This window comes from Acinetobacter sp. ANC 3781, assembly GCF_004331285.1.
In the GTDB taxonomy this organism is placed as follows: Bacteria; Pseudomonadota; Gammaproteobacteria; order Pseudomonadales; family Moraxellaceae; genus Acinetobacter.
Genome location: NZ_SJOH01000013.1, coordinates 57,672 through 112,119 on the forward strand (window position 1 = coordinate 57,672; position 54,448 = coordinate 112,119).

The following is a 54,448-nucleotide window of genomic DNA, read 5'->3' on the forward strand; positions in this document are numbered from 1 at the left end:
TAATGCTGTCTTGTGGCGGAGTAATAAACTCCATCAAAGCTTCTGAATAATCTGTGGTGATATGCGGATGTGTTAAAGCCGACCCGAGTGCTTTTGGATGCGATGCTTGCGACAAAAAACCATTGCTTTGCATACGCAGGCTTTCGCGCTCAATACCGCGCAACATGCCTTTAAACAGCGAAGAATCCACCCAAGCTGGTAATACAACTTGAGAGGTCGATTCGGGTTGACTCATTACAATCTCGCTTATCGGAAGATAACTACTAAATAGAACTACTAAAATAAAATCATCAGTTTATAGCAGTATAACGTGATTTTGGACTGTCACATTAAACCGAGTATAGTTTTCAAGCAAATGTCGATTTTATTTCTGGCAAATTTTTATCACAAAGTTACTCTATAAGACACCTACAATTTGTGATTGTATTGAATAATAAGTGCTAAGGAATTGTAAATATTATGAATTATCAGGATATTCTGGACTTTTGGTTTAACCCCGAAACACAGCCTTTATGGTTTGTAAAAAGTGATGATTTTGATGGATTAATTAATCAAAAGTTTCGTGATATTCACCAGCAAGCAGCACAAGCCGAGCTTTGGTCGTGGCGAAAAACTGCCGAAGGCCGCCTGGCTGAAATTATTGTACTGGACCAATTTTCACGAAATTTGTTCCGGGATCAAGCGCAAGCCTTTGCCCAAGATGCTTTGGCACTGACCCTTGCCCAAGAAGCAATTAGCCTGGATTTGGATAAACAATTAAGTCCAGAACAACGTGCGTTTTTATATATGCCGTTTATGCACAGTGAATCGAAATTCATCCATGAATTCGCGTTAAAATTATTTCAACGACTGGGTAATCCCATGAATCTGGATTACGAGAAAATGCATAAAGCAATTATTGACCGTTTCAGGCGCTATCCGCACCGTAATCAAATTTTAGCGCGTACCTCGACTGCAGAAGAGCTCGAATTTTTAACCCAACCCAACAGCAGTTTCTAAACATTTATTGTGTCTCCTCCCTCGCACAGTAAATTGGTATGGAGGTTTAACATGAAAAATAGCATTATGGGCCTCAGCATAGTGGCGGCAATTGCCCTCTCTGGCTGTGCAACCACACCTTCCAAACCGCTGACTTTTGACCAATTAGGTCAATTCAGTAATATCCCTTTAAATTCACAGTCCTATCGCATCAGTTTCCAGGCACGTCCCAACATGAGTTTTGGGACAGCCGAGGAAATCACCTTGGTCAAAGCAGCTCAAACCACCCTACAAAACGGATTTCGCTATTTTAAAGTCCTGAATGATCCAAGTAATCGTAGCCAAGCCCCACGACAAGCTGTGGTCTACTCCACCCCAATGTACTATCCATACGGCTATTACAGCCGTTATCCTGGTTTCTGGCCTGATCCATTTTATGATATGCCGCGCGTAGTGAATATTGACCCAGTAGAGGTTTCCTATACTATTGAATGTTATAAAGATCAGAAAAAAGCACCAAATGATGCCTTCGATGCCTATTTAATTTTACAATCGTTAGGGCAAAAATACGGACTTAGCCCGACTGGACAAGTTTTACAGCCTCCAGTCGTGACACCAAAAAAATAACCGATCTCCCCTATTAACAGGAATATTGCATGACTCCAGCGGAAGTAACTCCTCCACCTAGTTTGCAACGCAGTAAACGCTTTGCCACCATTGCTCTAATCTTGGCGATTCTGACTTGGTTAGTGTTGATGGTGGTGGCCAAACTACTTCCTGAATATGTCTGGCTGATTCATATTTTCATGCTGGCTGCCGAAGCAGGTGTGGTGGGCGGTTTAGCCGACTGGTACGCCATTACCGTGCTGTTCCGTAACCCGTTTGGGAAAATGCCGATTCCCAAATTCATGCGTGATCACACCGAAATCATTCCGCGCAATAAAGCCCGTATTGCAGAATCAATGGGACGTTTTGTACAGGAAAATTTTTTATCGCCGCAGGTGGTGAAGCGAAGCCTGCACAATACCGATCTTAGTCTGGCCATTGGACAATGGTTAGCCAAACCTGAAAATAACGCTCAAGTCACCCAAGTCATTCAGCAAACTGTACCGAAAATTTTTGAATTCGTGGGACAGGAACAAATTGGACGTTTTATTCAAAATAATAGCGTGCAATGGGTGCGCAATACCCAAATCAATACCTTGGCCAGTGAAATGCTGCGCGCGGTTTTGGAAAATGATTTTCATCAAGATGTCTTACAACGCGGACTCGATCTTGCGCATGAATGGGTAATGTCACATCCGGAAGAAACCCGTCAACTGACACGTACCTTATTCAAAGAGTTAGGGGTATGGAAACTGGCGAAAGGTGCAAGCTGGATTGGAATTGATGTACAGCAACGTACCATCGACTCACTGGTTGAACGAGTAGAATCGATGCTTGCCGACCCGGAACATCCGTGGCGTCAAAAAATTGAAGAAATGGGTCATCAATTGATGCTGGAACTGGCAGATGATGAAAGTAGTGCCAGTCATCGTTTAAACAGCACCAAAGATGCCTTGCTGGACAGCCCGCAAGTGCTGAATTTTATTAGTGGGGCTGTGGTCATTCTTTGTGATGCCATTAAAGCTGACTTATTAAAAGACGATTCAGGTATTGCTCAAAACCTGCGTGTCGCTATTCAGCAAGTGGGGGAAAATATCATTTCCAACCCGGCAGTACGTGAATTACTCAATGACCGGATGAGTGGAATTGCAGTTAATTTGAGTGACCAGTACAGTGAAAAAGTGATTCGGTTTATAAGCGAACGCATTCATGAATGGGATTCGCGGGAAATGATCGACAAAATTGAAAATGAAGTCGGTGGCGACTTGCACATGATCCGCGTCAATGGTGTGGTGGTGGGGGCATTTATTGGTTTGGTGCTTGGGATTATTCGCGCTTTGGTTGATGTGATGCTTTAGTTTGATTCAGGTATTTAAATTACAGCAGACTTTGCTCAATAAGCAAAATATGCTTGTTAAAATCATTCAAGTTTTTAAGGTCTCTAAACTATAAATCTTTCAAACGAAAAAAGTAGAAAGATGGGAACAGACTATAGCCTAAAAGGACAAAATTACTTCGGCCCATTCGAATCTGATAGATCAACCAGTCTGGCAGTTAATTTACGGACTAAAGGTAAAAGCATTAATACAATTGGAAAAGCAAAAGCCCAAGAAATCATCCAGTTGTGAAACCATAAATTCATAAAACCATCACTCCAACCCAGATTACGCAGCATATTAATCAAGGAAATAATGCCACTCATCAGTCCAGATAAAATAAACGGCATCACCACCGTGGCCCATTTTGCTGGAAGTTTGGGAATATTTCCGATAATCGTTGGGCGTTCAGGTCGCATATTGTCTGTTCTGTTCATTCTTTTAAGCCCTCCAATATGCCATAAATCATGCTTTTTGGGATTTTTTCCTTGTTTTATCTTCTGCCCCTTTAGGTAGACTGTCGGACAAGATTTATTCAATACAAATGGGTTCACCTAAAGACGATGAAATTTGCTATATTTGCTGTTTTTCCGCGACGTTTATTTTTCGACTGATTATGAATACGGCAATCCAAGCAGCTCTCGAACATGCAGTGCAATCTCTTCAAGCTGAAGGTGTACTCCCATCCGACTTTAATAACAGTGGCAACTTAACGCGAACCAAAGACCGAAGCCACGGTGACTTCGCCTCGAACATCGCGATGATCGGTTCTAAAGCTGCTGGCATGAAGCCTCGTGATCTCGCGGAAAAAATCCTCGCCAGTCTTCCTGAAGTTTCTGATATCAGTAAAGCAGAAATTGCTGGCCCTGGCTTTATTAATTTCTTTTTAAATGCCGACCAACGCTTTACTGTGCTTGATCAGATCCAAGCGCAAAAGGATCAATTCGGTCGTACCCAGGCCAACGCTGAAAAACGTATTCAAGTCGAATTCGTTTCTGCAAATCCAACCTCTAGCCTACACGTAGGTCATGGTCGTGGTGCAGCATATGGTATGACGGTGGCCAACTTGCTTGAAGCAACGGGTGCAAAAGTTGACCGCGAATATTATGTCAATGATGCCGGCCGTCAAATGGATATCCTGGCAACATCCACATACTTGCGTTATTTAGAATTAACCGGTCAAGAACTGGTATTCCCTAAAAATGCTTACCAAGGTGACTACGTTAAAGAAATCGCACAAAGCATTATCGACAAAGATGGGGATGCTTATGTACGCCCTGTTGCGGATGTCTATAAAGACGTGCCTGAAGATGTGCAATTTGCAGCTGAACTTGATGCAGATGGTAACAAGGTTGTGCTTTCAGGCGATAAAGAAAAACATATCGATGGTTTGATCTTCAATTCACAACAATTAATTGGTCAAGGCTACCGCGTATTTTTACAAGCGGCTTTAAAAGCCATTCTTGATGACATTAAAGATGACCTTGGCGAATTCGGTGTAACCTTCCATCAATGGTTCAGTGAAGAGTCATTGACGGATAAAATTGAAGAAGCGCTTCAAACTCTTGATCAACGCGGTTTCTTGTATGAACAAGACGGCAATATCTGGTTTAAATCGACTGAATTCGGCGATGAAAAAGACCGTGTAGTCAAACGCCGTAATGGTCAAACCACGTATTTCGCATCTGACATTGCATACCACTTAAATAAATTACAACGTGGCTATACCGATATCGTGGATATCTGGGGTTCAGACCACCACGGTTATATCGCACGTGTCAAAGCTGCGATTGATGCGATGGGTTATGACTCTAAAAAACTCACTGTGCTTTTGGTTCAGTTCGTCAGCCTATGGCGTGGCGGCGAGATGGTACAAATGTCATCTCGTTCAGGTCAGTTCGTCACTTTACGTGACTTGCGTAAAGAAGTCGGCAATGATGCAGCGCGTTTCTATTATGTAATGCGTAAATCTGAACAGCACATTGACTTTGACCTTGACCTTGCAGTGTCACAAAGCAAAGACAATGCGGTGTATTACATTCAATACGCCCACGCACGTATTTGCCGTATGTTAGAGAAAGCAGCCTCTACTCATGTGAATTTTGATGCCGTAAATGCACGTCAATTTGCAGCGAAACTGGATCTTGATGCTGAAACTGAAATTTTAGCCAAGCTTGCCGCATATCCTGAAATTGTAATTCGGGCAGCTAACAGTTACGAACCGCATCAAGTCGGTAACTATCTGAAAGAATTGGCAGCATTATTTCACGGTTGGTATAATGAGCATAAAGTACTCAACAATGATGCCGACCTTACGCAAGCCCGTTTATTACTTTCAGTAAATGTACAACAAGTCTTACGTAATGGTTTAGAATTATTAGGTGTATCTGCCCCTACCTCAATGTAATTAGAACAAAAGGAAGTCCCACGTGTTTGGAAAAACGCAACGCGGTGTATCTGAGCGACCGAACAAGCCTAAGAAGCCATTGATTCCGGCATGGCTTGGAACACTTGTCGTCATTTTAATCGTGCTGAGTTTTGCTGTAGCTCTAATGCTATGGAAACCGTGGGCACCGGTTCAGCCGAAGAATCAGATTAATTCTGAACATTACCAAGAAGATACCAACAAAGACTATCGTTTCTATGATTTATTGCCTCAGCAACAAGTCACGCCTATTCCTGATCAAGCAGTGCCTGAAACTAAAAAATCAGAAACTGTCGTGATTGTTGAAGCGCCTGAAGAAAAACCGACAGTTAACACGGAAGCTACTGAGCCAGGCCTTGAAAGCGTTGAAGCTCCGGTTGCCCATCAGCCAAGTTATATTCTTCAAGTTCGTAGCTATGCTGATCCAGATAGTGCGGATGCTCGTCGCGCTGAAATTATTTTGAATGGTTTATCTGCCGATGTGGTTAAATCGGTTGAAAATGGGCAAACTTGGTATCGGGTAATTTCCGGTCCTTACGATTCGCCTGAAGCTGCAATCCTAGCCCAGCAAACTTTACAACGCAGTGGTATTGATTCGATTGTGGTTAAACGTTAAGTTGAATTCATAAAAAAAGCGTCTCAAATGAGGCGCTTTTTTTATAGTTTAAATTCCATCTCCTGCCAGGAGATGAGGATCCTCAGAATATATTCTGAGTTCGCAACGAGAAAGGCTGTACGTAAAAGCCCCTCTACCTAAGCTCCTGCTATGAGAGGAAGAATATTATTAAACCGTATGCCCCAAAGCTTCACCCATCACTACGACTGAGTTCGCTTTAAACATCGCATCCCAAGCCATTTTATCTTGTTCAAACAAAATCACCGCGGTAGAACCCAAATAGAAACGACCCAGCTCTGCACCTTTTTCAAGGAATAGATTATGTTGATTGAGTTCCAGACGACCTGTGGGTTTCACCTTACCTGTCGCCACTGTTTCAATACCGGCAACAATCATGGCACCGACTAAAACCACAGCCATACGTCCCAGTTCAGTATCAAACAGACACACCATACGTTCATTACGTGCAAACAAACCCGGAATATTTTCCGCAGTCGTCTGATTCACCGAGAACAATTCACCTGGCACATATAAAGTTTCAGTTAAAGTTCCCGCAAAAGGCATATGCACACGGTGATAATCTTTAGGCGATAAATACACGGTTGCGAACTGGCCATTTTTAAACGGTTCAGCCAGTTGTGGATCGGCAATTAATTTTTCAACTGAAAAGCTTTGACCCTTGGCCTGAAAAATATCGCCATCTTTGATTTTGCCCAATTGTGAAATTGCACCATCCGCAGGTGAAACGATACTGTTGGGATGATCGTCAATCGCGCGGACTCCGTCTTTCAATGAACGAGTGAAAAATTCATTGAAAGACTTATATTTCAATGCATCACTTTGTTCAGCAATTGACATATCAATACCATATTGGGCTTTAAAAGCCTGAATCACGGTATTTTTGACAATCGGGTTTTCACTGGCCGCGAGTTTCCCCACCACACGTGATAACTGGTGTTGTGGCACAATACGTTGTGCCTGAATAAAAATTTGTTTTTTTAATCGTGACGCGAAACTCAAGACGGTAACTCCCCGGTAATAATCGGACTGTCGAGGCGGTTGCCCCATTCACTCCACGCACCATCATAAGCCTGAATATTCCAATTGAGTAATCGACCCAAAATATAAGCTAAACCCGAACGGTGATGTGACTGACAATATACCACTACAGGTTCATTTAAATTGAATCCCAATTGTTCTAAGCGTTGTTGGGTACGTTCTAAAGGATGTAATTTTAAATGATTTTCACGGTTAAGGGCAGTACTCCATTCAAAATGTCGGGCATTTGGAATGTGACCGCCGCGTCGCGCTGCAAGCCGAAGTCCGGTGTATTCATCTTCAGTACGGCAATCCCACACTTGGATGTTATTGTTTTTTACTTTTTCTAGAAGTTTTGGGTATTCAATCCGGTACTGATCAATATGTGCCTGGTTAATTTCAACCAAATGTGCAACAGGTGCTAATTTTTCGACCTCTGAAGAAGTTGGAAAGCCTGCAGCCAACCAGGCATGAATACCGCCATTTAGCAAACTGGTGTTTTCAAAACCGAGGCAATGCAAATTCCAGATCAAGCGTCCCGCCCATGCCCCGCCTTCATCATCATAGGCGACAAGGTGATGCTCTGGAGAAATATTCAAATATTCAAGCAGTGCTTGTAAGCCTTCAATATCGGGAAGTAAACCCGAGGCTTGCTCTTCTTGGCGAAGCAGCTGTTTAGGCTTGACATGAATCGCATGTGGGATATGCAGTTGATCATAAACAGAACTACGGCTTAAATCGACAATACGTAATTTCTCATTGCCCAAATGTGGTAAGAGGTCTTCTGCTTCAATGAGCAGACTAAAATTAAATGCAGAAACAGTCATACTTTTTCGAGTTTTATTTAGATCAACATTCACGATCTTAGCACAACTCATTTTCACTATTATGCTGATTTTTTGCATTCTTTTAGCAAAAAATCAGCTATAGAAAAGTCACTGTTATTTAGTTTCAGTGATTTGGAATACCTGACGTAAATAAGCCAGGAAAGTATCGTTATCGGTCATGGTTTTTCCAGGACTATCGGAAATTTTAGCCACCGATTGACCATTACATTCCACCAGCTTCAACACAATATTCAGTGGCGTTTGCCCCAAATCATTGGTCAAATTGGTGCCAATACCAAAACTCACCTGAAAACGATCTTTAAAATACTGATGCAAATCCCAAGCTTTTTCCAGATTCAGCCCGTCACTAAAAGTCAGCATCTTGCTTTTGCTGTCAACTTTAAGTTTTTTGTAATGGGCATACGCCTTGTCACCCCATTCGTAGGGATCGCCACTGTCATGACGCAAACCATCAAACAGTTTGGCAAAATACAAATCGAAGTCACGTAGAAAGGCATCCATCCCGACCACATCGGTCAAGGCAATTCCCAAGTCACCGCGATATTCCTGTACCCAGGTTTCTAGGGCCAGTTTTTGAAAATTGCGTAACCGTACATCCAAGGCTTGGAAGGCTTGCAGGAACTCATGGGCCATGGTGCCAATAGGAGTAATTCCCAATTCTTTGGCAATTAGCACATTGCTGGTACCACGGAAAATATACGGCGAGGCCTGATGAAACTGGGTAATCACATGTTTCTGCCAGGCATAGCTATAACGACGACGAGTACCAAAGTCGGATACTAAAAATGGTGGATCATTCGGATTCTGCTCTTGTTCGTACTTTTTAAGCAAAGCCACTTTGGCCTGTAAACGACGTTCACCTTCAGCCAAAACCTCATCGGTACGGATACGGCGGAAATATAATTCGTTAACCAGCGCCAACACAAAGATTTCAAACATCATCGCCTGAACCATCGGGCCTTCAACCCAAATATCCAGACGGCCTTGATCATCAATACTGGCTTTAATAAAGCGTCGTTTCAGTTGGAATAATTCTAAGTAATCGACAAAGTCACTTTTAATAAAACGCAAGCTACGTAAATATTGCAACTCATCTTCTTTAAAGTTGAGCTGACATAAATAGTCAAGCTGCTCATTTAAATCATCCAGAATATCCGTGAGGGGATAAACGGTATCTTCTAAGTTGCGACAGCGAAAATGGTAAACACTATGGGTCTGAGGAAATTTATGTAGAACCACCTGTAACATGGTGAATTTATACAGGTCGGTATCTAATAATGAATGGATGATTGCGGACATATCACTTTCAGTTTTTATCAACTATCCGCATTAAAGCATATTTTTTTCACTATAAAACTAATGTTTTGGTAAATACTGAAAACTATTGAATAAATTAAGGTTCATACATCATGGGCTAAAACAAAATTTACCCCCTGTCCAATTTTTCTAATTATACTTAACAGTTTCTTTACACTCGTTTTTGACGAGTGTTACTAAAAGCACAGATATTAAAAGGTACATTCATCTTGATCTATTTATGGAGATTTTTTAAATCCACATCTGCACACTACGACTTTTTAAAGCTATTAAGCGTGTATTTGCTACAATTCACAGCAAATTTGAAATAACTGATCTGGTTAAATTATGCGAGCCTTATTACAACGTGTCCTAGAAGCCAAAGTCGTGGTCAATGGTGAAACCACCGGTGAAATCCAACACGGTATTTTGGTATTTCTGGGTCTAGGCAAAGAAGATAATCTTGAAAAAGGCAAAAAGCTGATCGACAAGATCCTGAAATATCGTTTTTTTGATGATGAACAAGGCAAGATGGGCTGGAATGTCAGCCAAGCGAGTGGCGGATTATTATTGGTCTCTCAATTCACCTTGATGGCGCAAACACAAAAAGGCTTGCGTCCTGACTTTGGACCCGCGATGCCGCCAAGTGAAGCCAAAGTGCTTTATGAACAATTGGTCACTTATGCTCAAACTCAATTTGAAAATGTGCAAACTGGCATTTTTGCAGCCGATATGAAAGTGCATCTGGTGAATGATGGACCCGTTACCTTTAATCTGGAAGTTGAATAAACTGCGCAAAACCTCAGTCATTAAAAAGCCCTCGAATGAGGGCTTTTTGTATTTTTAAATGCAAATCTGAAATTATTTACCGCTTTTTTCACGAATAAATGAACGCACCCATTTCACTTTTTCCTGTACTGGTTTAGGTAATTTTGGTGGAATCAATTTGGCTACTTTGTTAAACCACACCAAAAGCCCAAAATCCCCTTCCATTTTAATCGTGCCATTTTGCATGCCGGTCATGAAGGCGGTTGGATCACCTTTCAGTAAAGTTTTTACGCCTTGCTCACTGTCTGCAAACTGTAAAATGAAGTCAGCTTTTTCGGCATCGCCAGACACAGTATCAATTTGTCCATTGTTTACCAGAATTTGACGCGCAACACCTAAATCTGTACCAATTTGAATACGAAACTGACGTTCATGAACTAACTCAATAAATTTTGGACTGGTACGAGCCAACTGTTTCATACGCAAAGCCAAACCCGCAACCAATAAATCAAGCGGATCCGTGCTTACATCGACCAGTGGTAATTTTACGACAGGAATCGAAGATAGTTTCATGACATTTAAGCCTATTGTAATTGTTGGAAAATTGACGACTTATCCTAACATAACTTATGTTTCTTGAAGTAAGGCTTTGTATAACAATATTGAAGGAACAAAAAAATGTGCTCTAGGCACATTTTTTAGAATTCTTGGATACTTGAATTTAACGGCTTGAGCAGTGCTGCTGATCTTCTTCATATACAGGTGTATGTTCAATACAACGACGTTCAGTCAAAGCACGTTCTGCACGACGATCTTCACGTATCAAAAGCATAGCGACGACCACCATTGCTGACATTGATGCCGTAAGATAGCTATAGGTTATAGGTAATTCAAATATTGCTTGCGTGCCGAAGCGGACAACTTCAATCAATCCCCAAAACAGCATGCCTGCAAACATAAAGCTTAACAAACGACGATAAGGCGAGAAGAAAACAGCTATCAAAGCAGCCGCAATCAAGCTTAAGCCTACGATGGTTGCTAAATTCGCTGTAACCATAAAAACCTCCGTCTAAGATAAGGTTTCGACATTGAAAGTTTGTCTCAACCTGATTCCCGATACCGTTAAATAAATGATGAATATGTCTATATCAATCTCTATGCAAGCATTATGCGTAGTTTTTTAAAGAAAAAAAGTCTTGTATTTTCATAAAGCGACACACCTTGTCGCAATATTATTTTGTCATTACATTTTTTTATTTTTAACTTTTTCTGGAAGTGAGATGGGTACGGACTTGCCGTGTCATTACAAAAAAAACACGCGTTAAAAGTATTAAAAAAATATTTTTTACGAATGGATTGATTGTCGTTTTTATCAGCAATTTAACTCAGCCGCTCATCGTATTTTTAACTATTTCTAGAATAAAAAACGCAACATCAATGTCGCGTTTTATCAATAAACTTCAACAGTTAGGAGAAAAATTAAGCACGACTCAAGTCTTTATCGTGTACACCGAGTAGATACAATACACCATCTAAACCTACGCTAGAAATGGCCTGATTTGCATTTTGGCGAACCAAAGGTTTTGCACGGAATGCCACACCTAAACCGGCTATGGACAACATCGGTAAATCATTTGCACCATCCCCCACCGCAATGGTCTGTTCAAGTGAAATACCCATACGTTCAGCAAGTTCACGTAGCAGGAACGCTTTACGCGCACCATCAACAATATGGCCTTTGACTTCGCCTGTAACCATGCCATCAGCAACATCCAGACAATTGGCATGAACTTCATCAATTCCTAATTTTTCTTGCAGGTATTCAGCAAAATACTGGAAGCCACCAGAAAGAATAGCAGTTCTATAACCCAGTGCTTTCAAGGTTGAAATCAGGCGTTCTGCGCCCTCAGTCACGGTTAAACGTTCTGCAATTTGAGGTAAAACAGAAGCATCCATTCCTTTTAACAAGGCGACACGGGCACGGAAGCTTTGTTGAAAATCAAGTTCACCTTGCATGGCACGTTCAGTAATTTCAGCAACTTGCTCCCCTACGCCTGCCTCAATCGCCAGCTCATCAATCACTTCCTGTTCAATCAGGGTAGAGTCCATGTCGAAGCAGACTAAACGGCGGTTACGACGGTAAGCATTGTCTTCTTGAACCGCGACATCGACATTAAGTTCAGTCGATAAACGCAGGCAAGCTGCACGCATTGCCGTGGCATCCAGCATTTGTCCTTTCAAACCAAATTGTACGCAAGAGCGTTTCGGCCCGTCAGCTTGACCCGCTAACTTTGGACGTTCCGACAAACGAGTTACAGTTTCAATATTAAAGCCTTGGTTAGACACAATATTGGTGACTGCTTGTAATTGAGATGCGGTTAATTCTGGTGCAAGTGCAGTCACGATATAACGGGTCTGCCCACCCTCGCTGACCCATTGATCATATTCTGCTGTAGAGATTGGTTTAAAGCGCACAGTTAAACCAATATCATGTGCTAGAATCAAGATCTCCTTCATGGCTAATGCTGTAGCAGTTTGGTCATCTGACGAAACAACAATACCTAAAGTCAGTTGGTTGTGGATGACGGCTTGTCCAACATCCAAAATTTGTAAAGAATGTACGGACAGTACCTGCATTAATCGTGTAAATTGATTAGGCTGGTCAGGTCCCAAAAATGATATAAGAATGATTTCTCGCATGAATTGACTCGGATCTGAGCTACAACTATTGTAAGAATCATAATCGAATTTGAATATAAATGCCTTGGAAGTTTACGTTGAATGCGCCTAGACAAGGGCTATTTGCTAGCCTACTGATAGTAAGTTTTGCTTTACACACCTTTTTACTGGTTCTTGCGACGACGCATCAACTGAATGCAAATCGCGCCAGTCAGGGACAGCTGATGACCACGCAACTGGTCACAGACAGCCTATCCGAGCTTGAACCGGCCAATACAGTGTCATTGGCATTATTAGCCGACCGTTATGCAACTAACCCGAGTGTAGCCTCTATTCGAATTTTAGATGCGAATAATCAGGTACTTGCAACAGGTGGTTTAACCAAGACACGTCAAGGTGAAGTCTTTGTTCGTGAAGCACTGCAAAATGAAAAGAAAGTCGGCACCATTGAAATCACGTTAATCCAGTCCAGTATTGGTGAAATTTTACGGACTCAATGGCTGGCGATTTTATTATCGCTGATGATTCATGGTCTATTGTGGCTGGCTTATCGTGCGATTGCCCGTCCAAGTCGGACTGAATATCTAGCACGTATCAATAATGAATCACGTCTAAAACATGAAATTCAAACCTTGGCTCAGGCCTTAGAACAAGAACAACACAATGCTGCTGTCGCAGTTGCACAAGCACAGCAAAATGCTCAGGCAAAAGTTAAAGTCAAAGAATCAAAACCTGTGATGCTGGATGACAAATGTATTGCCTTAAATATTCAATTTTATGATCCAAAACAACTTATGGATTCAGTTAATAAAACTGTATCCGTGCCGTATTTCAATTTGTGTCAGATTTTCCTGAATAAAACCGCTGAATTGTGTGTTCAACACTACAAATTAAATAGTTCCGATATTTCCACCGTACATAAATTTGATGAACATGGTGCCACCATTAGCATGTCGGTTGAAACACCAAATGCAGTGCAATGTCTGGTGATGATCAGTACCGTGTTCCAGCTGTTGTCGGATGTGTTATATAAACGCTATCGCGAAGAAAAGCGCTTTGTTTTACAAACCCGCAGTGCGATTTCAAGTCATGTCGATGCCATGCAGCTAACACCAGTCCAAGCGGCAGAACGTCTGGTTCAACAGTTAGCAGCAAAAGAAAGTGCCATTCATTTACCGAATGAATTACTCAAAAATATTTCCGATCGTTTTCAATTGGTTAGCATGCCTAATCCAACCAATGTGTTGACCCGTCATGCGTTTATGATGAACGGAATGGACACTGAAGTGGCTGAATTGGCACAGACTTTCAGAACTGAAATTTTAAAAGCCAAACAATCTAAAGCTTCTTAAAATGGATTCATAAAAAAGCCGAGCACATTTGCTCGGCTTTTTTATCTATTTAAAATAGAAATTTCATGCAACCCCTATTTCGTTTTATTGGCTTTACTGGCCCAATACGTCGCCAATGCAGGACCTGAAATGTTATGCCATAAACTAAAAATAGCACTTGGCACTGCAGTAAGTGGTGAAGCAGCAAAATGTACTGCCGCTAAAGCCACACCCAAACCAGAATTTTGCATGCCGACTTCAATGGCAATCGCCTTACTGTCAGCATAAGGCAATTTAAACACTCGACTTGCCCAAAAACCCAGTAAATACCCCAAACCATTGTGTAACGAGACTACAGCTAAAATCAGTAAACCTGATTCTAAAATTTGTGCCTTACTCCCCCCAATAATTGCCGCCACAATGGCAACAATCGCAATCACAGAAATCAGTGGCATCACCTGAATATAACTATCCACTTTTTGCTTCCATACAGCGCGGACAATTAAACCTAAAATGATTGGGAACAGCACGACCTGAAGTATTGAACCCAACATCGACAGGGCATTAATTTCAATCCATTGGCTAGCCAAAAGATAAAAAATCGCAGGTGTCAACACAGGTGCTAAAAGAGTCGAAACCGAGGTACAGGCCACTGATAAAGCAGTATTGCCTTTGGCCATATAGGTAATCACGTTTGAAGCTGTGCCTCCAGGACAACAGCCCACTAAAATCACTCCAATCGCAATTTCAGACGGCAGTTGAAACAAATGACACAACAGATAAGCCAGTCCTGGCATTACCATAAACTGTGCGACCACTCCAACTATGACTGCTTTAGGACTTTGTAAGACTCCTTTAAAATCATCCACGGTCATGGTCATGCCCATTCCGAACATGATAATGCCGAGCATCCAGATGATATAAACTTTCAGCCAGACAAATGCTTCGGGCACAATTAAAGCAATACCTGCAAATAGCACTACCCAAAGCGCAAAGGTTTTTTGAATAAACTGCGTAAAGCGCAAAAAAGCTGACATGGTTCAATCCAATATTTATTCTGGCATCCTGTACTCAATATTATCTGATACAAGAAGCATGAGGAAATTATTGATTATTCCTGCCTCTTAATTGCGCCCTTTATGATGCCAGCTGCTGAATAATATCTTTGACTAAAATGCGTTTCACCCCTGCTGCAAGCATATCTTGCCAGGCATGCTGCAATGACCCATCCAGATCAATGCCCTTGGTGGCATCCGAAATCACATAAGCCTTAAAGCCCAGTTTGCAAGCATCTATCGCCGTCCATGCTACACAAAAATCTGTGGCAATTCCGACAATAAAAACGGTATCAATTCCACGCTCCCTTAAGTAACCCGCTAAACCGGTTGTGGTCTTTCGATCCGCTTCCATGAAAGCAGAATAGCTGTCTATATGTGCATGGAAACCTTTGCGGATAATTAACTGTGCGATGGGTAGGTCAAGATCTGGATGTAGTTCGGCATCTGGCGTGCCTTGAATACAATGCGCAGGCCACAACACTTGAGTTCCATAATCTAATTGAATCGTTTCAAAAGGCTGTTTAGCTATGTGATTTTCAGCAAATGATACGTGGTTATGTGGATGCCAATCTTGAGTAATCACAATATTGTCAAAATACCGCGCCAATTGGTTAATGTTCGGAATGATCTGATCCGCTTGGGCCACAGCTAAGTTACCCCCTGGAGTAAAACCATTTTGTACATCCACCACAATCAAGGCTGTATTGTTTTGCATAATTCGCAGTCCATTCTTTGCATGTTGTCATTTTGGTTAAGCATATAACAAAATAAATTGCAGTATTCAGGCTAGATGGTAAAAATAAAATGACTGTCCATTTAAATCATAGAGAGGCTTTGGCAAATTCGCCTCTATACAGATTCGATAATAAGTATGTCCGATACTCAACTTGATTCAAAGCATTGGCAAAGTTGTTAATTTTGTGGGGCTAAAAAAGTAGAAATAAAATTGAAGTTAAAAAAATAGCCCGCAATCTGCGAGCTATTCTAGACATCAAAAAATTAAGCTGGAGTTTGTAAGCGACGAACCAGAATCAACATGAAAACTGCTGAAATCACGATACATGGAATAGCTGCTGAAATAACACCTGCTGCCCCGAAACCTGCGGCAAGGAGTTGACCTGCAATTGCGGGTCCAAGCATTGCACCTACGCGTCCTACGGCTGATGCCATACCCACACCTGTTGCGCGCACTTCCGTCGGGTAAACAATACTACCGAAAGCATACAGTACACCTTGGCAACCAATCACGAATGCACCGACCAAGGCTGAAGCCATATACATTTGCGTCAAGGAGCTTGCTGCATTTAAGCAGAATAAACCTGCCAAAATACCACCGTACATCAAAATGATGACATAGGCTTTTTTCCAGCGGTCCGTCAGCATCCCTAAAATAATCGTGCCAATTGTTGCACTCATCATGAAGAAGAATTGTGCGGTACTGCCTTCTTTACGAGTAAAGCCCAGTTCCATAAACAATGAAGGCAACCAGCTCAACATGATGTAAACCACCATCAAGGTGAAGAAATAGCTTACTGAAATTAAGCAGGTACGCATTACGTTACTGCTATTAAATAAGTCTTTAAAAGAGCCTTGAGTGGTTACCGTGGTTGTTTCCGCATTGGTTTTCGCCTTCAAGAATTCACGTGATTCTGGTAAAAACTTAATCATGATAGGAAGCACGATAATCGGCAACAAACCACCTAGATAGAAAATATTTTTCCAGTCTGAGCCAAAATCTAAACTCGCAACATACGACAAAATAGCCGCACCCACTGGCATACCACAATACATCAAACCCACAGCACGACCACGGTTTTCAGGTCTAACCGCTTCGGAAGCCAGTGTAATCAAGTTTGGCATGGCAGCGCCTAAACCTGCACCTGCTAAAAAACGAACCAGTAAAAGCGTGTTAAAACTGTTTACCCATACGGTACATAAGGTAAATACAGCAAATACTGCAACCGACCAAATCAGTACCTTTTTCCGTCCGATCCGGTCCGAATATCTTCCACCAATCAGCGCTCCGGGTAACAAACCCAGAATCCCTGCGCTAAAAAACACCCCCAATTGCGAACTATCCAAGCCAAAAGCTTCACGAATGCCGGCTGCGGCAATACCTGCTGCTTGAATATCCAGTCCTTCAATAACTGCAATTAAAAAACAGATAGCGACTGTAATGACGGAGTGTTTGTTATCTGATCTTTCCATTGCAAACTCCTTGTTCAATCAGTGTCCAAAATAGATCACCATCATCCATGAGTCTGAAAATACAAATAACTATCAATAAGTGGAACAAGCGCCCATTGATTGGCAAAAATAGTAGATATATAGCGTTTTTTTAGCGCAATAACTGATAGTCATAAAAACACTTAATCGCGACTAATCAGCACAAAAAATTTAATACGACAATCAGAATTTCAATTATGAAAATCATCCTGTGCGAAAACGTCAACAATAGATTAATAGTTTTAACTGATTATTCCTTAGGTTTTTAAGGATAATTTTTATCTTTTAAACTCTTGGTTTATATAGCTTTCAAGTCTATGGTCATCTTTATTAAATCTTAAATTCCGAGGTTTTTACCCGGAATTGGCGATGGTAGTGGCTTTAAAGCACTTTTATAACAACTTCACTAGTATTTTTAAGTTATAACAAGCGACCAGTTATATAATGATGGCGATCAAAAGGTTAGTAGAATTCGATTGTAAAAGGGGCTTTTGTTCTATTTGGTAGACTTTTCACTTGCTTTTCATAAAGATTTTAAATGGTTTGACTAAAGCATATTGTTCTTCATCGTTTGTTCGTTCATAATTTGCATAAGCATGAATTCAATTACGTCTAATCATATTGAAAATGCTATAAATCAGAATAGGTAACCATCCAAATTTATGTTTTTCTACCTCAGCCGGATGGACAAATAGGATATTTTTTTAAAATGACTCAGCAAGCACAGATCATCCAAGGTTCAATTGTCGCAATCGTCACCCCGATGTTTGAAGATGGCAGCGTAGATTGGAAGGGTCTAGAAAAGCTCGTTGAGTGGCATATAGCACAAGGTACAAACAGTATTGTTGCTGTAGGCACAACTGGTGAAGCCTCGACCTTAAGCATGGCAGAACACACCAAAGTCATCGCGGAAATCATTCGTGTAGCCAACAAACGTATTCCTGTCATTGCAGGTACGGGAGCAAACTCTACCCATGAAGCGATCGAACTGACCAAAGAAGCCAAAGATCTCGGTGCCGATGCAGCACTCCTCGTCACACCTTATTACAACAAGCCTACACAAGAAGGCTTATATCAGCATTATAAAGCGATTGCTGAAGCTGTTGATTTACCACAAATTCTATACAATGTGCCGGGGCGTACTGGCGTCGACATGCTCAATGAAACAGTGATTCGCCTGGCCGATATCCCGCAAATTATCGGGATTAAAGACGCAACTGGTGATGTACCGCGTGGTCAAGAACTTATTCAAGGATTACACGGTAAAGATATGACCGTTTACTCTGGGGATGATGCGACTGCATACCAATTGATGGGCTTCGGTGCGAAAGGCAATATTTCTGTGACTGCCAATATTGCACCTAAAGAAATGAGCCAAATATGTGCTGCTGCGGTTGCAGGTGACACAGAACTCGCTGAAGCTTTAAACAATGAAGTTGCAAATTTACACAATATTCTATTTTGTGAATCCAACCCAATTCCTGTGAAATGGGCGCTTCATGAAATGGGATTAATTGGTACAGGTATTCGTTTACCATTAACTCCTCTTGCAGAACAATATCGTACACCGTTGCGTGAAGCACTGAACGCTTCTGGTGTCATTAAATAAAGAGCACAACACTATGCAATTACGTTTTGGTTTAGCCCTTGCACTTTCAGCATTCAGTTTAGTTGGTTGTAGTTCAATGGGAATCAACAATGGTTCTCTGGATTATAAAAATACTGCAACCTTTGAACCTCTGAAGTATCCTGAAGGTTCAATGGTTCGACCTGCAACGCCATTGTATCCGTCTCCGACGGTTGACCCACTTGCGATTGAACATGCACCCAAGCTTGAAAATAAGCGTGGCAACCGTTTTGCTTTACCTCGCCCTGACAACGTTCAGGCAAATGCGCCAACAGATCGCCAGGATGACAACACAAATGTCGGTCGCCCTCAGTTAGTTCGTGATGGAAATCAAAATCCGTTGCTCAAAATTGATGGAAATTCTGCTACAATTTGGCAGTACACACTTGCTACTCTCAGCAGCCTGAACCATACCATTGTTGGTCAAAGTAAAAATCGTTATGAAGTAACGATTAAGGTCGATCAACAGGTCTATGTCTTAAGACTTACCTCTGTAGGAACGAGTAACAATATCGCTGTGTTCAATGCCGATAATAGCTTTGCAGACCAAGAAAAAGCTGCAGAACTGTTAACCCAGATTTACCAAAATTGGCCAGCCTAGTCGTACTAGGCATTTTTTTTTGAAAAAGGTTCCCCCATGTTGAAACAAACCTTGCTCTATACTGGTAAAGCGAAATCTGTTTATGAAACAGACAGTGCAGATCACCTAATCCTAGTCTTCCGTGATGATGCCTCTGCATTTAACGGCGAAAAAATCGAACAGCTAGATCGTAAAGGCAAGGTGAACAACCGTTTTAACGCCTTCATCATGGAAAAATTGGCTGCTGCTGGCATTGAAACTCACTTTGAAAAACTTCTTTCTCCGACTGAAGTTTTAGTGAAAAAATTAAAGATGGTTCCTGTTGAATGCGTGATTCGTAACTACGCAGCGGGTAGCTTGTGCCGTCGTTTAGGGGTTGAAGAAGGCAAAGAGTTAACACCTTCTACTTTTGAATTGTTCTTCAAAGACGACGCTCTTGGCGATCCAATGGTGAACGAATCTCAAGCAATTGCTTTAGGTTGGGCGACTGCTGAACAACTTGAACAAATGAAAGTGCTGACTTATAAAGTCAACGAAGTCCTTAAAGATTTGTTCGACAAAGGCAATATGCTTCTTGTTGACTTCAAACTTGAATTTGGTGTATTCCACGACCGTATTGTTCTGGGTGACGAATTCTCTCCAGACGGTTGCCGTCTATGGGATAAAGACACCAAGAAAAAACTCGATAAAGACCGTTTCCGTCAAGGTTTAGGCGGTGTGGTTGAAGCTTATGAAGAAGTGGCGACACGTTTAGGTCTCGATCTTTCAGATATTTAATCCGTCTACAGATTCAAAAAACCGGGCTTTAAGCTCGGTTTTTTATGATCGTGAATAAAGGATTCAATCGAATAAATAAATTTATTTAATAAAAAATCATCGTTTTTACACTCTCTACTCAAGCCGCTAATATAATTTCATAGCTGGCAACATTGCAATTGAATCTTGATTGATACCTTGCTCACCAGATCATTGTTTATCCTATAGGATGTATCTCCCCCAAGACATCCTATTTTCAGCCCGATTCTCCATGAATTGGGCTTTTTTTATTGCTGCTGCTGTTCCTGCTGCCAACGACGTTGCTGTAAACGCTCACCTTCCACTTCACGTTTGTTCCGCGCGGACTCATATAACTTAGTACCTTTTAATTCAGGCGGCAAATAGTCTTGCAAGACAAAATGCTCTGGGTAATTGTGTGGATAAAGATAATCCACGCCATAGCCCTGCTCTTTCATCAATTTAGTCGGTGCATTTCTTAAATGTAAGGGTACCGGTAAATTTGCGGTTTTTTCAGCCAGATCTAAAGCTTTATTGATGGCCAAATAAGTACTGTTACTTTTGGCACTGGTCGCCAAATATACTGCACACTGTCCCAAAATAATACGGCATTCCGGCATACCTACAGCTTGAACCGAACGGAAACATTCTCCCGCAAGAAGCAAAGCATTCGGATTCGAGTTACCAATATCTTCAGACGCCGCAATCAGCATACGACGGGCAATAAAGACCGGATCTTCACCGCCTTTGAGCATGCGTGCCATCCAATACAAAGTCGCATCCGGATCACTACCGCGAATTGACTTAATAAAAGCCGAGACCAGGTCATAATGCTGCTCGCCCGATTTGTCATAGCGGGCAATATTCTGCTGCGCAACTTTCACCACAATGGCATTGGTAATGATATTTTCAAGTTCAGGTTCAAAGGTGCTGGCAATCAGGTCTAGCAGGTTAAGGGCCTTACGTGCATCTCCGGCAGCAAATTGAATCAGTGCTTCATATTCTTCAATTTGAATATATCGTTCTTTTAAAAAGGCATCGTTTTGTAGAGCCTGATTCAATAAGGTTTGAATTGCATCGGCATCTAAAGCATTCAGGCTATACACCTGACAACGCGATAACAATGCACTATTCACCTCAAAGGAAGGATTTTCCGTTGTTGCGCCAATCAACGTGATTTTACCCTTTTCAACCGCATTCAATAAGGCATCTTGTTGTGACTTATTAAAACGGTGAATTTCATCAATAAAGACTACAGGTTTAAGTAAATCACCACTTTGAGCAATGATTTCACGCAGTTCTTTCACTCCAGTATTCAGGGCAGATAGACTGACAAAAGGTCGATCAACCGCCTGTGCCAGAAGTAAAGCAATGGTGGTTTTCCCTACCCCCGGTGGTCCCCAAAAAATAATCGAGGGTAAATGCCCTTGATCAATCATTTGGCGTAAAGGGGCTTGATTACCTAATAAGTGATCCTGACCGATAATTTCTGCTAAATCACGTGGGCGGAGCCGTTCAGGCAGTGGAATATGACTATCTGACATCTTGTTATTTCTTTACTATGCTTAAAACCAGTCTACTATGTAATTTTAATATCGCGTATTTCAATTGAAATGTTTTACAAAAAAATCATCTGGTTTTGAAGCTTGCTGATTCCAGCAGTTTTGCAACAGGCAGCACAAACTTGGCAGGATTAAACTGAGATCAACTAAATATTTTTTAGAAGATCTTTTCCAAGAAGTGTACGGTCAAAATTAGCGTACCCAACGAACAATATAGTCTTCAATATCTGCTTCATTGACTTCAACTTCCGAAATACAGCGCCCTGCGGCCGACTTTTTCGCCTTAATCACACTCTGCCGTGTACCGGTATTTAAATAATGCCAAGACGGCAACTTTTTGCCTTCTTTTAAGCGACGGTAAGCACAACTGGGTGGCAACCAGTGAATGGTGGCCAATTTATCAGGAGTCAGTTGAATGCAATCAGGAACATACTTAAAACGCTCGGCATAATTACTGCAATGCGCTGTTTTGCAATCGAGAAGTTTGCATGAGACCTTGGTATAAGCTACTTCACCAATTTCTTCATCTTCCAGTTTAATCAGACAACATAAACCACACCCATCACAAAGTGCCTCCCACTCAGTAGGATTCAGTTCAGCTAAAGGATATTTTTTCCAAAATTCCGGACGTAATTTGGCAGTCATAAAACGAAAAAAAAGAAGAGAGCTTAGCCATTATTATAGCGTGTTCAAGTTCACAATGTAGGAATGTTATTTTTACTTTGAATCATATATTTACTGTCAAAGTGAACATTTTTTCAACATAAGAATAACACTTTTAGGAATTTCAACGTCCTATACTAAATCTACTTTGAAAATAACAACACTTGGAGAAAGCTTATGTTCCGTTGGGCGATTATTTTTGCAGTGATTGCACTTATAGCCAGTCTGTTAGGTTTCGGTGGTGTCGCCGGTCTATCTAAAGACTTCGCGGTTATTCTACTGGTCATTGCAGTTATTCTAGCAATTGTCGGCTTCCTCTCTCGAGGGAAGGTATAAAATTATCTTATACTTTTAGCTTCATAAAAAAGAGCCTCTTTAGGCTCTTTTTTATATTGGAAATCCATCTACCCCATTAAAAAATCTAAAATCAAATTAAGCGAAAATTAAATTATATTTCACACATTTAACTCCAGTCACTATCTCAAACTAAAGAATAAATCCGAGATCTTTTATTAGGGTCTTAAGTGACGTGGTCTGAACCCTGTGATCAATAAACCAATCGCATAAGCTAAAACCCCCACTAGACAAAGGCCAATGACTTCGAATACGCGAATCCATTGTGAAACATCGCCGTTATACCAACTCAAGGCATACCAAAGTGCCGTAATCATGAGGGCATTGGCAATGGCAAACTGAAGAAAAAGTTTCTTCCAGTGCGCCCCAAAGCGGAAAATATCGCGTTGATGCAGATAAAAATACAACATTCCGGCATTCACCAGTGCAGAACCTGAAGAGGCCAACGCCAATGCCATATGTTCTGCTTCCCAATGGATCAGTTTAAAGAAGCCAATAAAGACTACGTTTAAAATCGCATTAGCTGCAACGGCCATTAAGCCGACACGTACAGGGGTTCTGGTATCTTGCTGTGCGTAAAAGCCCGGCGCAAACACTTTAATCAGCATGAAGGAAATGACCCCGGCACTCATGCATTGCAAAGCCAATGCGGTCATCTGTGTATCTTCAAGGGTAAATTGCCCACGTTGGAACAGTGCCTGAATAATGGGAGTGGATAGCATAAACAAGGCAATGCTGGCGGGAATACCGACCAACATAATCACTCTTGCCGCCCAGTCGATCATGCCACGGAACTTTAATTGATCTTGTTCGGCATGGCGCATAGAAAGTGATGGCAGGATAACCGTACCAATTGCCACCCCAATTAAGCCCAAAGGTAATTCAGTCATGCGTTCGGCACTATATAGCCAGGACACCGAACCGTCTTGCATGAAGGATGCCCAGATGGTATTCAGCAGCAAATTGATTTGCGTCACCGAAACACCAAATAAGGCAGGCAGCATCAATTTCATGATGCGATCTACACCTTCATGTTTAAAATCAACTTTAGGTGGAATCAGCAGATTTTTACGCCATAACTCCGGGATTTGAATCACCAGTTGCAATACACCTGCAACGACTACAGCCCAACCTAAGGCCATAATCGGTTCAGCCATATACGGCGTTAACCACCATGCGCCTGCAATCATGGTGATATTCAGTAAGACTGGCGCAAAAGCTGGGGTCGAAAATGAACCATAACTGTTTAAAATACTGCTGGCAAAAGCAGTCAGCGACATAAACAGTAAATATGGAATCGTCAGACGGAACATGTCCGTGGCTAAGGCAAATTTTTCTGGATCACTATGGAAACCCGGTGCATAAATATACAAAATCGCCGGTGCAGCAATCATGGCAATAAAGGTCAGTGCGGTCATAAAGGTCGCCAGACAACCAAATACCCGACTAATCAGAATTTGCACTTCAGCATGGGTTTTTGTGGTTTTGTATTCGGTTAAAACCGGAATAAAGGCTTGCGAAAAGGCCCCTTCGGCAAACAGCCGCCGAAAGAAGTTCGGGATACGGAAGGCAACCACAAAGGTATCAAAATCTTTACCTGCACCAAACACATTCAGCAAAACCACATCCCGGACTAGACCCAAAACCCGAGACAACATGGTCATTGCACTGACAATAAAGGTCGACCGCCACAGTGCCATCATTTCCACCCAGTATTAAAATAAGTCGCTATTGTAAAGAAACTTCACAGGAATTTCGTTGTTAAATCATAAACTCGAGCAGCTATTGATCTGCTTTATATTGTTGTATTAAAGCTCTGGTTTTTGGCCAATCAAAAAAAGGCCCAGGATCAGTTTTACGTCCTGACGCAATATCCGAATGCCCTGCCAGATGTTGCAATATCTTCGGATAGGTCTCCTGCAAGGTCGTAATCACCTTTGCCAATGTATTGTATTGCACATCCTCAAAAGGCTGGTCATCGCTGCCTTCCAGTTCAATACCAATGGAATAATCATTACATTCTTTTTTGGCCAAATAGCTGGAACGCCCTGCATGCCAGGCGCGATCATTAAAATTCACGAATTGCAAAACCTCACCACTGCGCAAAATTAACAGATGGGTCGACACCTGCATGCCTTCAATGGTTTGAAAATAAGGATGAACCGACCAATCCAGCTGGTTTTGAAAAAACTGTTCAATATAGCCACCGCCAAATTGCGAGGGCGGCAAACTGATGTTATGCACCACCACTAACTGAATTTCAGTATGTTCGGGGCGTTGATTATAGTTCGGGGATGGTACTTGCCTTGCACCGATCAACTGACCATCGATGACCTGAAAAGACGGTGCCTGTTGCATATTCCTATCCTCAGTTTTATTCGTCTAAGTAGATGATTTTAGCGTAATCCTAAAACTTTAAACTTAAAATCTCAAACTCCCCGAATAAAATCCATTGAAAAACCATTTCTTTTAAATGAACAGTGCTAATATAACGCGCAATTTTCATGGCTTAAAAAAGATACGGAATTCTGATGAGCATCTCTCAATCTTTGTTAGAACACGCAATCCAGATCAATATTCAACAGGCTTTACAAGAAGATATTGGCGAGGGTGATATCACCGCTTTATTGACTCCTGAAGACGAACAAGCCACTGCAACCATCATTAGCCGTGAAGATATGGTTCTGGCGGGTCAACCTTGGGTGAATGCTTTAATCCAGGCCTATGATTCATCGGTACAAGTGACTTGGCTTAAAAATGATGGTGACCGTGTCCAAGCCAATCAAGCCTTTTTAAAACTGGCCGGCTCTGCACGCAGCTTACTGACGGTTGAACGTCCTGCGCTAAATTTTGTACAAACACTTTCTGCGGTAGCAACGAAAACAGCTGAATATGTGAAACAATTAGAAGGTTTAAACACCAAATTGCTCGATACCCGTAAAACCCTTCCCGGCTTACGTATTGCACAAAAATATGCCGTAGCGATTGGCGGTGGTCAAAACCATCGCCTTGGTTTGTTTGATGCCTTTTTAATTAAAGAAAACCATATTATGGCAGCAGGTGGCATTACTCAGGCGATTGCCAAAGCGCATAACATTGCACCGGGTAAACCTGTAGAAGTTGAAGTTGAAACTTGGGATGAACTCAATCAAGCCTTGGAAGCCCATGCCGATATCGTCATGCTGGATAATTTCAGTCAACAGCAAATGATTGATGCGGTGAAGCATGTGGCAGGTCGTTGCAAGTTGGAAGCTTCGGGCAACATCACCATTGAAAACTTACGTGAAGTGGCAACGTCTGGTGTCGACTATATTTCGATGGGCGTTTTAACCAAAGACGTCAAAGCGGTTGATTTATCAATGCGCTTTAATGCCTAAGTCTGCTCAGTATCATTTCTTGATTGAGATTTCGGTTTAGATGTTAAATCCTGAATTTCACTGGAGGGTATGTTCTGTTGCCAAGCGGATTGGATCGATTCTTTCTCTGAAGCACGTGGATCACTGGTCATCAGCACCAGCGTCACCACGGATATAACTAAGATTATGATATTTAACATCACTCCTCCTGAAAAAATAAAACATGAGTCTAAGCACTGAATATGAACTTGATCTTAAGCCTGCGTTTCAAAAGGTGCAGCTATTGCAGCCTTTTTGTATCCAGTCCTTTAGATGATCTATATAAAAAACGCACCTTGAGGTGCGGTTTTTATTTCTTAATTAAACAACTTACCAACCTAAAGCTTCCTGTTGTTTTTTAATTAATTCTTGAATGCCTTTTTCAGCCAGTTCAAGCATCTCGTTACACTGTGCACGGGTAAAGGGTTTTTCTTCGGCAGTACCTTGCAGTTCAATAAATTCGCCTGCTTGTGTCATGACCACATTTAAGTCGGTTTGACAGCTTGAATCTTCTTCATAACACAGATCCAATAACGCTTCATCTTTATACATACCGACAGAAATCGCAGCCACCAAGCCTTTAAGTGGGTCTTGCTTAATTTTCTTTTTCTCAAGCAATACATTCATTGCATCAATGAGAGCTACAGCTGCCCCAGTAATAGCTGCGGTACGTGTACCACCATCTGCCTGAATCACATCACAGTCAATGGTAATGGTGTTTTCACCCAGTTTTTTCAAATCGACCATGGCACGCAAGCTACGACCAATCAGACGCTGAATCTCTTGAGTACGGCCACTCTGTTTACCACGAGCGGCTTCACGGTCACTACGGGTATGCGTTGAACGTGGCAACATACCGTATTCAGCAGTGACCCAACCTTGTCCCTTACCTTTAAGAAAACGTGGTACTGAATTATCAATACTTGCGGTACAAAGAACTTTAGTATGACCAAATTCAATCAATACTGAACCTTCCGCATAACGCGTATAGTTGCGGGTAATTTTTACGTCACGTAATTGATCTACTGTACGTTGGTCGATACGCATAATGGGTTCTCTTTGGCTAAAATTCATTGCGGCCTAGTATAACAGAAGCAAGCTTGAAGGTTTTGCTGACAGACTGTCGATTGACAAAAACCATAAAATCACGCTGCTTCTATTTAGCCACCAGTTGAATTAGCCTCCCATTATGCTTAGCTCAAATCCCTTTCTATTTCACTTTAAAAGCGAAATAATGTTTTTAACTTCTGTTTCGATTGCATAATCGAAGCTGTCCAGGAATTCGGTAAAGAACATTTAGCTAAACGTACCCAAACACTGCCAAACTGTTTCATAAAACTGGCTTCGTTATAGTGAATGCCATACTCTGCGCATAAGGCACGAATTTTGGGTGCCGCTTCTGCATAACGGTTAGCCGGCATATCCGGGAATAAATGGTGTTCAATTTGATGACTCAAATTACCACTTAAAATATGCAACCATTCTGTGCCACTAAAGTTACTCGATCCACGAATTTGACGTAAATACCATTCTGCCCGGGTTTCAGTTTCGGTATTATCTGGTTCAAAAGTTTCTGTATCTTCAGTGAAATGACCATTAAAGATCACCGCTGATGCCCATAGACTACGAATCACATTCGCCACGGCATTGCCGGCAAATACAGGTAAAGCATTCGGCCCCGCAATCAGCGGGAAAAATACATAATCTTTGGCCACCTGACGCACCACTTTTTTACGGAATTTCGCTGAGTCGACCCAAACCTCTTTCCATGTTTTGGTTTTATAGGCAATTGCATCTTCCAAATGTAGGTTTTGTAAGCCCACATACCATTCGAAAAACACCATCAATTGCATGGCTAAAGGAATATTGAATAAAAAGCGTGGTTCCCATTTTTGCGCCTCACTGACACGAATCAGGCCATAGCCAACATCATGGTCTTTGCCAATAATATTGGTATAAGTATGGTGAATATAGTTATGGGTATGCTTCCAGTCATCGCCGGTTGCCATGGTATCCCAGTCATAATTGGCACCATTCAGATTCGGGTCATTCAGCCAGTCAAACTGACCATGCATCACGTTATGACCCAGTTCCATATTTTCCACGATTTTGGACAGACCCAACAAACCTGTACCCATCAACCATACTGGTGGAATCCAGCCGCCAAACATTAGCATACCGCGAGAGGCGATTTCGCTATAACGGACAAAATCACGAATTTTATAGATATATTGCGCATCTTGCTCGCCAATATTGTCCATAATTTCACGGCGAATGGCATCGACTTTCTCACCGAATTCGGCAGTTTGTTTAGCGCTCAGATGTTTTGACTTGCTGTTTTCTAGAAATTTAACTGACATATTCATTATTTTTCTCCTGAGTCATGCTCCAGCACCTATTCATCGCAAGTGTGAGCAGAACTAAAATTTTTAAAGGTTGATCACTACAGGACTGACAGCTTGGCTAATACACAATTTAATTTGGGTATTGCTATCGTGGTCAATTTCACCGGTCAGCAAGTTTTTGGTTGAGCCGCTGACTTTGGTACAGGTACAGGTATTGCAAATACCCATACGGCAACCATGTGCTGGTCTTAGCCCCGCCTGTTCGGCACTTTCAAGTAAATTGGTTTTTGCTTCAAATTCTTGTTGGGCTCGTAGAAATACCACCGGTTGTACGGCTGCAGTTTCATCGACAACGACCTGGAAATATTCCTGTTTGAGTTGATCGGCAATCCCCAAGTGTTGATAAATCTGGTTCAGGCTTTGCATCATCCCCTTGGCACCACAGGCATAACTTTGGCGTTGCTTGAAATCGGCTACCCTACTTTCGAGCAGTTCTACGCTTAAATGCTGCTTCTGGGCTACGGTATTAAAATGATGGTAGTGGAACTGTGGATATTGTTCAGCCAATTGCAATAATTCACTATGAAAAGCATTGTCACGAGTAAAATAGAGCAGATCAATCTGCTTTACCTTTTGAATGAGTGCCTGCTCTAACAGTGAATAAATAGCAGTAATGCCGCTGCCTGACGCCAGCAATAGAATAGAATCCTGAGATGAACTTAATGTGAAATCGCCCTGAACTTGAGAAATTTCTACCACGCTGCCTCGAGCTAAATGTGTTAAGGCATTGGATACTTTACCTTGGCGTTTTACTGCAATCACAATGTTGCCCTGAGCGGTAATTTTTACAATCGAGTAACTACGTTGCTGACGAACACCTGCAATCACCACAGTCACTAAAATACTTTGCCCAGCACGAAATGTTTTTGCCTGAAAGTTATGATTAGGCTGAAGCTGAATTTGATAAAAGTCTTCATTCAGCATGTGGACATCGACAATACTGGCTTTCACTTTTTTCCATGCCCAAACTGGATTCACTTTTTCAGCAATAAAATCGATGAAATCTTCTCGAATCCATTGCGGTTGGTACTGCATCACATGACTCATATGAGGTTCCTCTTTTTTATTGCTGGTTATTTATTTGAGTGAACAGGTGTTCTTACAGTGAACACTTGTACACTATTATTATTTTTTACTTCAGTCAACACCTGTTCACTGACATTCGTCGTTTAATTTGTTTTTTTTTGATAGACTTCAGGCAGAATTTTTTTAGGGTAATCGAATGTCGATACGGGATGAGCGTAAACAACAAAGCCGCCAAGCACTTTTGGATGCCGCGCTTGCTTTAAGCACGTCTGGACGTTCTTTTAGTAGTATCAGTTTGCGTGAAATCGCGCGCCACGTCGGTTTGGTGCCGACTGCGTTTTATCGCCATTTTCAAGACATGAATGAGCTTGGACTCGAATTAGTCGATCACGTTGCCCTGCATCTAAAAGGCATTCTGCATCAACTTGGACAAGCTTATATCTACCAACCGAATACCAAAGCGAAAATCAGCCTAGACCTGTTTTTCCAAGCGGTTGAGCATAATCCTGAACCGTGGGTATTCATGATTGCCGAGCGCTGGGGTGGATCAGAAGTGATTCGTCAGGCCATTGCACGGGAAATTAATTTCTTAATTGAAGACTTGGCCAATGATTTATGCAAAATGGAAACAGTACAGCACATCCGCAATCTACAAGACCTTCAGGTGATTTCAAATATTTTAATTAATTTATCTTTTACTTGGGCAATGACTTGGATGGATATCAATCGTCACTATCAGGCGGATGAACGGATAGAACAACAAATAAAATTTAAGCTGCAAACCATTACCCAGGTACATGTCATTTTTCGCGGAATTTCCAACTGGGATACCACACTGGCAGCAGTAAGCAAGTAATCGCTCAAGATGAGATATAAAAAAACCCGCAATGATTGCGGGTTTTTTAGTACATCCAACTTATTTGGCTTTACGCTCTTTTTCCACCAGGTAGCTCACCACTTGAGTTACTTTCGCATCTTCACCTTGAACCACATATTTACCATTTACCACGACCGCAGGCACACCGCTCAGTTGGTATTGTTGTGCCAATTTCTTCGATTGAGCCACTTTAGAAGTAATCGCGAATGAATTAAACATGCTGTTAAATTTGGCTTCTGGTACGCCATATTTTACAAAGAATTTGGCTTGTGATTTTTGATCAAAAATCTGTTGACCACCGGCATGAATGGCATGGAATAAAGGCAAGTGAGTTTTCTTACGAACGCCTAATGCTTCAGACACATAATAACCACGCGCGCCTTGCTCCCATAGAGGGTTCATCGCAGCAGGTGTACGCACAAAGTTGACATCTTTAGGAATTTTTCTGAGCCAAGCCTGCATATGTGGTTCTAATTTAAAGCAGTGTGGACAGCCATACCAAAAGAACTCACGTACTTCAATTTTTCCAGGAACTTCAACTTTACCTGGGTTGGCAACCACGGTGTAATCTTTACCCGCGACAAAATTGGCAGCCATTGCGGTGCCCGAAAAGGCAAAAACAGCAGTAGCAACACTACCTAAAAGGAATTTTTTCATTGACCTTATTGTCCTCTAAATCGTTATGATTAAGTTATACGATGACTATAAATCAATTATGCCGAATTCGTTTTCATTCTGTGAACTTTTTTACAGCTTTTATCGCTTTTTTGAGAATAAACGCTACACTAAGCCCCTATAACTTTTTTTAAAATATAACGACTTGATTGAGGTGAGACCGATGTCGCAATTGAATGTTGATCCACAAGAAATTGCCAAATTTGAAGCGTTCGCAGCCATATGGTGGGATCAGCATTCTGAGTTCCGTCCCCTGCATCAAATTAACCCTTTACGCTTAAATTGGATTGATGAACATTCAGGTGGCATTAGTGGTAAAAAAGTCCTCGATGTCGGCTGCGGTGGCGGTATTTTGTCTGAAAGCATGGCACGTCGTGGTGCCCAAGTTTTAGGCATCGACATGGGTGAAGCCCCTTTAAATGTAGCGCGTCTTCATGCAGAACAAGAAAATGTGACCAATATTGAATATCGTCAGGTTCCAGTAGAACAGTTGGCAGAAGAACAAGCAGGACAATATGACGTGGTCACGTGTATGGAAATGCTGGAACATGTACCCGATCCGGCATCCATTATTCAAGCTTGCCAAAAGTTGGTCAAACCGGGTGGTCATGTATTCTTCTCGACCATTAACCGTAATCCAAAATCTTATTTATTTGCGATTATTGGTGCGGAATATGTCCTTCGAATGCTCGCCAAAGGCACGCATGATTATCATAAATTTATCAAACCTTCGGAACTTGCACATGACATCCGCAGTGCAGGCTTAAAACTCAAAGACATGACAGGTTTGCACTTTAACCCGATCACCAAACGTTATTGGCTGGCACCGAATGTCGATGTGAACTATATGGTTTATACGGTAAAAGAAGGTGCCGAATGAAAGCTGTACTGTTTGACCTAGATGGCACGCTGATTGACACCGCTGCTGACTTTATCCGTATTATTCAAGACATGTGCCGCGATAAACAATGCGAGATCGTGGCTGCTGATCTGATTCGTACTCAAGTGTCGGAAGGCGCACGTGCCATGGTGAAACTGGTCTATCCGGAACTTGAGGTAGAAGATCCGGTTTTTCTCGCCCATCGGCAACGTTTTTTAGATCTGTATGGCGAAGATATTGCAGTAGAAACTGACCTGTTTGCAGGCATGTATCCGCTGCTTGAAGAATTGGAAAGCCACGCTATTCCTTGGGGGATTGTGACCAATAAACCACGCTGGCTCAGTGAATCCCTGCTAAAAGCGCTCAATTTGACTGATCGCTGTGCCGTTCTGGTGTGCCCGGAAGATGTCAGCAAAACCAAGCCTGATCCTGAACCGATGTATCTGGCAGCCCAGCACATTCAGATTCGACCTGAAGACTGTATCTATGTTGGCGACCATCCACGTGATATTGATGCCGGTCGTAATGCCAATATGTACACCATTTTGGCCGGCTATGGCTATTTACCATTGCAACACAAAGATGACTTAACAGCATGGCAGGCTGATTGTATAGTCAAAACAGTTGCCGAATTACATCAGGTAATTAATCAGTTGGTCATCTCAAAGCAACATAACAATTCTCTGATTTCATAAAGACATAAAAATACGATAAACGAGGAGGTATGCAATGAAATATTCAGAATATCAACCTCGCCCCGATCTGTTGAAAGATCGCATTATCCTGATTACAGGTGCGGGCGATGGTATTGGTCGTGCAGCTGCAATTAGTTATGCCCTGCATGGGGCAACAGTAGTCCTGCATGGACGTGCCTTAAACAAGCTTGAAGTCATTTATGATGAAATTGAAAGCTTGGGTGCACCCCAACCCGCTATTCTGCCTTTGCAACTCTCCAGCGCCTCTTCTCGAGACTATGAGTTACTGGTCGATACTTTAGAAAAACAATTTGGTCACCTCGATGGCATTTTGCATAACGCCGGTATTCTGGGTGAACGCACGGAACTCGCCCATTACCCGGTCGATGTCTGGGACGATGTGATGGCGGTGAATCTGCGTGCGCCATTTTTACTGACACAAACCCTGTTACCACTACTACAAAAATCTGAGCATGCCTCTGTGGTTTTTGCCAGTTCCGGTGTAGGTCGTGAAGCACGTGAGCGTTGGGGGGCCTACTCCGTATCAAAAATTGCCATTGAAGCAGTCAATCAGATTTTTGCCAAAGAAAATGTTTATCCCAATGTGCGTTTTAACTGTATTAATCCGGGCGCAACACGGACGGCCATGCGTGCCAAAGCCTATCCGGATGAAGATCCAAAAACCTTGGCAACCCCTGAAATGATTATGCCGGCCTACCTGTATTTAATGGGTGACGACAGCTTGCATCTGAATGGTCAAAGTATTGATGCGCAGGATTAATCTTTAAAAAGATCAAAAAGGGAGCCTATGCTCCCTTTTTTTATTACCTCCTTTGAGGAGAGAATTTTTAGATAATAAAAAACTATAAATCGTATTTTTAAATAAATTTAACAATAATATTCGGTTTTTCAAATTTAAAGGATGAGCTTATGCTTATTGATATTGAAAAAAACCCCATATAAGGAATAGATTATGGCTGATCAACAACGTAAAATTGAAACGATCCGTAGTATTAAAAAATTACAGCTTTCAAATACATTGATTACCCGTTTAGATGATGCAGGACAAGCAGACGCAATTGCAGAGGCTGTGAACTCACTTCAAGACCTTGCTGAGCAATGGAACTAGAACAGTTTTATTGAACAGTCAGCATAGGGCTGTTGCAGCCTTTAATCAGAACAATTTCGAGCAAATAAAGCACTATCAAAAATTTGATACAAATTTTTCATCAATATCCTGTTTTTGTAGTATTTAATATCGATATAAAATTTCTTTAGATTTTTAAATCGTGAGATATTTCTGCATAATATCCTTATTATCTCTGCATTTTTTAATAAATGAGTGATTTATCTTCACAGTTTCTCTGCAATTTTTTCGTACATTAGCATGATTGAAATTAATAATTTTCTATGAGGATTCAACATGAAAAAGATTTTGACAATTTTGGCAATCTCTTTCAGTGCATTGATGGCAAACAGTGTAACCACTGCTGCACCTCACGAGAAACACGATAACAATCGTGGTTGGGATCAATCACGTCATCAGCAATCAAATAATGGTCGAGATTTTCGTGACCAGGATGATGGCGATGATCGTATGCAAGATAAACGCCGTGTTCGGGAAGAACGTGGGGTAAAACGTCTACAACAGCATAAATGGCAAACCGGTTATATAATGCCGCAGCATTATCGGGGTAACGGTTATAAAGTCGATTACAAAAGCCATGACTTGCCAAGACCCTCTCGTAACCAGCAGTGGTATAAAATTAATAATGACTATATTTTAGTCGACACTGACAGTAATAATATTATTCGTATTCAGGGTTTCTAAATTCAGTTTTATATTCTCTACGCCCAAACTCCGGTTTGGGCTTTTTTTTATTTTTAAAAAATCGTTTGTTTTAACAGCAAGGCTTTGACTGTAAGCTTTTCAGGGTTTTTAAAAATCTTCTTTTTTTCTCCATCAATTTCACAATTCACCTATATAGCTCTCATTTTTTATCTCTAATTTTTGGTTAATTTTGTCTTATCGAAAATATATTTAAAAATGATCTAAGGTGAACGTCATGAAAAAAGTTTTAACAACAATTGCACTGTCTTTATCTGCATTGATGGCTACTTCTGCGATGGCAGCGCCGGATCATCGTTATGATGATCGTCAACGCTATAACCATGCACCCTCACATCAGGACAACCGTTGGGATAATAACAAGCGTTATGATAATAAACGGGTAAACCCGAGTCGTGACTGGCGTGCAGGGCAAAATTTCCCGCGTGTATTCAGCTCATCGATCTATAAAGTGAGCGACCGTGATGCACGCCGCTTACCGAATACCAACCGTTATCAACAATGGTATAAAGTGAATGGCGACTATGTACTGGTAAACGAACGTACCGACCGTATTGTCCGCATTATCAACTAAAATCGGTTTAAATTTCTGATTACTTAAAAACACCTGAATGCGATTCAGGTGTTTTTTTAATTTTTAGCTTCCCCACAGTCATTTTTTCATTAGAATCAAAGCAGGAATTTTTTTTAATTTGAGATAAGTATGCACGCGAATTCATCGGAAACATCACAAAGCACAACTTTGCAATATGTGCATTGGTTTCGACATTCTGCGCCTTATATCAATGCCCACCGTAATAAAACCTTTGTTATTATGTTTGATGGTGAAGCGGTACAACATGAAAATTTCCAGCATATTATTCACGACCTTGCCCTGCTGCATTCTTTAGGTATTCGTCTGATTCTGGTGCATGGCGCACGTTCACAAATCAATCAGAACCTAAAAGCCAGCGGCATTCAAACCCCATTTCATAATCATCGCCGGATTACCACACGTGAATCTTTAAGCTGCGTGATGAATGCAGTGGGTTCAATTCGTTTGCAAATCGAAGCGCTGCTTTCAATGGGTCTGGCCAACTCACCGATGTACGGCGCACGAATTGATGTCATTTCAGGTAATTTTGTCACCGCAAAACCCTATGGCATTCGTGATGGGATTGATTTCCAGCTGACCGGTGAACTGCGTACCGTAGATACCGATGCCATTCAACGTCATCTTAAAAATCATAATATTGTCTTGCTGGGTCCAACCGGTTATTCCAACACAGGTGAAGTATTTAACCTGGTCGCGGAAGAAGTCGCCACCAATACCGCCATTCTGCTTAAAGCCGACAAGCTGATTTTCCTGGGTAAACAACAAGGTCTGGTCAATGAATTGGGGCAATTGCAGCGTGAAATTCCGCCGCATCAACTTGATCAGCATATTCTTCAATATCAGGACTCCAATCCGGATATTGCGTTGCAGTTACGTGGTGCGAAAAATGCCTCACTGCAAGGTGTACGTCGTGTACATTTAATTTCTTATACCTATGATGGCGCATTGCTGGAAGAACTGTTCACCCGTGATGGTACAGGCACCATGATGACCAATTCACATTATGAAGAAGTGCGTACTGCAAATATTCAGGATGTCGGTGGCTTGATGAAACTACTTCGCCCGCTTGAGGCTGAAGGCATTTTGGTTTATCGCTCACGGGAACGCTTAGAAAGTGAAATTGAGCAGTTTTCTGTGATTGAACGTGATGGTATGATTTTAGCCTGTGCTGCGCTTTATCCGATTCCAGCTTCAGCCCATGAAATCAAATCGGCCGAGATTGCCTGTGTCGCGGTCGATCCCACCTATCGCAAGTCCAATCGTGGTAGTCAAATTTTGTATTATTTGGAAGACAAAGCTAAAAAAATGGGCATTCAGCAACTGTTTGTATTGACCACACGTACTGCACACTGGTTTGTCGAACACGGTTTTGAACCCGCGAGTGTCGATGATCTGCCCAATGCACGTCAGGCGCTGTATAACTATCAGCGCAATTCTCTGGTATTTAAAAAGCCACTTTAAAGTGGCTTTTTTTATCGCCGCTATAGCTTTATTTTTTATATCTTTATGTTTTATTTTGAGGAATCGGACTATTTTTACTTATGCTATTTTTTTCATAAACATATAGCTGCACCGTATTTACAATTAAAATAAATAAATATCAATAATTTAAAATATTAAAACAGTCTATTTTATTGTTCTTATAAATCACTTTTTCTTCTAAGTTTCTCTTTTTTTTATTTATCTTTTTTTCTCACTAAGAATTCCTATTTTTTTATTTTTTTCGAAAAAGAAAAGGCTTTAGCGTGTCTGTTCATTATTCAATACTTCCTGTTGCGGAGCGACATTCATGAGCACCATTCAAGCAAAATTCTGGGCGAAATCACTACTCCTTTCTTCAGTAGTTGCTGGTGCAATGATGATGTCTGGCTGTGGCAAAAAAGAAGCTGAAACGGTCACCTTAAATATCGGTTTTCAAAAATATGGCCTGTTGCCGATTATTAAAGAACGCGGCACTTTAGAAACAGCATTAAAAAACCAAAGCGTCCATGTGAAATGGGTGGAATTTCCTGCCGGTCCACAACTGCTTGAAGGTTTAAATGTCGGCAGTGTCTCCTTGGGTGAGGCGGGTGAAGCACCTCCTATTTTTGCTCAGGCAGCCAATTCGAATCTGGTTTATATCGCCAACCAACCGCAAGCGCCTAAAGCTGAAGCCTTAATTGTGCAAAAAAATTCAGCCATTCAAAACATCCAGGATTTAAAAGGTAAACGTGTTGTCCTGAACAAAGGCTCAAACGTGCATTACTTATTACTCAAATTACTTCAAGCCAACAACCTGAAACTGGATGACATTCAAGTGGTGTATTTACCGCCTTCCGATGCACGTGCCGCTTTTGAAAAAGGTGCAGTCGATGCCTGGGTGATTTGGGATCCATTCTTTGCGGCTGCTGAACAGCAAATTGGGGCACGTGTCATTGCAACAGGTGAAAACTTGGTCAGCAATCATCAGTTTTATTTGGCAGACCGTAAATTTGCCGAGCAACATCCGGATGTGCTGAAAGCTGTCGTAAACGAATTAAACACGACTACACAGTGGGTCTCACAACATCAAGATGAAGCGGCCAAACTCCTGGAAAAACCAACAGGACTGTCCAGCGGCATCCTTCAATCCTCCATTTCCCGTATGGGTTTTGGTGTACAACCAATTTCTGACGAAGTGGTGAAAAAGCAGCAAGATGTTGCCGATGCATTTTATAACCAGAAACTGATTCCAAACAAAATTAATATTCAAGCTGCACTTTTAGCCAAGTAATAACAGAACAACAGAGGACTCGACAATGACTCAACATCAGCAACACAACAAAGCAACTTCCTGGTTCAAAACCTCCAGTCATGGCATGAACGCGATGCTGATTGCTTGTGCGATGTTGGGTTCAAGTGCAGCTTGGGCAGTCGATCCTTCGGTTAAAGAACTGCGGATTGGTTACCAAAAAAGTTCCATTAACTTTGCTGTAGCCAAAGAGCAAAAGCTATATGAGAAAGAATTTCCAAACGCAAAAATAACATGGAATGAATTTCCAGCCGGTCCGCAAATTTTAGAAGCACTTGCTGTAGGTTCGGTAGATATTAGCGTCACTGGCGATACGCCGCCTGTATATGCACAGGCAGCCAATAAGCCTTTGTATTACATTGCTTATGAGGCAGCTAAACCTTTGGCATCCGCAATTTTAGTCCCTAAAAACTCGAGCTTAAAAAAACTGAGTGATTTGAAGGGCAAACGTATTGCATTGCAAAAAGGCTCAAGTGCTCATTATTTAGTGGTTCAAGCCGTAGTGAAGGCTGGCTTGAAATGGACAGATATTCAACCGATATGGCTCAGCCCTGCAGATGCACGGGCAGCATTTCAAAAAGGTGCTGTGGATGCATGGGCCATCTGGGATCCATATTACGCATCGACTCAACTTGAAGATCAAGCCAAAGCCCTTGCCTCAGGTAAAGGCCTCAGTCCAAATTACACCTTCTATCTGGCGGCACCTGAATTTGTAAAACAGCATCCACAAGCCATTAAAGGTGTAATTCAACAGATTAATTTAGCCGATGCGTGGGTACAAAAGAATCAGCACGCGACTGCAAATTTAATTGCAAAAAACACCGGCTTAAAGCCTAACGTGAGCCTCACTTTTGTTCAGCGCCGTCCGCGCCCCTCTCTTGCAGCACCTTTGACTAAAGAAGTGATTTCGGAACAGCAGCAACTGGCCGATCGCTTTAGTGAACTCAAAATCATTCCTAATCACATCAATATTCAGCAAGCCGTTTGGGCAGGCAAATAATCTAAGGATCAAAGCAATGAAAATTTTCTGGTTTATACCTACGCATGGTGACAGTCGTTATTTAGGCACAAGCAAAGGCGCACGTCAGGTCGATCATGCTTATATGAAACAGATTGCCGTAGCGGTAGATAACTTGGGTTATGAAGGCGTACTCATTCCAACCGGCCGCTCATGTGAAGATCCGTGGATTACAGCAGCCAGCCTGATTGATGCCACCAAAAATTTAAAATTCTTGGTTGCGCTACGTCCCGGGGTGACGACTCCGGCACTGGCTGCACGTATGGCTGCCACTTTTGACCGTTTATCGAATGGTCGTGTTCTGCTTAACCTGGTTACCGGTGGTGATGAGCAAGAGCTGAAAGGTGACGGCGTTTATGAAGATCATGCGACGCGCTATAAAACTGCCGCTGAATACACCACCATCTGGCGTGAGATTTTAAAACGTTCACATAGCGGTGAAAGCTTCAGTTTCAATGGTGAACGTTTACAAGTGGAAGACGCCAAATTGCTTTATCCACCTGTGCAACACCCCTATCCCCCACTTTGGTTTGGAGGTTCTTCAGATGCCGCAGTCGATTTGGCCACCGACCAGGTCGATACTTATCTAACATGGGGTGAGCCACCTGCAGCAGTGAAAGAAAAAATTGAAAATGTCAAAGCCAAAGCTGCAGCTAAAGGGCGTAGCCTAAATTACGGTATCCGTTTACACGTGATTGTTCGTGAAACCAATCAACAGGCATGGACTGCCGCGGAAGAACTGATTCAGTATGTGGATGATGCAACCATTGCCGCTGCACAACAAAAATTCAAACAAATGGATTCGGTCGGCCAACGTCGCATGGCTGAACTACATAACGGTGACCGCAGCAAACTTGAAGTATCTCCGAACCTGTGGGCAGGTGTAGGTCTTGTTCGTGGTGGTGCAGGTACGGCCTTGGTGGGCGATCCACAAACTGTTGCAGACCGCATTCAGGAATATGCTGACTTGGGTATTGATACCTTTATTTTCTCAGGCTATCCGCATCTGGAAGAATCCATCCGTTTTGCTGAACTGGTGTTCCCGTTACTGCCTTTGCAAACCCGTAAAAAATTGACCCAACCGAATCTGACTGGTCCTTTTGGTGAAATCGTGGCAAATAACTACGTACCAGATGAGGCGAAACAAGAAGTAAAAACTCAGGAGCCGGCCTAATGAGTAAAAGCGTTTCTGCCGAAGCCTTGGCTCAAAAAAAGGTTTCACGTGGAACACAATTTGGGCAGCATTTGCTGCCTTGGTTGGTTCCCATTGCCCTGATCTTGATTTGGCAAATTGCATCTACTACCGGGCTTTTGGAAAGCCGTATTTTGCCTGCACCGACGGCGGTCATAACTGCATTCTGGCACCTGCTTCTCAGTGGTGAACTCTGGCAGCATGTCAAAGTCAGTGCTGGACGTGCCTTACTCGGTTTATTGGTTGGCGGTGGTTTAGGCTTATTACTTGGTCTACTGAATGGTTCTTCTAAGACGGCATCGACCCTGCTCGACACCACCTTGCAAATGATCCGTAATATTCCAGCTTTGGCTTTAATTCCTTTGGTGATTCTATGGTTCGGAATTGATGAGTCAGCCAAACTTTTTTTAGTCGCTGTCGGTGTTTTTTTCCCGATTTATATCAACACTTATCATGGGATTCGTTCAGTTGATCCGCAACTGATCGAGATGGGTAAAAGCTACGGTTTGACTCGTGGACAGTTATACAAAGAAATTATTTTACCGGGTGCCATGCCCTCCATTCTGGTCGGTTTGCGCTTTGCATTGGGTCTGGTGTGGGTACTGCTCATTGTGGCAGAAACCATTTCAGCACAATCCGGCATTGGCTACATGACCATGAATGCACGTGAATTCTTACAAACCGATGTGGTGCTGGTTGGGATTTTGCTCTACGCCCTGCTTGGAAAATTGGCCGATGTACTGGCAGTAGGCTTAGAACAATACTTACTGCGCTGGCATGCGGGATATCAAAAATAAGGAATAAGTCATGACTGATTTAAGTATAGGGCGACATGTAGTAGAAGATAAGACCGTATCAGAACAGCCTGCAACTACAGATATCCATCCAACCGCTGTGGTCGGTGCAGAAATTCTGATTGAGCAACTGCATAAATTCTATGGTGATGTAACGGTTCTGGAAGATTTAGACCTGCATATTCAACCGGGTGAGTTTCTTGCCATTGTCGGTCGTAGTGGCTGTGGTAAAAGTACCCTGCTTCGTCTGATAGCGGATTTAGAACAACCCAGCTATGGTGAAATCAAATTTAAATCGGCACGACATATTCGCGAAGGCATTAGCAGTGATGACATCCGTGTCATGTTCCAAGACCCGCGACTTTTGCCATGGCGTAGCATTGAACAAAATGTACAGTTGGGTTTATCCAAAGCGCATCAAGGCAATGCCTCTGCCCTGCTAGAAAAAGTCGGACTGAAAGAAAAAGCGGGATTGTGGCCTTCACAACTTTCGGGAGGGCAGCGTCAGCGTACCGCGCTTGCACGTGCATTGTCACATAAGCCTCGCATCTTGCTCTTAGATGAACCACTCGGCGCACTGGATGCACTTACCCGTTTAGACATGCAGGGCTTGATTGAAAAACTATGGCGTGAGCAAGGCTTTACCGCCATTTTAGTGACCCATGACGTCAGTGAAGCGGTACAACTGGCCGATCGAATTATTTTGCTCGATAAAGGACATATTGCTAAGCAGTTTAAAGTCGATTTACCACGACCGCGTAAAAAAGATTACGTGTTTAGCGAGTTAGAGCAACAAGTTCTGAATGCTGTATTAGCAACCTGATATTTTACATTTGAAATGAGCACATTCTGATCATCAAGTTTGGGCTCATCTCATGATAAGGTTACATAATCCTCATCTTATTCTTTAATTAATTTAATCATTCATTTATGAATTAAGCCTTTAACTGAATCATTGAAAAAATATAATAATTCAATCCTATTGAATTATTTAACAATCTCTATTGAGCTATTTTCTGCACTCTTTTACCGCATCTTTTTACATTGCTCAAAAATTTGGCAATTTGATAGCTGATCTAAAAAATAAATCGTCAATATTCATAAAATTAAAACTTTTGCCTGTGCACAAATCTGATGATTTGTCGTACAATTTAAGGTTCCACTTTTAATTGTCTTTAAATGGCCAATGGAACAAAAAAAGAGTACACAAAAACGTCATCAACTGCTGAATGCAGCTTTGGATGTATTTTCCCTTTACGGTTTTAATGGGGCAAGCTTAGACGAGATTGCTCAGATTGCCGAAATGCACAAATCCAATATTTTCTATTATTATGAAAATAAGGAAGCCTTGTACGTTGAAGTGCTCACTACGGTATTGCAAAAGTGGCTTGCTCCACTGCAAATGGTAGAGACAGAGCTTGAGCCTGAAGAAGCGATCACCAATTATTTATTGCAAAAAATTGAGGTCTCTCGTACCCAGCCGAAAGCATCGCGACTGTTTGCTTTGGAAGTTATTCAAGGTGCGCCGCATATTTTGCCAATTTTAAAAGGTCCGTTAAAGAAACTGGTAAAGCGTAAAGCCAAGGTCATTACCATGTGGCAAGAGCAAGGGAAAATTTCCAAGGAAATTGATCCTGAGCTTTTAATTCTGAATATTTGGGCGGTGACTCAAAACTATGCAGATTTCGCGACCCAAATGGAAATGGTTACAGGCAAGACTTTGCGTAACCGTAGTATGCAGCAGCGGATTATCCAACATACTGTGCATATGATTTTATACGGCGTGATTCCTCGTCCATAACTCTTAAATTATCGTCTAGGATAATTTTGGCATACGACCATAGACAACTATGGTCGCCGAACTTCCAAACCCACTCTGCTTATTTGACCGTTTGGTATAATTTTAATAACTTTTGCGCGCCTAATAATAAATTTTCTTCCCAATCCAGATGCGCGGTGTCATTGGCACCATCGGTAATATATTTCACTGAAATGAATCGCACACCCAGCTTCTTGCAGACTTTCGCAAGTGCATAACCTTCCATATCCACCAGATTGCATGGCACTTTCGGCGTACCTGTTTCAAAGCTGTCGCCTGTTCCACAAGTGCCTTTTTCCAGCTGCTGAAAATAAGACTCTAAATGAATTTCTGCGGGGTGATCATCATCCATAGGTGTAACGCCGACTGCAAAACCCAGTGGCGATACATCCATATCGCGTTGCACAAAAGTCGCCACTTCGACTAGTACATGTGCATCAAATTGAGAACTTCCTGCTGAGCCCAAGTTAAGTAAAGTTTTACAACCGGTTTTTTGAATCACTTCAAAGGCTTTAAATGCGGCATTCACCTTACCAATACCACTGTAATGCACTTGAATACCCGCTTGCTCAAACAAACCTTTTGATTCATTGGGAAGTGCCATGATTAAAGCCAAATCTGACATTGTAATACCTTATTTATTTGCCAATTCAAAACTGCACCCATTAAAAAAGAATTACAGTAAGAGTGCAAATTTAAAAATCTGCCTTGAATCAAGCTGTATTTTGACCTTTTTATACCTCTATTTTTAGGTAGATATCTGATAATTTTTTTGGATGAAAACACAACAACAAGACGAATGCTCAAGATTATGGCAATATATAGCCCTGATAATTTTTCACTTATTGATTCGCCCATGAAGCTGCTCCGCCTGAATGCTTTAGCGCCAAATTTTCAATTGCCAAAAACTGCCGTTACGATTGGTAATTTTGACGGTGTACATTTGGGTCATCAGGCAATGATTGCACAATTAAAACAACTTGCCGCAGCACAAAATTTAAAAACTTTGGTGATGATTTTTGAACCGCAACCTTTAGAGTTCTTTAAAGGCTATGAAGCACCACCACGCATTAGCTCATTACGTGAGAAAGTTGAATATTTAACCGAACTGGGTGTCGACTATATCGCGATTGCAAAATTTGATAATCATTTCCGTAGCTTAAATGCTGAAAGTTTTGCCGCTATTCTCAAACACAAACTCAATGCAGAACATCTGGTTCTGGGCGACGATTTCCATTTTGGTAAAAACCGTCAAGGCAATAGTGAATTTTTGCGCGGCTACGGTTTTCAAGTCACCAACTTGCATACAATTGCATTAGATGGACACCGTGTCAGCTCGACCCGGATTCGTCATACCTTACAAGCAGGTGATTTAGCGCTGGCTGCAAAACTGCTAGGACGTCCGTATAGCATTACCGGCCGGGTACAATACGGCGATCAGATCGGACGAACCATTAATTTCCCCACCATTAACGTCCGTCTCAACCGTCATAAACCGTGTTTAAACGGGATTTACGGCGTTGAAGTATTATGTGAAACCGAATCTTTAAAAGATAAAGTGAAAGCCGGCAATCCTGAAAAATTGGGGATTGCAGGCTATAAACCGACAGCCCTGTTTGGCGCAGGACATGTTGGAACTCGACCAGCCATTAAACAGCAGCAGCCAGAATGGCGATTAGAAGTACATTTTCCTGATGTTTCTGCTAATCTGTATGGCCTGTTAATGCGGGTGACATTCTTGAACTATTTACATGGTGAAAAGGACTACCCTTCGCTTGAAGCATTGAAAGCGGGAATTGATGATGATGTTGAGAAACTGCTTGAGTTTCGACAAAACACCCCCAATTCCCCTTTTTAAATCCCATATTTTTTATTGTAAAACGCGTCAGCCTAAGACTGATTAAATTGGAAGACAACTTGCATGAGCGATAAGCAAACTCCTGAAAATGCAGTGGATTACAAAGCCACGCTAAACCTCCCAGGTACTGAATTTGCGATGAAAGCAAATCTCGCAGTACGTGAAGCAAAATGGTTAGAAGAGTGGTATGCCGACAACATTTATCAGCAGATTCGTGCATCGCGTATTGGCAAGAAAAAATATGTGCTTCACGATGGCCCTCCATACGCAAATGGTCAAATTCACTTGGGTCATGCGGTAAACAAAGTACTCAAAGATATCATCATCAAAAGCCGGATTATGGATGGCTTTGATGCACCGTATGTTCCGGGTTGGGACTGTCACGGTTTACCGATTGAACTCAAAGTTGAAGAAAAAGTTGGTAAAGTGGGCGTTAAAGTCGATGCTGCAACCTTCCGTAAACATTGCCGCGAATATGCCTATACTCAAGTCGAATTACAGAAAAAAGACTTTGTGCGTATGGGCGTATTTGGGGATTGGGACAATCCTTACCTGACCATGAATTTTGCGCAAGAAGCAAATATCGTGCGTTCGCTGGGTGAAATCCAAAAACAAGGTCATATCGAACCGGGTCTTAAACCAGTCAACTGGTGTTTGGACTGTGGTTCATCTTTGGCTGAAGCTGAAGTTGAATACGAAGATAAAAAATCGGATGCCATCGACGTCGGTTTCACTGTTGTTGATTTAACAGATTTATCGGCTCGTTTGGGCGTAGAAGTTAAAGACTCAACTGACATTGTGATCTGGACCACGACGCCTTGGACCATTCCAGCAAACCAGGCCGTTGCCCTGCATGCAGATATTGAATATCAACTTGTTAAAGCACGTGGCGACGAAAAAGCAGCACAAAACTTCATCCTGGCCAAAGATTTAGTTGAATCTGCCACTGAACGCTATGGTTTTACCACCGTTGAAGTGATTGCTGATTTTGCCGGTAGCAAACTTGAGAATTTACAATTACAACATCCTTTAATTACGGAGCGTCAGGTTCCTGTGATTTTAGGCGAACACGTCATCGCAACCAGCGGTACAGGTGCGGTACATACTGCACCCGGTCATGGTGTAGACGATTATAAAGTGGGCTTATTGTACAACTTGAAAGTTGATAATCCTGTCGGTGGTAACGGTGTGTATTTACCGACTGCACCTATTTTTGCAGGCGAGCACATCTATAAAGCCAATCCAAAAATTATTGCAGCATTAAGTGAAGCCAATAAGCTTTGGGCACATGTGGTGATTAAACATAGCTATCCGCATTGCTGGCGTCATAAAACCCCGATTATCTTCCGTGCCACCCCGCAGTGGTTCATCAGCATGGACGAAAAAGGTTTACGCCAAGGCGCTTTAAACGCGATTGAAAACGACATCAGTTTTGTTCCGGATTGGGGTAAAAACCGTATTCAGGCGATGATTGAAGGCCGTCCGGACTGGTGTATCTCGCGTCAACGGACTTGGGGTGTACCAATCCCGTTCTTCGTGCATAAAGACACCAACGAATTGCATCCACGTACCCCTGAACTGATCGAAGAAGTTGCAAAACTGATTGAACAGGAAGGCATTGATGGTTGGTATAACCGTGAAGCGAAAGACTTCATCGGTGCTGATGCTGAACAGTACAATGCAGTACGCGATACGCTAGACGTCTGGTTTGACTCGGGTACAACCCATTATGCGGTACTGCGTGAACGTGAAGAATTGACTGATCCTGCTGATTTGTACCTTGAAGGTTCAGATCAGCACCGTGGTTGGTTCCAGTCATCATTGCTCACCTCTATCGCAATTAATAACCGCGCACCTTACAAAGGCTTGTTGACTCACGGTTTCGTGGTCGATGAAAAAGGCCGTAAGATGTCGAAATCCATTGGTAACGTGATTACACCGCAAGACATCATTAAAGACATGGGTGCAGATGGTTTGCGTTTCTGGATCGCATCTGCGGATTACCGTTATGAAATGACTGCGGGTAAAGAAATTTTTAGCCGTGCCTCTGATGGTTACCGTCGTATCCGTAACACCTTGCGTTTCTTGTTGGCAAACCTGAATGGCTTCCAACCCGCTACAGATGCATTGCCAGTCGATCAGTTGATTGCACTTGATCAATACATCCTGCAACGTGCAGCGGACGTACAAAAAACCATTCAGCAAGCCTATGAAGATATGAACTTCCATATCGTGGCAAGTTCGTTGACCAACTTCTGCATTAATGATCTGGGTGGTTTCTATTTAGACATCATCAAAGACCGTCAATACACCACCAAAGCAGACTCGCAAGCGCGTCATTCTGCACAAACTGCCTTGTATCACTTGGTGCAAGCTTTCGTTCGCTGGATGGCCCCAATCTTGACCTTTACTGCGCAAGAAGCTTGGCCTCTAATTCCGGGGCAAACTGAGAAATACGTGTTCACCACAGAATGGTATGACATTCCGGTTGCCTCGAAAGCCAACTTGGTTTCAGAAGCGGATTGGCAAACTTTAATTAGCGTTAAATCCGCAGTGAACAAGCAAATTGAAGCTGCACGTAATGCTAAACTGATTGGTTCTAACCTGTCTGCTAAAGTTGAACTTTGGGCAAATGCTGAATTGAAAGCGGTGCTTGATCAGTTAGATGATGAACTTCGTTTTGTGTTAATCACCTCGACTGTGATTGTAAATGCATTTAATGAAGCGCAGGGTGAAGCCACAGATCTTGAAGGCTTACGGGTAAAAGTTTCGGCTGCAGAGGGCGAAAAATGTGCGCGCTGCTGGCATGTGCTGCCGGACGTGAATACACATCACGAACATCCAGGTCTTTGTTCTCGTTGTATTATTAACCTTCCTACAGGTCAAGGCGAAGAGAGAAAATATGCCTAATCCGCAAACTAAAAAGGGTTTGTTCCAGTTCTACCCACACAATCTGATGTGGGTGGGTTTATCCATTGTCGCGATTATTCTCGACCAATGGACCAAATGGATTGCAACGACACATCTAAATTATGCAGATCCTGTGCCGGTACTGCCCTTTTTAAATTGGACATTACTGCATAACTATGGCGCAGCCTTTAGTTTCTTGTCCGATGCCGGCGGATGGCAACGTTATTTCTTTACTTCACTGGCAGGTTTAGTGTCTGTAATTTTTGTATTTTGGCTAATGCGTATGCCGAAAAAAATGGTGATTTTACCGATTGCGGTTGCCCTGATTTTGGGTGGTGCAATTGGTAACTTAATTGACCGCGTATCTTTGGGTTATGTGGTCGATTTCATTCACGTTTACTACAACAACAGCCACTTCCCTGCTTTTAATATTGCAGATAGTGCCATTACTCTAGGTACTATTTTGCTGCTGATCGATACTTTTTTCCTAGAAAAGCAACGTATTCAACGTGCGGAAGCGCAACACAATGACTGAAATTATTAATCCAAACGAAGAAACCCGTGTTAATGAAGGCTCGAAAGTAGACCTGCATTTTTCGGTGGCCATTGAAAACGGTGTAGAAATTGATAACACCCGTAGCCGTGAAGAACCGGTAAGCTTGGTGATGGGCGACGGCAGCTTATTGCCCGGTTTTGAAAAAGCACTGTTTGGTTTGCGTGCTGGTGACCGTCGTACCGTGAGTCTTCCTGCGGAAGATGCATTCGGTCCCTGGAACCCTGAAAACGTACAAACATTTGATACGGTTAAATTCGAACAGACACCGATTGTCGGTCATATGATTGAGTTTGAAGATAAAGCCAAACAAAGTCTATTTGGGGTAGTGAAATCAGTCGGTGAAGATATTACTGAAATTGATTTTAATCACCCGCTTGCAGGAAAAAATATTACCTTTGAAGTAGAAATCTTTAAAGTAACGCCTGCCGGTCAACAAGGCATTAAACTCATGTAAAAAATCATCTAAACTCTGATTTTTTAAAAGCTCCTTCGGGAGCTTTTTTACATTCTCAAGATACAAATTCCTCATATTCAGCCTAGCACATTCAGACTAATTTAGAGCATAACTTTATAAAAAGACACAGGTTCAAGATGAAAATCCAGATTATTGTCGGTAGTGTTCGTGAAGGTCGTATTGCAATTAAAGTCGCGCGCTGGGTACAAAGAAGCGTTGAAAGAGCCAATTACAGTACCGTTCAGGTTGAACTAATCGATTTAAAAGAATGGAACCTGCCTATTTTTTCAGGTAGCCACCCTCCTCTGACCGGTATTTATGATCAGCCCAAACAACAACAATGGGCAGACAAAATTGCTTCGGGTGATGCGGTTATTCTGATTAGCCCTGAATATAACCATGGTTATAGTCCGGCACTTAAAAATGCTTTGGACTACTTAGGCAAAGAATGGCAAGGTAAACCGGCGGCCTATATTGGCTATGGCGCAACCAATGGCTCACGCTCGATTGATCAAATTCGTCAAGTTGGAACCCAGCTCGGTTTAGTCGACAGCAATGCGGTGATTGAAATTCGAGACATTTTCTCCCGCAATAAAACTGAAGAATTTGAACCGAATGAATTTGATAACAAAAATCTCAGATCTGTTTTGGATAAACTGATTCAATATGTGAGTGCCTGATATTTTTTAAGCACCTGTGTAGGTTTTAGCTTACAACAGTTGCAGAATATCTCCACTTTTCACATATTAATTTAAGCGCTATATTTAAGCCATACAGAGACAGGAAGTCTCTAAAGCACAAAACAATAATGATAGGCAATAAACAGCAGGACGCTGACGGGTACGACAGGAGTTATACCTTTAAAATGAATATAAAAAAGCCTCGACAGGATGTCGGGGCTTTTTTTTAACTTATTTTATTCGTATCACTATTTGTATTGTGATTTAAATTGAGCCATCCACTTGGCGAAAAGCTCAATTAAATAACCAAAATTTACCTCATGCTGAAATATAAAACTTTAATCTCAATCAGCAAAACAATCCTCCATAACATAATTCGACCCAATGATTTACGCAGTTATCTTTTATAGCCTGATCTTTGGATCGGGCTTTATAATCCAATAAAATTGAAACTATTTTGCAGTCATTTTAACCAATTTTGCATTTTTACCATCTTCGAGTACCCAAATTGAACCGTCTTGGGCTTCAACTAAACCACGAATACGTTGTTTCATAGCTAGGCGTTGTACTTCCCTTACTGGCTTCGTTTCTGTATCAACCACCACAATCGCTTCAGAAGACAAGCCACCGATTAGGGCCTTATTTTTCCATGCAGGAAATTGATTGCCTTTGTAAAATATTAGGCTAGATGGGGAGATGACAGGTGTCCAGCTGATCTCAGGGGCTTTAAATTCAGGACGGGTATGATGGTCAGGAATATCTTTTCCATCATAATGATCGCCATTTGAAACTAACGGATAACCATAGTTTTCACCTTTGACAATCAGATTCAGTTCATCGCCCCCTTTAGGCCCCATTTCAACTACCCACAGTTTCCCTTTAGGATCAAATGCAATGCCAAGTGGATTACGTTGGCCCAATGACCAGACCTGTTTTGCGATCTCCCCTTGATTCATAAATGGATTACCTGCAGCTGGCATACCATCATCATTTAAGCGTAAGATTTTGCCTAAATTGGATTGCATATCCTGAGCAGGATCAAACTTCTGACGTTCACCGGAACTAATCCAGAGCTTGCCATCAGCCCCAAATAACAGCCGGTGCGCATAATGGCCCTGACCTTGGACTTTAGGTACCTGTTTCCAGATGATTTTTAAATTTTTAAGTTGTGGTTTTTGAGCACCGGATAAATCTAACTCACCGCGAGCAACGACAGCACCATAACCGCCCGGTCCTGCTTCTGCATAACTTATATAAATTTGATGATTCTGTTCAAATTGTGGATGCAAGGCAATATCACCCAAGCCCCCTTGTCCGCCGTATGCCACTTTGGGGATACCTTTAACTTCAACCTGTTGCCGAGTTTTTGGATCAAATAATTGCAATTTTCCTTTTCGCTCAGTGACCAGCAAACGTCCATCCTTTAAAGAGGCAATCGCCCAAGGTTCATTAAACTGTGCGACGTTCGTCAGTTTATAAGTTTGATTAACTAAACCTGAAGAAGGTTTGGAAGATGGCGTTTCTGGGGCTGACTTGGATGCAGGGTTCACAGCGTCAGTTTGTGCATTACAGGCTGTTAAACTTGATGTACTGATTAATATGAGTGTGGTCAGCATACGCTGTCGGAACATTTTCATCATTATTATCCTCTGCCATTCAAATAGCTCATCACTTTTATTCTAAGTAAAATATTGAAAATCACTATTTTTTATTGGTAACAAACTTTTCATTTCACTTGGTCTGGTGGATTATGTAAGAGATAACGTACATAAAATAGTTCTATAAACCTCTATCTCCTTCAAGATAATTTTCTTATTCTGAATTCATCAGGAAACAGGATGTTTCCCAAACCTAAAACAATAATTATAAGTTTGAGCATCAGGACGTGAGGTAAAACAGCCGTTATACCTAAGCAATGCATACAAAGAAGCCCTCTCAGGTTGATAGGGCTTTTTTGTATTTAGGTGATTTAAGCTATTCCTTTTAGGCTTTTTAGATAAACCACCACTTCTTTATTTCCTGCCATTTCGGCAAGTTCTAAAGCGGTATAAGTACTGCGATGATTAATATCCGCACCCTTACTAATTAATAGTTTCACAACCTCTAAATGATCATTTTCAGCAGCTGCATGCAAGGCGCTATAGCCTTCTTCATCAGCAGAGTTGACGTCCAGACCATCGTTGATGCCCTGCTCCACTTGATCAACATCGCCTAAAGATGCCCAGTACACCAGCTCAGGCAGATGTAGTTCTTCATCATCTTCAGGGATTGGGGAGAATGAGTTGAGTTTCATATAAATTCCATTGTCTAATCATGTTTAAATATTTTTAATTTATACTCTCATTTTCTAAAATGAACATAACTTAAAGAATACTCTTATACTTTTCTCTTTGCTGTGATAATGATTTTAAGTGTTCTTCTAATGTTTTTTGATCATGATCAACTTCACCATTTGTAAGACTTACTATAGTTGAAATAAACATTGTAGAAGGAGATGAATTGCTATTAACTCGTTGATGTGACCGTAGTAAATGTTGAAAAACCACATTTTCTAATTCTGTTGAGTACTGATCTTTAAGTTCTTTTTTTAAAGCATTAATTATACGTAAAACATCATCTCCGTATCTGACACTCTCTTCTCTAGTTGGTATGACTCCTTTATGAATAACAGAGTTCCTAAGCTGTACCATTTTGTCAGATAAAACTGTAGGTAAATCTTGGAATTGATTCACCCATAGAAATACGAATGCGCCCATCTGTCTTTCAGATTGACTAGCTATTTTTTTCCATGCCTGTTCAATAACTTGGTCATTGCATGATTTTTTTAAAATAACTTTTATAGAAAATTCGTAAAAACGCTCTAAACTCGCGGCAAAGGATGAAATTGCTTCTCTATAATATCCATCTAAAATTGCATGTGCTCCGATTTCATAAAGTACTTCAAATTTCATTTGCTGAAGTAGCGTTATTGTTTCATGTCCTTTAGAGCATGTTAATGAATAAGCACCTTGTTCAATAAAATCAACAGCGACAAAGCTATTTGATGGATAACCTTGCTCTTTAAAACAATCCATGCAGGATAAAAGTAATTTCAAAATAACCCTCTTTTTTTAATTTCTATAAATGTGTAAATTAATAGTAAGATTAAACTTTAAAATAACAAAAGCCCCCTTTCGGAGGCTTCTTTTTAAAGTTGATTTCTTAAGCTTTAGACACTGCTGGTTCAATTGAACCAATTTTTTCAGACTCATCATCATGCATGATCAACGCAACCGCAATTGCAGTAATCAGAACCGGTAAACCGACTGCCATAAAGTTGAAGTAAGCAGGCAAGTTCATACCGAGTAAGCCACCAATCAGAATTGGCCCTACAATCGCGCCCATACGACCAATCGCAGAAGACCAGCCAATACCTGTCGAACGCACCGCAAGTGGGTAGAACTGTGCAACATAGCTATACAATAGCATTTGCGAACCAATCGACGCTGCACCGGCCAAGAACACCAAGATGTAAAGCAGGAAGGTATTCGACTGGAAACCCATCAAGCTCATCACAATCGCGCCCATAATACCCAGAACCATCAGTACCGGTTTCAAATGGAAACGATCCGCAAGAATACCACCACCGACAATACCCACGACTGCACCAACGTTCATCACCATCATGAACATCAGACTGTTATCCATCGAGTAGCCTGCCGCCATCATTAACTTCGGTAACCAGCTGCTTAAAGCATACATGGTTAACAGACAAGTGAAGAATGCGACCCAGAACAGCAAGGTATTTACCGCACGACCGCGACGGAACAAGCTCACAACGTTTGCTGCTTCAGGCACATTTTCCTGTGGCAAAGTAAATACCGTATTCTCTGTTACAGTCAGATTTGGCGCCAAGCGACGTACGATTTGACGTGCTTCGGCCTGCTTGTTCTGTTTCACAATAAACGCGAGTGATTCAGGCAAAAACTTCCACACCAACGGTAATAAAAATAAGGGAATACCGGCAATAAAGAACATCACTTGCCAACCATAGGTTGGAGTAAACCATGAACCTAGTAGTGCTGCCATCACCCCGCCTACAGCATAGCCACTGAACATGGTCGTGACCAAAGTACTACGCATTTTTTGCGGTGCATATTCGGAAGTTAACGCTACAAGGTTTGGCATTACACCACCAATACCGAGCCCGGCAAGGAAGCGTAAAATACCGAATTCGGTTGGATTTGAAGCAAAACCGCCCGCAAAAGTTAAACCACTGAATAATACAATACAGATCAGGATCACTTTCTTACGACCAATCTTGTCCGCGAGGGAGCCAAAAATCATCGCACCAAACATCATACCAGCAAGAGCTGTACTGGCTAACATGCCTGCCTGGACAGCACTTAAGCCCCAATCATTCATGAGTAATGGTAAAGTCACACCATTAATTGCTAAATCGTAGCCGTCAAATAGGATAATGAGCAAACACCAAGCAACCACATTGAAATGAAATGGCTTAAATTTCGCATGATCCACTACAGAATTTACATCTATTTTTTCCGTTGTCATTCGCTCTCATCTCCCATGAGTACTTGTCCATCACAGCCCACGAATTGTTAAGTTAAAATTCAATTTTGCTCAATATACTAATATGAATTTCGATTAACAATAAGACCAAAGATTATGAGTGTTTCTTTATGAGATGCATTCTATCTTATTGTATTAAAATAACTAATTTTATATATAAATGATGAAATGTCTGCTATTCACAAACTTGATATTCGACTAATTGACTAATTTTGATTTTAATAGTTTTAGTTTTATTAATATATTTCAAGTAATAATAAAATCTAAAATTAAAATAATTACCACTCATTTCCAGTTTCTATTGATCGATTTTAGTTTATTTTTCAATCAAATTTATTTGAAATTTCTTGTAATAAATTTTAAAGATAACTTTCTAATCTGAGGCTCACCAATAACTGGCTAAAATAAAACTCATTGGCATTTATTTTAAGCATAAAAAAAGCCCCGCTATTGAGCGGGGCTTTTGGAATAATGAGCTGGCGATGACTTACTCTCACATGGGTAACCCCACACTACCATCAGCGCAAAGAGGTTTCACTTCTGAGTTCGGGAAGGGATCAGGTGGTTCACTCTTGCTATTGTCGCCAGCACAACTGTTATGGATACGTTCGGGTCTTATCTTGCGG

56 protein-coding genes and 1 rRNA gene (1 of these 57 running past the window's edge) are annotated in these 54,448 nt (G+C 41.7%); 31 read left to right on the forward strand and 26 right to left on the reverse strand.

Going from position 1 to position 54,448, the window contains the following annotated elements:
- On the reverse strand, positions 1-235 hold the 5' portion of the coding sequence (gshA, locus tag E0H89_RS10655) for a glutamate--cysteine ligase (protein WP_131216880.1). Its footprint begins 1,343 nt before the window's first position; the window shows 235 of its 1,578 coding nt (coding positions 1-235); it begins with the start codon at positions 233-235; its stop codon lies beyond the left edge, outside the window.
- Between the two features lie 224 nt (positions 236-459).
- Between gshA and E0H89_RS10660 the strand changes: the two genes are divergently transcribed.
- Genes E0H89_RS10660 through E0H89_RS10670 form a run of 3 tightly spaced genes read left to right on the forward strand, consistent with a single transcriptional unit; the run spans position 460 to position 2,942 of the window.
- Positions 460-999 (forward strand): DUF924 family protein, encoded by a 540-nt coding sequence (locus E0H89_RS10660; RefSeq protein ID WP_131216882.1) that lies wholly within the window; start codon positions 460-462, stop codon positions 997-999.
- A 51-nt stretch (positions 1,000-1,050) separates the two neighbouring features.
- Positions 1,051-1,605 (forward strand): CC0125/CC1285 family lipoprotein, encoded by a 555-nt coding sequence (locus tag E0H89_RS10665; RefSeq protein WP_131216884.1) that lies wholly within the window; start codon positions 1,051-1,053, stop codon positions 1,603-1,605.
- Between the two features lie 29 nt (positions 1,606-1,634).
- Positions 1,635-2,942, forward strand: coding sequence for a DUF445 domain-containing protein (locus E0H89_RS10670; RefSeq protein ID WP_131216886.1), 1,308 nt, complete (start codon positions 1,635-1,637; stop codon positions 2,940-2,942).
- 152 nt (positions 2,943-3,094) lie between these two features.
- Here the strand turns inward: E0H89_RS10670 and E0H89_RS10675 are convergent, their stop codons facing one another.
- The gene (locus tag E0H89_RS10675; protein ID WP_131216984.1) at positions 3,095-3,379 is read right to left on the reverse strand and encodes a DUF2798 domain-containing protein; all 285 of its coding nucleotides are present in this window, start codon (positions 3,377-3,379) and stop codon (positions 3,095-3,097) included.
- Between the two features lie 197 nt (positions 3,380-3,576).
- On the opposite strand from E0H89_RS10675, the gene argS reads away from it, so the two are divergent.
- Together argS and E0H89_RS10685 are read left to right on the forward strand one after the other, a co-directional pair.
- Positions 3,577-5,367, forward strand: a complete 1,791-nt coding sequence (argS, locus tag E0H89_RS10680; protein ID WP_131216888.1) for an arginine--tRNA ligase — start codon at positions 3,577-3,579, stop codon at positions 5,365-5,367.
- 22 nt (positions 5,368-5,389) lie between these two features.
- Complete coding sequence (locus tag E0H89_RS10685; protein WP_131216890.1) at positions 5,390-6,001, forward strand: SPOR domain-containing protein; 612 nt, start codon at positions 5,390-5,392, stop codon at positions 5,999-6,001.
- Positions 6,002-6,169: 168 nt separating this feature from the next.
- Here the strand turns inward: E0H89_RS10685 and asd are convergent, their stop codons facing one another.
- The 3 genes from asd to pncB form a co-directional block, all read right to left on the reverse strand.
- A complete protein-coding gene (asd, locus tag E0H89_RS10690) occupies positions 6,170-7,021 on the reverse strand; it encodes an archaetidylserine decarboxylase (protein WP_131216892.1) in 852 nt (283 codons plus the stop codon).
- Complete coding sequence (locus E0H89_RS10695; protein WP_131216894.1) at positions 7,018-7,866, reverse strand: sulfurtransferase; 849 nt, start codon at positions 7,864-7,866, stop codon at positions 7,018-7,020. The genes asd and E0H89_RS10695 overlap by 4 nt, the downstream gene beginning before the upstream one ends.
- A gap of 114 nt (positions 7,867-7,980) precedes the next feature.
- Positions 7,981-9,186, reverse strand: coding sequence for a nicotinate phosphoribosyltransferase (gene pncB / locus E0H89_RS10700; protein WP_131216896.1), 1,206 nt, complete (start codon positions 9,184-9,186; stop codon positions 7,981-7,983).
- Between the two features lie 345 nt (positions 9,187-9,531).
- On the opposite strand from pncB, the gene dtd reads away from it, so the two are divergent.
- On the forward strand, positions 9,532-9,972 hold the full coding sequence (dtd, locus tag E0H89_RS10705) for a D-aminoacyl-tRNA deacylase (RefSeq protein ID WP_131216898.1): 441 nt from the start codon (positions 9,532-9,534) through the stop codon (positions 9,970-9,972).
- Positions 9,973-10,044: 72 nt separating this feature from the next.
- Here dtd and E0H89_RS10710 read toward each other — a convergent pair whose 3' ends face one another.
- The 3 genes from E0H89_RS10710 to serB all read right to left on the reverse strand — a co-directional run bounded on the left by E0H89_RS10710 (position 10,045) and on the right by serB (position 12,651).
- Positions 10,045-10,524 (reverse strand): SCP2 sterol-binding domain-containing protein, encoded by a 480-nt coding sequence (locus E0H89_RS10710; protein WP_131216899.1) that lies wholly within the window; start codon positions 10,522-10,524, stop codon positions 10,045-10,047.
- A 148-nt stretch (positions 10,525-10,672) separates the two neighbouring features.
- Entirely contained in the window at positions 10,673-11,008 is a 336-nt protein-coding gene (gene aciT / locus E0H89_RS10715; protein ID WP_131216901.1) for a ciprofloxacin tolerance protein AciT, read from the reverse strand.
- A 422-nt stretch (positions 11,009-11,430) separates the two neighbouring features.
- Positions 11,431-12,651 carry a phosphoserine phosphatase SerB gene (gene serB, locus E0H89_RS10720; protein ID WP_131216903.1) on the reverse strand — a complete coding sequence of 407 codons (1,221 nt, stop codon included), beginning with the start codon at positions 12,649-12,651 and terminating at the stop codon, positions 11,431-11,433.
- A 77-nt stretch (positions 12,652-12,728) separates the two neighbouring features.
- On the opposite strand from serB, the gene E0H89_RS10725 reads away from it, so the two are divergent.
- Entirely contained in the window at positions 12,729-13,982 is a 1,254-nt protein-coding gene (locus tag E0H89_RS10725) for a hypothetical protein (protein ID WP_131216987.1), read from the forward strand.
- 74 nt (positions 13,983-14,056) lie between these two features.
- Here the strand turns inward: E0H89_RS10725 and E0H89_RS10730 are convergent, their stop codons facing one another.
- The 3 genes from E0H89_RS10730 to mhpT form a co-directional block, all read right to left on the reverse strand.
- The gene (locus E0H89_RS10730; RefSeq protein ID WP_131216905.1) at positions 14,057-14,998 is read right to left on the reverse strand and encodes a bile acid:sodium symporter family protein; all 942 of its coding nucleotides are present in this window, start codon (positions 14,996-14,998) and stop codon (positions 14,057-14,059) included.
- A 100-nt stretch (positions 14,999-15,098) separates the two neighbouring features.
- Positions 15,099-15,734, reverse strand: coding sequence for a bifunctional nicotinamidase/pyrazinamidase (pncA, locus tag E0H89_RS10735; RefSeq protein WP_131216907.1), 636 nt, complete (start codon positions 15,732-15,734; stop codon positions 15,099-15,101).
- A gap of 284 nt (positions 15,735-16,018) precedes the next feature.
- Positions 16,019-17,227: a 3-(3-hydroxy-phenyl)propionate transporter MhpT gene (mhpT, locus tag E0H89_RS10740; RefSeq protein ID WP_131216909.1), complete on the reverse strand. Its 1,209-nt coding sequence runs from the start codon at positions 17,225-17,227 to the stop codon at positions 16,019-16,021.
- A 727-nt stretch (positions 17,228-17,954) separates the two neighbouring features.
- Between mhpT and dapA the strand changes: the two genes are divergently transcribed.
- The 3 genes from dapA to purC are packed head-to-tail and all read left to right on the forward strand — an operon-like array spanning position 17,955 to position 20,229.
- Entirely contained in the window at positions 17,955-18,854 is a 900-nt protein-coding gene (gene dapA / locus E0H89_RS10745) for a 4-hydroxy-tetrahydrodipicolinate synthase (protein WP_131216911.1), read from the forward strand.
- A gap of 13 nt (positions 18,855-18,867) precedes the next feature.
- Positions 18,868-19,473, forward strand: a complete 606-nt coding sequence (locus E0H89_RS10750; protein ID WP_131216912.1) for a lipoprotein-34 precursor (NlpB) — start codon at positions 18,868-18,870, stop codon at positions 19,471-19,473.
- Positions 19,474-19,509: 36 nt separating this feature from the next.
- Complete coding sequence (purC, locus tag E0H89_RS10755) at positions 19,510-20,229, forward strand: phosphoribosylaminoimidazolesuccinocarboxamide synthase (RefSeq protein WP_131216914.1); 720 nt, start codon at positions 19,510-19,512, stop codon at positions 20,227-20,229.
- Between the two features lie 266 nt (positions 20,230-20,495).
- On the opposite strand, the gene E0H89_RS10760 is transcribed toward purC, so the two are convergent.
- Both E0H89_RS10760 and E0H89_RS10765 read right to left on the reverse strand, forming a co-directional pair.
- Positions 20,496-21,770, reverse strand: coding sequence for a replication-associated recombination protein A (locus E0H89_RS10760; RefSeq protein WP_131216917.1), 1,275 nt, complete (start codon positions 21,768-21,770; stop codon positions 20,496-20,498).
- 210 nt (positions 21,771-21,980) lie between these two features.
- Positions 21,981-22,433, reverse strand: a complete 453-nt coding sequence (locus tag E0H89_RS10765) for a YcgN family cysteine cluster protein (RefSeq protein ID WP_131216919.1) — start codon at positions 22,431-22,433, stop codon at positions 21,981-21,983.
- 195 nt (positions 22,434-22,628) lie between these two features.
- Between E0H89_RS10765 and E0H89_RS10770 the strand changes: the two genes are divergently transcribed.
- A complete protein-coding gene (locus E0H89_RS10770) occupies positions 22,629-22,787 on the forward strand; it encodes a DUF1328 domain-containing protein (protein WP_005006601.1) in 159 nt (52 codons plus the stop codon).
- Positions 22,788-22,963: 176 nt separating this feature from the next.
- On the opposite strand, the gene murJ is transcribed toward E0H89_RS10770, so the two are convergent.
- Positions 22,964-24,514 carry a murein biosynthesis integral membrane protein MurJ gene (gene murJ / locus E0H89_RS10775; protein WP_171459157.1) on the reverse strand — a complete coding sequence of 517 codons (1,551 nt, stop codon included), beginning with the start codon at positions 24,512-24,514 and terminating at the stop codon, positions 22,964-22,966.
- 73 nt (positions 24,515-24,587) lie between these two features.
- Positions 24,588-25,163, reverse strand: coding sequence for a 1,6-anhydro-N-acetylmuramyl-L-alanine amidase AmpD (ampD, locus tag E0H89_RS10780; RefSeq protein WP_131216923.1), 576 nt, complete (start codon positions 25,161-25,163; stop codon positions 24,588-24,590).
- 173 nt (positions 25,164-25,336) lie between these two features.
- On the opposite strand from ampD, the gene nadC reads away from it, so the two are divergent.
- A complete protein-coding gene (gene nadC, locus E0H89_RS10785) occupies positions 25,337-26,182 on the forward strand; it encodes a carboxylating nicotinate-nucleotide diphosphorylase (RefSeq protein WP_131216925.1) in 846 nt (281 codons plus the stop codon).
- Here nadC and E0H89_RS10790 read toward each other — a convergent pair.
- The 4 genes from E0H89_RS10790 to E0H89_RS10805 all read right to left on the reverse strand — a co-directional run bounded on the left by E0H89_RS10790 (position 26,179) and on the right by E0H89_RS10805 (position 29,652).
- Positions 26,179-26,361 (reverse strand): ABZJ_00068 family colistin stress protein, encoded by a 183-nt coding sequence (locus tag E0H89_RS10790; RefSeq protein ID WP_131216927.1) that lies wholly within the window; start codon positions 26,359-26,361, stop codon positions 26,179-26,181. The genes nadC and E0H89_RS10790 overlap by 4 nt on opposite strands.
- A 169-nt stretch (positions 26,362-26,530) precedes the next feature.
- Complete coding sequence (gene rph / locus E0H89_RS10795) at positions 26,531-27,247, reverse strand: ribonuclease PH (protein WP_131216929.1); 717 nt, start codon at positions 27,245-27,247, stop codon at positions 26,531-26,533.
- A gap of 173 nt (positions 27,248-27,420) precedes the next feature.
- Positions 27,421-28,566, reverse strand: a complete 1,146-nt coding sequence (locus tag E0H89_RS10800; protein ID WP_131216931.1) for a fatty acid desaturase family protein — start codon at positions 28,564-28,566, stop codon at positions 27,421-27,423.
- A 63-nt stretch (positions 28,567-28,629) separates the two neighbouring features.
- Entirely contained in the window at positions 28,630-29,652 is a 1,023-nt protein-coding gene (locus E0H89_RS10805) for a ferredoxin reductase (RefSeq protein ID WP_131216933.1), read from the reverse strand.
- Between the two features lie 175 nt (positions 29,653-29,827).
- On the opposite strand from E0H89_RS10805, the gene E0H89_RS10810 reads away from it, so the two are divergent.
- Complete coding sequence (locus E0H89_RS10810; RefSeq protein WP_131216934.1) at positions 29,828-30,487, forward strand: TetR family transcriptional regulator; 660 nt, start codon at positions 29,828-29,830, stop codon at positions 30,485-30,487.
- Between the two features lie 60 nt (positions 30,488-30,547).
- Here the strand turns inward: E0H89_RS10810 and E0H89_RS10815 are convergent, their stop codons facing one another.
- On the reverse strand, positions 30,548-31,165 hold the full coding sequence (locus tag E0H89_RS10815) for a thiol:disulfide interchange protein DsbA/DsbL (RefSeq protein ID WP_131216936.1): 618 nt from the start codon (positions 31,163-31,165) through the stop codon (positions 30,548-30,550).
- Between the two features lie 181 nt (positions 31,166-31,346).
- Here E0H89_RS10815 and ubiG point away from each other — a divergent pair, with 181 nt between their 5' ends.
- The 13 genes from ubiG (at position 31,347) to E0H89_RS10875 (ending at position 42,777) form a co-directional block, all read left to right on the forward strand.
- Positions 31,347-32,063 carry a bifunctional 2-polyprenyl-6-hydroxyphenol methylase/3-demethylubiquinol 3-O-methyltransferase UbiG gene (gene ubiG / locus E0H89_RS10820; protein ID WP_131216938.1) on the forward strand — a complete coding sequence of 239 codons (717 nt, stop codon included), beginning with the start codon at positions 31,347-31,349 and terminating at the stop codon, positions 32,061-32,063.
- Positions 32,060-32,758: an HAD family hydrolase gene (locus E0H89_RS10825; protein WP_131216940.1), complete on the forward strand. Its 699-nt coding sequence runs from the start codon at positions 32,060-32,062 to the stop codon at positions 32,756-32,758. Before ubiG ends, E0H89_RS10825 begins: the two co-directional genes overlap by 4 nt.
- Before the next feature lie 34 nt (positions 32,759-32,792).
- Positions 32,793-33,539: a YciK family oxidoreductase gene (locus tag E0H89_RS10830; protein ID WP_131216942.1), complete on the forward strand. Its 747-nt coding sequence runs from the start codon at positions 32,793-32,795 to the stop codon at positions 33,537-33,539.
- 192 nt (positions 33,540-33,731) lie between these two features.
- Positions 33,732-33,887 carry a hypothetical protein gene (locus E0H89_RS16450; protein WP_165494044.1) on the forward strand — a complete coding sequence of 52 codons (156 nt, stop codon included), beginning with the start codon at positions 33,732-33,734 and terminating at the stop codon, positions 33,885-33,887.
- A gap of 294 nt (positions 33,888-34,181) precedes the next feature.
- Positions 34,182-34,589, forward strand: coding sequence for an RcnB family protein (locus E0H89_RS10835; RefSeq protein ID WP_131216943.1), 408 nt, complete (start codon positions 34,182-34,184; stop codon positions 34,587-34,589).
- Positions 34,590-34,824: 235 nt separating this feature from the next.
- Positions 34,825-35,181 carry an RcnB family protein gene (locus tag E0H89_RS10840; RefSeq protein ID WP_131216945.1) on the forward strand — a complete coding sequence of 119 codons (357 nt, stop codon included), beginning with the start codon at positions 34,825-34,827 and terminating at the stop codon, positions 35,179-35,181.
- Between the two features lie 129 nt (positions 35,182-35,310).
- On the forward strand, positions 35,311-36,663 hold the full coding sequence (argA, locus tag E0H89_RS10845; RefSeq protein ID WP_131216947.1) for an amino-acid N-acetyltransferase: 1,353 nt from the start codon (positions 35,311-35,313) through the stop codon (positions 36,661-36,663).
- Positions 36,664-36,991: 328 nt separating this feature from the next.
- Positions 36,992-37,954: a sulfonate ABC transporter substrate-binding protein gene (locus E0H89_RS10850; RefSeq protein WP_131216949.1), complete on the forward strand. Its 963-nt coding sequence runs from the start codon at positions 36,992-36,994 to the stop codon at positions 37,952-37,954.
- An 85-nt stretch (positions 37,955-38,039) separates the two neighbouring features.
- Positions 38,040-38,972: a sulfonate ABC transporter substrate-binding protein gene (locus E0H89_RS10855; protein ID WP_250697859.1), complete on the forward strand. Its 933-nt coding sequence runs from the start codon at positions 38,040-38,042 to the stop codon at positions 38,970-38,972.
- Between the two features lie 16 nt (positions 38,973-38,988).
- Complete coding sequence (ssuD, locus tag E0H89_RS10860) at positions 38,989-40,164, forward strand: FMNH2-dependent alkanesulfonate monooxygenase (protein WP_131216953.1); 1,176 nt, start codon at positions 38,989-38,991, stop codon at positions 40,162-40,164.
- On the forward strand, positions 40,164-40,979 hold the full coding sequence (ssuC, locus tag E0H89_RS10865; protein ID WP_131216954.1) for an aliphatic sulfonate ABC transporter permease SsuC: 816 nt from the start codon (positions 40,164-40,166) through the stop codon (positions 40,977-40,979). The genes ssuD and ssuC overlap by 1 nt, the downstream gene beginning before the upstream one ends.
- Before the next feature lie 10 nt (positions 40,980-40,989).
- Positions 40,990-41,799 carry an ABC transporter ATP-binding protein gene (locus E0H89_RS10870; RefSeq protein WP_131216956.1) on the forward strand — a complete coding sequence of 270 codons (810 nt, stop codon included), beginning with the start codon at positions 40,990-40,992 and terminating at the stop codon, positions 41,797-41,799.
- A gap of 363 nt (positions 41,800-42,162) precedes the next feature.
- A complete protein-coding gene (locus E0H89_RS10875; protein ID WP_131216958.1) occupies positions 42,163-42,777 on the forward strand; it encodes a TetR/AcrR family transcriptional regulator in 615 nt (204 codons plus the stop codon).
- Positions 42,778-42,856: 79 nt separating this feature from the next.
- Here E0H89_RS10875 and E0H89_RS10880 read toward each other — a convergent pair whose 3' ends face one another.
- Positions 42,857-43,420 (reverse strand): phosphorylase family protein, encoded by a 564-nt coding sequence (locus E0H89_RS10880; protein ID WP_131216960.1) that lies wholly within the window; start codon positions 43,418-43,420, stop codon positions 42,857-42,859.
- 231 nt (positions 43,421-43,651) lie between these two features.
- On the opposite strand from E0H89_RS10880, the gene ribF reads away from it, so the two are divergent.
- The 5 genes from ribF to E0H89_RS10905 all read left to right on the forward strand — a co-directional run bounded on the left by ribF (position 43,652) and on the right by E0H89_RS10905 (position 49,253).
- Positions 43,652-44,653 carry a riboflavin biosynthesis protein RibF gene (ribF, locus tag E0H89_RS10885; protein WP_131216962.1) on the forward strand — a complete coding sequence of 334 codons (1,002 nt, stop codon included), beginning with the start codon at positions 43,652-43,654 and terminating at the stop codon, positions 44,651-44,653.
- A 63-nt stretch (positions 44,654-44,716) separates the two neighbouring features.
- Positions 44,717-47,563 carry an isoleucine--tRNA ligase gene (ileS, locus tag E0H89_RS10890; protein ID WP_131216964.1) on the forward strand — a complete coding sequence of 949 codons (2,847 nt, stop codon included), beginning with the start codon at positions 44,717-44,719 and terminating at the stop codon, positions 47,561-47,563.
- Positions 47,556-48,098 carry a signal peptidase II gene (lspA, locus tag E0H89_RS10895; RefSeq protein ID WP_131216966.1) on the forward strand — a complete coding sequence of 181 codons (543 nt, stop codon included), beginning with the start codon at positions 47,556-47,558 and terminating at the stop codon, positions 48,096-48,098. Before ileS ends, lspA begins: the two co-directional genes overlap by 8 nt.
- On the forward strand, positions 48,091-48,573 hold the full coding sequence (locus E0H89_RS10900) for an FKBP-type peptidyl-prolyl cis-trans isomerase (RefSeq protein WP_131216967.1): 483 nt from the start codon (positions 48,091-48,093) through the stop codon (positions 48,571-48,573). The genes lspA and E0H89_RS10900 overlap by 8 nt, the downstream gene beginning before the upstream one ends.
- Positions 48,574-48,710: 137 nt before the next feature.
- Positions 48,711-49,253, forward strand: a complete 543-nt coding sequence (locus tag E0H89_RS10905; protein WP_131216969.1) for an NADPH-dependent FMN reductase — start codon at positions 48,711-48,713, stop codon at positions 49,251-49,253.
- Between the two features lie 452 nt (positions 49,254-49,705).
- Here E0H89_RS10905 and E0H89_RS10910 read toward each other — a convergent pair whose 3' ends face one another.
- From E0H89_RS10910 to rrf, 5 genes are all read right to left on the reverse strand, one after another.
- Entirely contained in the window at positions 49,706-50,890 is a 1,185-nt protein-coding gene (locus E0H89_RS10910) for a PQQ-dependent sugar dehydrogenase (RefSeq protein ID WP_131216971.1), read from the reverse strand.
- Positions 50,891-51,222: 332 nt separating this feature from the next.
- Positions 51,223-51,546: an ankyrin repeat domain-containing protein gene (locus E0H89_RS10915; protein WP_131216972.1), complete on the reverse strand. Its 324-nt coding sequence runs from the start codon at positions 51,544-51,546 to the stop codon at positions 51,223-51,225.
- 70 nt (positions 51,547-51,616) lie between these two features.
- Positions 51,617-52,348, reverse strand: a complete 732-nt coding sequence (locus E0H89_RS10920) for a hypothetical protein (protein WP_131216976.1) — start codon at positions 52,346-52,348, stop codon at positions 51,617-51,619.
- A 106-nt stretch (positions 52,349-52,454) separates the two neighbouring features.
- Positions 52,455-53,804 (reverse strand): aromatic acid/H+ symport family MFS transporter, encoded by a 1,350-nt coding sequence (locus E0H89_RS10925; RefSeq protein ID WP_131216978.1) that lies wholly within the window; start codon positions 53,802-53,804, stop codon positions 52,455-52,457.
- Positions 53,805-54,296: 492 nt separating this feature from the next.
- Positions 54,297-54,411 (reverse strand): 5S ribosomal RNA (gene rrf, locus E0H89_RS10930).
- Positions 54,412-54,448: the final 37 nt, after the last annotated feature.

Excerpts from the sequence above, each read along its gene's own strand:
- E0H89_RS10830 (WP_131216942.1), top strand. The coding sequence starts at position 32,793 with ATGAAATATTCAGAATATCAACCTCGCCCCGATCTGTTGAAAGATCGC.
- rph (WP_131216929.1), bottom strand. The coding sequence starts at position 27,247 with ATGCGTATCGACCAACGTACAGTAGATCAATTACGTGACGTAAAAATT.
- E0H89_RS16450 (WP_165494044.1), top strand. The coding sequence starts at position 33,732 with ATGGCTGATCAACAACGTAAAATTGAAACGATCCGTAGTATTAAAAAA.
- aciT (WP_131216901.1), bottom strand. The coding sequence starts at position 11,008 with ATGGTTACAGCGAATTTAGCAACCATCGTAGGCTTAAGCTTGATTGCG.
- E0H89_RS10905 (WP_131216969.1), top strand. The coding sequence starts at position 48,711 with ATGAAAATCCAGATTATTGTCGGTAGTGTTCGTGAAGGTCGTATTGCA.
- E0H89_RS10915 (WP_131216972.1), bottom strand. The coding sequence starts at position 51,546 with ATGAAACTCAACTCATTCTCCCCAATCCCTGAAGATGATGAAGAACTA.
- lspA (WP_131216966.1), top strand. The coding sequence starts at position 47,556 with ATGCCTAATCCGCAAACTAAAAAGGGTTTGTTCCAGTTCTACCCACAC.
- E0H89_RS10765 (WP_131216919.1), bottom strand. The coding sequence starts at position 22,433 with ATGACTGCCAAATTACGTCCGGAATTTTGGAAAAAATATCCTTTAGCT.
- E0H89_RS10855 (WP_250697859.1), top strand. The coding sequence starts at position 38,040 with ATGAACGCGATGCTGATTGCTTGTGCGATGTTGGGTTCAAGTGCAGCT.
- E0H89_RS10815 (WP_131216936.1), bottom strand. The coding sequence starts at position 31,165 with ATGAAAAAATTCCTTTTAGGTAGTGTTGCTACTGCTGTTTTTGCCTTT.
- serB (WP_131216903.1), bottom strand. The coding sequence starts at position 12,651 with ATGCGAGAAATCATTCTTATATCATTTTTGGGACCTGACCAGCCTAAT.
- nadC (WP_131216925.1), top strand. The coding sequence starts at position 25,337 with ATGAGCATCTCTCAATCTTTGTTAGAACACGCAATCCAGATCAATATT.
- E0H89_RS10695 (WP_131216894.1), bottom strand. The coding sequence starts at position 7,866 with ATGACTGTTTCTGCATTTAATTTTAGTCTGCTCATTGAAGCAGAAGAC.
- ileS (WP_131216964.1), top strand. The coding sequence starts at position 44,717 with ATGAGCGATAAGCAAACTCCTGAAAATGCAGTGGATTACAAAGCCACG.
- E0H89_RS10850 (WP_131216949.1), top strand. The coding sequence starts at position 36,992 with ATGAGCACCATTCAAGCAAAATTCTGGGCGAAATCACTACTCCTTTCT.
- dtd (WP_131216898.1), top strand. The coding sequence starts at position 9,532 with ATGCGAGCCTTATTACAACGTGTCCTAGAAGCCAAAGTCGTGGTCAAT.
- E0H89_RS10925 (WP_131216978.1), bottom strand. The coding sequence starts at position 53,804 with ATGACAACGGAAAAAATAGATGTAAATTCTGTAGTGGATCATGCGAAA.
- E0H89_RS10910 (WP_131216971.1), bottom strand. The coding sequence starts at position 50,890 with ATGAAAATGTTCCGACAGCGTATGCTGACCACACTCATATTAATCAGT.
- ubiG (WP_131216938.1), top strand. The coding sequence starts at position 31,347 with ATGTCGCAATTGAATGTTGATCCACAAGAAATTGCCAAATTTGAAGCG.
- dapA (WP_131216911.1), top strand. The coding sequence starts at position 17,955 with ATGACTCAGCAAGCACAGATCATCCAAGGTTCAATTGTCGCAATCGTC.
- E0H89_RS10875 (WP_131216958.1), top strand. The coding sequence starts at position 42,163 with ATGGAACAAAAAAAGAGTACACAAAAACGTCATCAACTGCTGAATGCA.
- mhpT (WP_131216909.1), bottom strand. The coding sequence starts at position 17,227 with ATGGAAAGATCAGATAACAAACACTCCGTCATTACAGTCGCTATCTGT.
- E0H89_RS10840 (WP_131216945.1), top strand. The coding sequence starts at position 34,825 with ATGAAAAAAGTTTTAACAACAATTGCACTGTCTTTATCTGCATTGATG.
- E0H89_RS10810 (WP_131216934.1), top strand. The coding sequence starts at position 29,828 with ATGTCGATACGGGATGAGCGTAAACAACAAAGCCGCCAAGCACTTTTG.
- E0H89_RS10880 (WP_131216960.1), bottom strand. The coding sequence starts at position 43,420 with ATGTCAGATTTGGCTTTAATCATGGCACTTCCCAATGAATCAAAAGGT.
- E0H89_RS10800 (WP_131216931.1), bottom strand. The coding sequence starts at position 28,566 with ATGAATATGTCAGTTAAATTTCTAGAAAACAGCAAGTCAAAACATCTG.
- ssuD (WP_131216953.1), top strand. The coding sequence starts at position 38,989 with ATGAAAATTTTCTGGTTTATACCTACGCATGGTGACAGTCGTTATTTA.
- E0H89_RS10750 (WP_131216912.1), top strand. The coding sequence starts at position 18,868 with ATGCAATTACGTTTTGGTTTAGCCCTTGCACTTTCAGCATTCAGTTTA.
- argS (WP_131216888.1), top strand. The coding sequence starts at position 3,577 with ATGAATACGGCAATCCAAGCAGCTCTCGAACATGCAGTGCAATCTCTT.
- E0H89_RS10730 (WP_131216905.1), bottom strand. The coding sequence starts at position 14,998 with ATGTCAGCTTTTTTGCGCTTTACGCAGTTTATTCAAAAAACCTTTGCG.
- E0H89_RS10665 (WP_131216884.1), top strand. The coding sequence starts at position 1,051 with ATGAAAAATAGCATTATGGGCCTCAGCATAGTGGCGGCAATTGCCCTC.
- E0H89_RS10805 (WP_131216933.1), bottom strand. The coding sequence starts at position 29,652 with ATGAGTCATGTGATGCAGTACCAACCGCAATGGATTCGAGAAGATTTC.
- E0H89_RS10825 (WP_131216940.1), top strand. The coding sequence starts at position 32,060 with ATGAAAGCTGTACTGTTTGACCTAGATGGCACGCTGATTGACACCGCT.
- E0H89_RS10660 (WP_131216882.1), top strand. The coding sequence starts at position 460 with ATGAATTATCAGGATATTCTGGACTTTTGGTTTAACCCCGAAACACAG.
- ribF (WP_131216962.1), top strand. The coding sequence starts at position 43,652 with ATGAAGCTGCTCCGCCTGAATGCTTTAGCGCCAAATTTTCAATTGCCA.
- E0H89_RS10835 (WP_131216943.1), top strand. The coding sequence starts at position 34,182 with ATGAAAAAGATTTTGACAATTTTGGCAATCTCTTTCAGTGCATTGATG.
- E0H89_RS10675 (WP_131216984.1), bottom strand. The coding sequence starts at position 3,379 with ATGCGACCTGAACGCCCAACGATTATCGGAAATATTCCCAAACTTCCA.
- argA (WP_131216947.1), top strand. The coding sequence starts at position 35,311 with ATGCACGCGAATTCATCGGAAACATCACAAAGCACAACTTTGCAATAT.
- E0H89_RS10710 (WP_131216899.1), bottom strand. The coding sequence starts at position 10,524 with ATGAAACTATCTTCGATTCCTGTCGTAAAATTACCACTGGTCGATGTA.
- pncA (WP_131216907.1), bottom strand. The coding sequence starts at position 15,734 with ATGCAAAACAATACAGCCTTGATTGTGGTGGATGTACAAAATGGTTTT.
- E0H89_RS10870 (WP_131216956.1), top strand. The coding sequence starts at position 40,990 with ATGACTGATTTAAGTATAGGGCGACATGTAGTAGAAGATAAGACCGTA.
- E0H89_RS10900 (WP_131216967.1), top strand. The coding sequence starts at position 48,091 with ATGACTGAAATTATTAATCCAAACGAAGAAACCCGTGTTAATGAAGGC.
- E0H89_RS10760 (WP_131216917.1), bottom strand. The coding sequence starts at position 21,770 with ATGTCAGATAGTCATATTCCACTGCCTGAACGGCTCCGCCCACGTGAT.
- E0H89_RS10670 (WP_131216886.1), top strand. The coding sequence starts at position 1,635 with ATGACTCCAGCGGAAGTAACTCCTCCACCTAGTTTGCAACGCAGTAAA.
- ssuC (WP_131216954.1), top strand. The coding sequence starts at position 40,164 with ATGAGTAAAAGCGTTTCTGCCGAAGCCTTGGCTCAAAAAAAGGTTTCA.
- purC (WP_131216914.1), top strand. The coding sequence starts at position 19,510 with ATGTTGAAACAAACCTTGCTCTATACTGGTAAAGCGAAATCTGTTTAT.
- E0H89_RS10790 (WP_131216927.1), bottom strand. The coding sequence starts at position 26,361 with ATGTTAAATATCATAATCTTAGTTATATCCGTGGTGACGCTGGTGCTG.
- pncB (WP_131216896.1), bottom strand. The coding sequence starts at position 9,186 with ATGTCCGCAATCATCCATTCATTATTAGATACCGACCTGTATAAATTC.
- E0H89_RS10770 (WP_005006601.1), top strand. The coding sequence starts at position 22,629 with ATGTTCCGTTGGGCGATTATTTTTGCAGTGATTGCACTTATAGCCAGT.
- ampD (WP_131216923.1), bottom strand. The coding sequence starts at position 25,163 with ATGCAACAGGCACCGTCTTTTCAGGTCATCGATGGTCAGTTGATCGGT.